We start from the raw sequence: 49,341 nt of genomic DNA on the forward strand, positions 1-49,341 counted from the left end.
CCCTTCCGGAAGAAGGAGGCGATAACCGTTGGTTTCCATAACTGATAATGATTTGTTGTTCTCAAAGATACGATTTTATCGAATTTACCCCTCATATTTTTACGTTGATCCTCTATTTTGATTTACAAGCTCTATCTTATAATCCTTCATTATATAAAACTTACTTCACAATATATCGGAATATTATACAAGTATATCAAAATATAATATCACAGTTGGTTGAGAAATCTTCTGTTTATTTGCATAAAAATTCAAGGTATGCATACTTATCTTACATCTCTTTTACTTGTGTCCGGATTAGCTTTTGGTACTGCTACGGCTAGTGCTGAACGACTTTGGACTATCGGACAAAATGATAATCAAGCAACAGGTTTTGCTTTGGCTCCCAATCAATACAAAGATTTCCTTGCTCATGATTTTGGATATGAAGATCGTTATTTCTTAGTTGGATATTCTGAAGCATCGAAAGATTTTCCGTATGTTATTCCCGGTCCTTCCGACGGATGGGGCGGTACAGGCGGAACTTCCGGATGGAGAACGCATGAAACAACTATCTTATTCGGTATAAATCAAAAGCCGACAACCGGTACATGGAAGTTAGTTATTGATGTTCTCGACAATGCTGTCGAATTGCCTCCACTACTTAAAGTAACTGTTAATGATAAATCCTGGAAATTCCAGCTTCCTGCCGGCAAGAATGCCAAGTCAATCGAAGGTGATCTGAGTGGAACACAGGAACACCGTATTGAGATTCCCATCGACAATGCTTGTATGCAAGAAGGGGGAAACGAAATCCGCCTTTCCGTACTGGAAGGTTCGTGGATTCTTTTTGACCAAGTTTACTTGGATAGTCCGGAAGGAGTTCGCTTACAGAAACCTCAAAAGGCTTTCGTTCGTCGTGTAACTGCGGCTCCTTACGAAATAGAGCAAAACGGACAACATTTCCAACCATTGCTGGTTGATGTTGAAGAATTAGATAAACAACCGAACTTGTCTGTTGAACTGGACGGGAAGTCTATTTTCTCTCAGCGACTGGATACGGCACGTTATGTCTTTGAAGCTCCGATGCCGGCAGTAACGATAGCTAAAGAGAGCCGGTATCGCGTTCGGATTGACGGGAAAATTGTAGAAGAAGGTACGATTCTTCGTGAACCTCAAAGGCTTCAGACGTATGCTGACTATGTAGATACCCGTATTGGTACCGGACATTCCCGTTGGATGATCGCACCCGGACCGTGGATGCCTTTCAGTATGGTGAAGCTAAGTCCCGACAACCAGAATGCAGGCTGGCAAGCCGGTTATCAACCCACGTTCGAAAACATCGGTTGCTTCAGTCACATCCATGAATGGACATTGGGCGGACTCGGATTAATGCCAACCAACGGTAAGTTGGTCATTCAGGAAGGAGATGAAATGGATCCGGATTCCGGTTATCGTTCACGTATCCGCAAGCAAACCGAACAAGCCGGTATCGGATACTATGCCATTCATCTGGACGATTACGATATCCAAGCTGAATTGACAGCCACAACACGCTGCGGATTCCAACGATATACGTTTCCACAGGACCGGGAAGGAGCCCGTGTGCTGGTTGATTTGCACATTCCTACTGAATATGATTATGTATTAAGTGATATTGAAATAAAGAAAGTCGGACCAAACCGGATCGAAGGTGTCAGTCATCAGTTATCTCGGAATGTATGGAGTAACGATGCCGATCAGGACTATCGGCTTTACTTCGTTCTGGAATTCGATCAGCCTATTCAGGAAATGGGCGGATGGACTGACGGAACAGTAGTCAAGACAGAACATCTGACGGGAAAAGACCTGAAAGATGCAGGGTTGTTCCTGCAATTCGACGTCAAGCAGAATCCTACAGTACAGGTTCGTTCCGGCATTTCACTGGTGAGCCTCGAGAACGCTTCTCTCAATCTGAAGACGGAAATCAGCGATCCTTTTGGTTGGAGCTTCGATGCCGTACGTGATCATCAGCAAGCTGTATGGAATGAATTATTTGGCCGTGTAGAAATCTCCACAACCGACCGCCAGGAAAAAGTCCGCTTCTATAATAATATGTATCGAGCATTATGCAGCCGGAATATTTGGAGTGATGTTAACGGACAATGGATATCAACCGATAAGAAAGTTCAGCAGCTAACAGGGAAAGATGATGTTGCTTTAGGATGCGATGCCTTTTGGAATACATTCTGGAACTTAAACCAGTTCTGGAATCTGGTAACTCCCGAATGGAGTCACCGGTGGGTAAACTCTCAGCTTGCCATGTATGATGCCAACGGATGGTTGGCGAAAGGTCCGGCTGGTATGAATTATATACCGGTAATGGTGGCTGAACATGAGATACCGCTTATTGTAGGTGCTTATCAAATGGGAATTCGGGATTTTGATACCAACAAAGCACTCGAAGCGATGCTAAAGATGCAAAAGACACCTTCGCAGAAAGTTTTTGCTGGTTATGCCGGAAACCGTGACCTGGAAGCCTATCTCAAGTATCAATATGTGCCATCCGATTTAGGCCGTTTCTCCAATTCGTTGGAATATGCTTTCGACGACTGGACAGTCGGACAATTTGCCAAAGCTATCGGCAATGAAAAGGTTTATAAGGAATTCAACCAGCGAGGTTCCTGGTGGGAACATGTAATTGAGCCTAAGTCTGGTTTTGCTGCCCTTAAAGATAGTCAGGGAAAATGGGTAGCCGACTTTGATCCGTTCCGTTCAGGAGCCAATCATCATTATGTAGAAGGAAATGCCTGGCAGCTTACCTACTTCGTTCCGCAAGATGTTCCGGCTCTAGCGACAGCTATCGGTAAAGATCGTTTCATCGAACGGTTGGAATGGGGATTTCAAGCCAGTGAACCTTGGCGATACAATGCTCCCAACGATCAATACTGGGATTTCCCGGTCGTACAAGGAAATCAGCAATCCATGCATTTTGCCTTTCTGTTCAATTGGGTAGGAAAACCGTGGCTAACACAGAAATGGAGCCGGTCTATCATCGACCGTTATTATGGTTCGGGTATTGCCAATGCTTACCTGGGAGATGAAGATCAGGGACAAATGAGTGCATGGTTTATTATGGCAGCTATCGGACTTTTCCAGACGGATGGTGGTTGTCAGACCGAGCCTGTTTACGAAATAGCCAGTCCGCTATACGAAAAGATTGTTCTCCATCTCGATAATCGGTATGGAAGAGGAAAAGAGTTTATCATCGAAGCCAAGAATGCTTCCCGACAGAATAAGTATGTACAGTCGGCCACTCTCAACGGAAAGAAGTTGACTTCATTTAAGTTCCCGGCTGCTGAGTTACTGAAAGGAGGAAGTCTGGTTTTGGAAATGGGTGAGAAACCGAATAAAAACTGGGGTAAATAAATGTACGAAACCTTAACAAAGTTGTGTATGTCATGATCACGAACGCCGATCGGGAGAAATCCCGACCGGCGTTTCTTTCTTTTGTCTGACCGGTTTTTATCCGCAATGGAAATAAGTTTCAACCAGTTCAAGCATCTTCCGTTCGTTGTCCATCACCTTACTCCGGATATTCTCGTCCTTAAAGGCTTTCAGACGGGCAATAATGCTGTCAATCATTCCCGGACTGAATACATTGTATTCCTCATATACCGCACGCTGGTCTTGCAGGCATTTTGAAGAAGCCACACAACTATCCGGCAATTGTTTCAGCTTGGCCAGCTTGTCCTTGTTTTCTTTCTTATGAATATTGACATTCACATAAGTTTGTTCGGCTATATCCAATGCATTTTCCATCTCGAAGCCATGACGACAGGCAACAGCCAGACTGGCAATCAGCAGATATACGTCTGCAGAACCATCCGGCGAACGCATTTCTACCGTTTGCTTCTGCGTCGTATCATATTGAGCAGACACACTGGCCGGATTAATCTGTCCGCACATATCTTTTCCGGCCGACCAGCCTAACGGTACACGCACCAGAACCGAACGGTTACGATCTCCCCAACAAATATTCGTCGGAGCTTCCTGATGCGGAACCAGACGGAAATAAGAAGTTGGGTTTGTATTGCCGAATGCCGTAATCGAAGGAGCCAGATCCATCATTCCGGCAATGGCTTTACGGGCTGTTTCCGAAATGATACCGTCTTGTAACATTTGGTTCTTGCCGTCTTTCATCATCCTCATGTGGATATGCAAACCAGAACCAGCCTTTCCAATACTGATCTTCGGAGCAAAGGTTACATTCAAACCTGAGTTATAAGCCTCATTGCGAATCACCCATTTGGCGATCATCAACTGATCGGCTGCGTCTTCAGCAGCAACCGGCAGGAATTCGATTTCATTCTGTTCGAAGTTGAAATCAGTATCTGAGAAGTTTCCTACTTCACTATGACCGTATTTGATCTGTCCGCCACAACGAGCTATCTTTAACATGCAATTGGTTCGGAAATCATTATTCTTGGCAAACGGTGCTGATTCGTGATATCCCCGCTGATCAACAGCCGGAAAGTCGTCTTGAACTTCATCAATCACATAAAATTCCAGTTCACCCATGGCCTGAAACTCCATACCTGTCACTTTCTTGAAGGCATCGCATGCCTTATGCAAGACGTATTCAGGTGAACTGTCCAATAATTCTCCGTCTTTATTGAAGTACGAACACAACATCGTTACGGTTTTCTCTACAGCAAACGGATCTACGAAAGCGGTACGATACCGGGGAATAACATATAAGTCACTACTACTGGCTTCGATGAAAGGGAAAAGACTGGAACCGTCCACCCGTTCACCACAGCTGAGGATCTCATCCAGGTAATCCAAATCGTTAATGACAAAGTTTAATGTCTTCAAGCGGCCATCACCTCCCGGATACATGAAATTGACCATATTCACTTCATTTTCCATGATAAAGCGCTTGATATCTTCTTTCGTAAATTGAGAAGCCGGTTTCTTCAGATAGGCAACCAGCTCATTCTTGTTCAATGCTAATCTATTATCCATCGCTAATTAAATTATTAAGGTTATGCTAATATCGATTCGATTTGTTCTAGTTCTTCGTCTGTAAAAGAAAGGTGTTCGAGTGCTTTCAGGTTATCATCCAGCTGTGCTACCGAACTGGCTCCAATCAAAACACTGGTAACCCGCTTGTCGCGCATGATCCAAGCCAGAGCCATCTCTGCCAATGTCTGTCCGCGTTGTGCCGCCAGTTCATTCAAACGGGTAATACGGGCAATCTTGTCGGCCGTTACTTGTTCGCGCTTCAGATGCCCCGTTGGTTTGGCAGCCCGCGAATTTTCCGGAATGCCATGCAGGTATTTGTCGGTCAGCAAGCCTTGTGCCAATGGCGAGAAAGCAATCATACCCACACCTTCCTCATCGAGAACAGAAAGTAATTCCGGCTCAACCCAACGATCCAGCATCGAATAACGAGCCTGATGAATCAGGCAATGTACCTTATGCTCCTTCAGAACTTCCAAAGCGGCCCGTGTCTGTGCAGGATTATAATTGGAGATACCCACGTAAAGCGCCTTTCCCTGCCGTACAATATCCACCAAAGCCCCCATCGTTTCTTCAATCGGAGTTTCCGAATCCGGACGATGCGAATAGAAAATGTCTACATACTCCAAACCCATCCGCTTCAGACTCTGGTCAAGACTTGCCATCAGATATTTCCGGCTTCCCCAGTTGCCATACGGACCCGGCCACATATCGTATCCGGCTTTCGTCGAGATCAACAACTCATCCCGGTAAGCTCCCAGACCTTTCTTCAATATCCGTCCGAAGTTTTCTTCTGCCGAACCATACACCGGTCCGTAGTTGTTCGCCAAATCAAAATGAGTTACGCCCCGATCAAAGGCTCGAAAGGCGATTTGCTTAAACTGTTCGAACACATCCACACTCCCGAAGTTATGCCACAAGCCCAGCGAAATAGCCGGAAGCAGAAGCCCACTCTTTCCACATCGGCGATATGGCATCTGTTCATACCGCTGCTTGTCCGCCAAATATATATCCATGGTATTTGTCTTTTAAATAATTTATAAATTCCGCTACCCAAGGATAGCCTTACAAAACTAAAGATTTTTCTCGGGAAACAAAACGTCTGAAGGAAAATCTAAGCAATAAAATACAAAAGGCCCGTCAGCCACTCCTACCCGATCCGATACTCATTAGTCCTTTCCCAGTGAACAACTAAGCCAAAAGTAAGGAGATATTAGCTTTCCTCCGAACGCAGGAACACCATCCTCCGGTCGGAGGAACAGTTTCCTTCGATCGGAGGAAACCCTTCCTTCGGCCGAAGGAAAGTTAATATCTCAGCAGATCAGGACTAATACTTCGGGAGAATAACCCTTAGGATTCGGCAGGCAAGAAAGAATGCGTCCTCAACACGGCAACATCCTCTCCTATAATTTTCAAACGACGATTGCCTATTCTCCATTTTTTATTACATTTGCAATCAATTTCGACCTGTTCGTTTAAGGTTATCAAACAATATGAGAAAAATAGTACTATCAACATTCCTTTTATTTTCGGTGTTCTGTTGCTTCGGACAAACTTCCAACAAAAGAGTTTGCCGACTTGGGTTCACCTACGACATAAGCCAGAACAGCAACTGGGGTAAGAATAATCTGGTCGTAACGTCGGTTAGTCCTTATTCCAATGCCGAGAAAGCCGGTATTCAACCCTACGACATCATTACCCATATCGAGAGTATTCCGGTGTCAGATGTATCCAATGATGAGATTGCCCAATTGCTGAATCCGGCCAACAAACGGAACATCATGCTGACTATCAAATCGACTTCATCTCCTTCGCGCGAGGTCATCCTCAACAAAGAGTGCAAGCAGATCAACGAGATCAGCGAGAATCAATTGGCGATGGCTTTCAATATGTACAGTCTTGAGACGACATCCGAACGTGAATTTGTCTGTCCTTTCAAAACAGTTGCGACAACAGATACCGTCGATTTCGGACAGTTCCGCTCATATAAGTTTGCAGCTACCGACGAAAACACAGAGTTGGAAGCCAACATCAATCGGGTTATCGAAAAGGAATTGGCCAAGAAAGGTTTTACCAGCGACGAACAAAACCCGGATCTGCTTATTCAGACCTTTTATTATTTCGACAAGAATCCGAATTATGTAGGTCCTAATCCCATCAAATTGAAACAGCCGGTATATCGTTTTAATATCAGCCGCAACAAGATGGAAAAGGTACCTTTCCTTGATCCGTCGGCATCCGAATCCGAAGCAGCTTATTTGTTGCAGTTCGGAATCCGTATCATCGATCAGAAAGTAAGTGCCGGTCGTGTCTTATGGGAATGCGAAGCCAACGAATTGCTCGAAGAAGCTTATCACCTGGAAGAGTATGCACAAATCCATGTACCGCTTATGCTGATGCAATTCCCTTACCTGAAGTATAAGAAGAATGTACATTTCACCGTCAGTCAATGTACCTACAATTATACAGGTATCAACTACGACATGGACAAGCTGAGTACTGTCGTATCGGTCGACCGCAACTCTCCTGCCCACGAAGCCGGAGTTCGCGCTAAAGATGTCATTGAAGGAATTGAAGGACAAAGTACCGATTACTCGATAGAAGAGTTTACAGCAGCCTATCGCCAGTTTATTACCAATACGATGGAGCTGAGAAATCCGGAAACCCGGTTTACCGACAGTAAAGGTTTCAGCCGTTGCATGTATTGGGATGCATTCAAGTATCCGCAGGTAAACAAAGCCATTCAGAATCCGAATAACCTCACGGCTTTCGCCTACCTGTATTACTTTGCGCCTTACATCAACCCGACCAGCAATAATGCAATTACCTTTTACGTCAAACAAGGAACCGAACGGAAAAAGATTATCATCCGGCCTACGATTCGTACCGGTATCATTATTGAATTAAAATAAACAGCAAATAAAAAACAAACGTGATATATCCTTCTAATTTTGAGCAAAAGACGGGCTTTGATAAAGTTCGTCTTTTGGTTTCAGACAAATGCCTTAGCCCACTGGGTAAAGAGAGAGTCGCAGCCATGTCCTTTTCTACGGACTACGCCTTTATCAGTAATGAACTCGATTTAGTGGACGAGTTTGTAAAGATTCAACAAGGCGAAACCGATTTTCCCGCCAACTACTTTTTCGACGTACGTTATTCACTGAAGCGTATCCGCCCGGAAGGAACCTGGATGGACGAAAAAGAATTGTTTGATCTGAAGCGCTCATTACAGACCATACACGATATTATCCGCTTCTTCCAGCCGGGCGAAGATGAGGAAATCAAATATCCGGCACTGACAGCACTGGCTGGAGATATTCTGGTCTTCCCTCAGTTGGTGGGCCGTATCGATACGATTCTCGACAAGTTTGGGAAAGTGAAAGATAGTGCATCACCCGAATTGCAGACGATCCGCCGCGAGATGACCATTACCATGAGTAACATCTCCCGGAATCTGCAATCCATCCTGCGGGCAGCCCAAAGCGAAGGCGTTGTAGAAAAAGACGTAACGCCCACCATGCGTGACGGGCGCCTGATGATTCCGGTAGCACCGGCATTCAAACGGAAGATTAAAGGTATTGTACACGACGAATCAGCCAGTGGCAAAACCGTCTTTATCGAACCGGAAAGCGTAGTGGAAGCCAATAACCGCATCCGGGAACTGGAAGGAGAAGAAAAACGGGAGATTATTCGTATCCTCACGGACTTTACCAACTTTGTCCGTCCTTTGGTTCCGGATATCCTTCAGTCGTATGAATTCCTGGCCGATATTGATTTCATTCGTGCCAAAGCTCTTTTTGCTATCGAAATACAAGGGATTCGTCCTGTCGTAGAAGACAAACAGCAACTCGACTGGGCACAGGCCATTCATCCCCTACTTTATCTCTCGTTGAAGAAGCAACATAAAGAAGTGGTTCCGTTGGATATTGAACTGACAACCGAGAAACGCCTGCTGATCATCTCCGGTCCGAATGCCGGCGGTAAGTCAGTTTGCCTGAAAACAGTCGGTTTGTTGCAATATATGTTGCAGTGTGGTTTGCTGGTCCCGATGCACGAAAGTTCACGGACTGGCTTATTCGAACACTTGTTTATCGACATCGGCGACGAACAAAGTATCGAAAATGACCTGAGTACGTATTCATCGCATCTGACGCACATGAAATACTTCGTCCGGAACTGTAACGAACGGACCATTCTATTGATAGATGAGTTTGGAAGCGGTACGGAACCGCAGATCGGAGGCGCCATTGCCGAAGCCCTGCTCAACCGATTCAACCAGCATAAGAGTTTTGGTGTGATCACAACGCACTACCAGAACTTAAAGCATTTTGCCGAAGACACACCGGGAATCGTTAATGGAGCTATGCTGTACGACCGCCATCTGATGCAGCCTTTATTCAAGCTGGCTATCGGAAATCCAGGCAGTTCGTTTGCCATTGAGATTGCCCGAAAGATCGGATTGCCGGAAGATGTCATCGCCGAAGCTTCTGAAAAGGTCGGCATGGATTATATCAACATGGATAAATACTTGCAAGACATCGTACGCGACAAGCGATACTGGGAAAGCAAACGGCAGAATATCCGGCAACGGGAAAAGAAACTGGAAGACATCATTGCCCGGTATGAAAAAGATTTGAGCGAGGTAAACAGTCAGCGGAAAGAAATCGTACGGGAAGCCAAAGCGGAAGCCTCTCGTATTTTATTGGATGCCAATGCCCGAATCGAGAATACCATCCGCGAAATCAAGGAAGCACAGGCTGAGAAAGAACGGACCAAACAAGCCCGACAAGAATTACAGTCGTTCAAGGATTCGGTCAGCGATGCCCAAGAAGAAGACGACAAGCTTGCCCGTAAGATGGCTAAACTGAAGGAACGTGCCGAACGGAAGAAACAGAAACAAAAGGCCTCTGCACAGCCGGTATTTAACCGGGATGTCATCGAAGTGGGCGATGCTGTCCGGCTGAAAGGACAGACTTCGGTCGGAACCGTTATGGAACTGCAAGAGAAACAGGCAACCGTTGCCTTCGGTATGATCAAGAGTACAGTCAAACTGGATCGCTTGGAGAAAGTCAGCAAGAACCAAATCAAGAAAGAAATCCAGAAGAGTACGTTCGTCAGCGAACAGACTTCCGATCAAATGCACGAAAAACGTTTGCATTTCAAGCAAGAAATCGATGTACGCGGAATGCGCGGAGAAGAAGCGTTGCAGACAGTTACTTATTTTATTGACGATGCCATCCAAGTAGGTGCTCAACAAGTAAGAATCCTGCACGGGACAGGAACCGGCATTCTTCGTCAGCTTATCCGCGAATACCTTCGCAGTGTGCCGGGAGTCCGTAGTTTCCACGACGAACATGTCCAGTTTGGTGGAGCCGGAATTACTGTAGTTGAACTTGATTAATCAAACAAAGCCATGAACCGAAAAGAATTAGCTTCCCGAAAGCAACGCCGGAGTGCCAACCGAAGGCTGGCTGAACATTATAAATATGTAGGTGAACAGGTACTGAAGACATCTATCAACCTGATTTCTTACAATAAGCAAACAGTCAAAAAGCAGGTTATTTCTCCCCGGCAAGTTTCTTTCCAGAAGCTTTGTCATTCGGCAGATACACATTGGCTGGAGATTAACGGACTGGCCGATGCCGACATCATCACCCAAATTGTCAAAGACTTCGGGCTGCATAATATTGATGCCAAAGATATCCTGACGCCTCAACATGTAGCCAAAGTCGAGATGTATGGCAATCGGACCCTGATCATCCTCAACGCTTGTTACTACGATGAATCAACCGAACTGCATACCGAACATATCTGTCTGTTGGTAGCCGACAATACCATTGTTACCTTTAAAGAAGGTGATTCCTATTCTATCTTTGAAGGAGTGAAGAAAGCGATCGATGAGAACTTATTGGATATCCGAGCCAACGGAGCCAGTCAACTTCTCATCCATCTGCTGAATGCCATCACATCCAGCCTGGTAGAAACAGCTTCTCAAACGGAAGAAATGCTGGAAGATATCGAAGAGTTATTACTCGACATCCATAATATCCCGGCAAACACAGGACAATTGATTCAAGAACGGCGGAAAGAATCGATCACGATCCGGAAGAATGCCCAGCCCTTAAAGGAACAATTCATCAAGCTGTCCAAGAATCCGGCTCTCATCTCGGCGGAACTGCTTCCGCTCTTCAACGATATATACGACCAGATTCTATTTACCCTACAAACAACCGAAAGCTGTCGAGAAATCATTTCCTCGCTGGTCGATCTTTATATCTCGAATAACGATTTGCGGATGAATGCTATCATGAAACGGCTTACCGTTGTTTCAACGATCTTCATCCCGCTGACTTTCTTGGCTGGCGTCTGGGGAATGAATTTTCAGTTCATGCCCGAACTGGGTTGGAAATACGGATATCTTTTCGCCTGGTTGCTGATGTTATTGGCCGGATTAATCTCCTGGTTATATCTCAGACGGAAAGATTGGAATTGATTAATCATCCGAAAAGGGAAGATACAGCTGTTCCCAATGGCTAATCGTGTCAGTTTCTTCTACCGGATTCGAGACGGCCAATCCGATCAACCGAATCGGATGTTGGGCATAGTCGATTTGTTGCATCAGCTTCTTCGCCAAAGGTAAAATATCATTCAATAAGGTCAGTTCTTTGGGGGCACGCATACTGCGGGTCTTGATCTCAAAGTCGTCGAACTTAACCTTGAGGGTCAGAGTATTTCCCCGGAAATCTTTTCGGGCAATCCGCTCGATTAGTTCGGTGGCTACATGATACAATTCGATTACAACACTCGAACGGGCAGTGATGTCCCGCTCTAACGTATGTTCGCAACCAATCGATTTCCGGATTCGTTCGGCTACGACCGGACGATCATCTTCACCTCTGGCAAAAGCATAATAGAGCAACCCGGCTTTCCCGAATTGCCGTACCAGCATTTCTTGCGAACAGGCCCGTAACTCCGTTCCCGTATGAATACCGAGCAAGTGCATCTTCTTGGCCGTCACCGGACCGACGCCCCAGAATGATTCAATAGGCAACGAGGCAATAAAGTCGAGTGCCTGATCCGGATGAATCGTACAAAGGCCGTCTGGCTTTCGGTAGTCTGATGCGATCTTTGCCAGAAATTTATTGTACGAAACGCCTGCCGATGCCACTAATTGACACCGCTCGCGAATTTCTTGCTTAATGGCTTTCGCGATATCGACTGCCAAAGGTATATTCTTCTTATTATCGGTTACATCCAGAAATGCCTCATCGAGTGAAATCGGTTCTATCAAATCCGTATATTGATGGAATATTTCATGGATCTGTGCCGATACTTTCTTATAGACTTCCATACGTCCAGGCACGAAAATCAGCTGCGGACATAATTTCAAAGCCCGCCGGGAAGCCATGGCCGAACGTACACCAAACTTCCGGGCTTCGTAACTGGCTGCCGCCACTACGCCTCGTTGTTCGGCATGACCAACGGCCAACGGTTTTCCTTTCCATTCCGGATGATCTCGTTGTTCGATCGACGCATAAAAGGCATCCATGTCAATATGAATGATTTTCCGCAAATCCACTTTTCCTATCTCCCGATTTATTCGTCCGACAAAAATAACGATCTTTTCCCGAATCCCCGAATAGAAGAAACAAAACTCCCGAGAATCGGAATCAAAACCAACGAGAATCCAAAACGATTCCAACGAATAGCCACACAAACGTTAAGTATGTTTTATTTTCTGTCAGCAAAACCCGATACGGTTTGCTTATATGAAATATTTTCTATTTCTTTGCGCAACAGATAAGAAACAAAGGGGTGCCCTTTCAAGAGAAAAGGGCTGAGATGATACCCTCACACCTGATGCAGTTCGTACTGCCGTAGGGATTGTTGATGAGCTCTGAGTCAAAAGTAACTTCTCTCTTTTTATAGCCTGCGCACCTTCCTTTGTTGATTGTTCATCATTAAAACAAATAGCCGATGATTATCAAAGTCAACAACAAAGAAATGGAATTGTCCAGTCAGGCTTCTCTCCAGCAACTGGCAGAAACCTTGCAAATGCCCGACAAAGGCGTAGCAGTCGCCGTCAACAACCAAATGATTCCGCGGACAAAATGGTCTGAGACAATTTTACAGGAAAACGACCAGGTAGTTGTGATCAAAGCTGCTTGTGGTGGATAAGTTTATTCGTAGAAAACAATCAATCATATATACATTAATTTATATAAGACAATGGAGAAGTTGGTCATTGCGGGAAAAGAATTCAATTCCCGCTTGTTCTTAGGTACAGGCAAATTCAAATCCAACGATTTGATGGAAAAAGCAATCTTGGCTTCCGGTAGTGAAATGGTAACGGTTGCCATGAAACGAATCGATTTAGACGATAAAGAAGATGATATGCTGCACCACATCGTGCACCCACATATTCAGTTATTACCCAATACATCAGGAGTTCGTAATGCTGAAGAAGCGGTTTTCGCTGCTCAGATGGCACGCGAAGCCTTCGGTACGAATTGGCTGAAACTGGAAATCCACCCGGATCCGCGTTATTTGTTGCCAGACACGGTTGAGACTCTGAAAGCAACCGAACAGCTGGTCAAGCTGGGCTTCGTTGTATTACCGTATTGTCAGGCCGATCCGGTCTTATGCCGTCAGTTGGAAGAAGCCGGAGCTGCAACCGTTATGCCGCTGGGTGCACCTATCGGAACCAATAAAGGTTTGCAGACACGCGAGTTTATCCAAATCATCATTGAGCAGGCTGGTATTCCGGTCGTAGTGGATGCCGGTATCGGAGCTCCGAGTCAGGCTGCCGAAGCCATGGAGTTAGGTGCTTCAGCCGTATTGGTAAATACAGCGATTGCTGTTGCCGGTGATCCGGTTCGTATGGCACAAGCCTTCAAAGCTGCTGTTGAAGCCGGACGTGAAGCGTATGAAGCCGGATTGGGAGGTGTTTCATCTTCATTCCAGGCATCCGCCTCTTCACCACTGACTGCCTTCCTGAACAGTTAATCAGTATTCATTTATTTAGAACTCATACGTATGAATAACGATAAGAAAGCATACGCACAGCGGGAGAAAGCTTATATGAACGGAAAGCTTTTCCCTTTCATCCGGGTCGGAATGCAGAAAGTAAATCTGACGCCTACCGTTAAGATCGTAAACGGAGAAAAGGTAATGACACCGAATACTCCCGTTTACATCTATGATACCAGCGGACCATTCAGTGATCCGTCCATACAGATTGACCTGAAGAAAGGTCTGCCTCGTATGCGAGAATCATGGATTACTGCGCGCGGTGATGTGGAACAGTTGCCGTCTATCACATCAGAATATGGTAAAATGCGGCGTGACGACAAGTCGCTCGATCATCTCCGTTTCGAACATATAGCCTTGCCTTACCGGGCCAAAGCAGGGAAATGCTGTACACAGATGTATTATGCCAAGCAGGGAATCGTTACTCCGGAAATGGAATACGTAGCCATCCGCGAGAACATGAACTGTCAGGAGCTAGGTATCGATACACATATTACCCCTGAATTTGTTCGCGACGAGATCGCAGCCGGACGGGCTGTCTTACCCGCCAATATCAATCATCCGGAAAGTGAACCGATGATCATCGGCCGGAACTTCCTGGTTAAGATCAATACCAACATCGGCAATTCGGCAACCACTTCCTCCATTGATGAAGAAGTAGAAAAGGCTGTATGGAGTTGCAAATGGGGAGGCGATACGTTGATGGACCTTTCAACAGGAGCCAACATACATGAGACACGCGAATGGATCGTGCGTAATTGTCCGGTTCCGGTAGGTACAGTGCCTATCTATCAGGCTTTGGAGAAAGTCAATGGTAAGGTAGAAGACTTGACTTGGGAGATTTATAAGGACACACTGATCGAGCAATGCGAACAGGGCGTTGACTATTTCACCATTCATGCCGGAATCCGCCGTCATAACGTACACCTGGCAGACAAACGTCTGTGTGGTATCGTCAGTCGTGGAGGTAGTATCATGAGCAAATGGTGCCTGATTCACAACCAGGAGTCTTTCCTCTACGAGCATTTCGATGAGATCTGCGATATTCTGGCCCAATATGATGTAGCTGTTTCCTTAGGCGACGGACTTCGTCCCGGCTCCATTTATGACGCCAACGACGAAGCACAGTTTGCCGAACTGGATACGATGGGCGAACTGGTTGTACGTGCCTGGGAAAAGAACGTACAAGCCTTTATCGAAGGACCGGGTCATGTGCCCTTGCATAAGATTCAGGAAAACATGCAGCGTCAGATTGAGAAATGCCACAACGCTCCTTTCTATACGTTAGGTCCGTTAGTGACTGATATCGCACCCGGATATGATCACATCACGTCGGCTATCGGAGCGGCGCAAATCGGCTGGTTGGGAACAGCCATGCTCTGCTATGTTACGCCGAAGGAACATTTGGGATTGCCCAATAAAGAAGATGTACGTACCGGCGTGATCACCTACAAGATCGCAGCACACGCGGCCGACTTGGCCAAAGGTCATCCGGGAGCTCAGATCCGTGACAATGCATTATCAAAGGCCCGTTACGAATTCCGTTGGCGAGACCAGTTCCATTTAAGCTTGGATCCGGATCGTGCCCTCGCCTATTTCCAGGAAGGCAAACACGAAGATGGCGAATACTGTACGATGTGCGGTCCGAATTTCTGCGCGATGAAGTTGTCGAAAGATCTTTCATCCATTAAATAAATAACGATTACCTATTAACAACGATTCTTCAAATCCGAATTTGGACCATAGAAAAAGAATCGTTGTTAATTATGACCTTTTAATTTTTAATTCACAACATGTTCTCAGAAGAATTAGAAAAAATAGATTGGGACGAAACTACGGCGGCCATTTATGCCAAGACCGACGCGGATGTCCGTCGGGCTTTATCCAAAAGCCATTTGGATGTGCAGGATTTTATGGCATTAATCTCGCCGGCTGCCGAGCCTTATCTCGAACAAATGGCTCAGTTAAGCTATAAATATACGCGCGAACGCTTCGGTAACACGATGTCGATGTTCGTTCCTTTATATATCACCAACTCTTGTACCAATTCATGTGTCTATTGTGGTTTCCATGTCAGCAATCCGATGAAGCGAACGATCCTGACGGAAGAAGAAATCGTCAATGAATACAAGGCGATCAAGAAGTTGGCTCCGTTTGAGAATTTGCTTCTGGTTACAGGCGAGAATCCGGCAAAGGCAGGCGTTCCGTATATTGCCCGTGCTCTCGATCTGGCCAAGCCTTATTTCTCAAACCTGAAGATTGAAGTGATGCCTCTTTCGGCTGAAGAATATCGCGAACTGACGCATCACGGTATGAATGGTGTGATTTGCTTCCAGGAGACTTATCACAAGGCAAATTATAATATCTATCATCCGCGCGGCATGAAGTCGAAGTTCGAATGGCGTGTCAATGGATTCGACCGTATGGGACAAGCCGGCGTACATAGTATTGGTATGGGTGTGCTGATCGGCCTGGAGAAAGAATGGCGTACGGACGTGACTATGATGGCCTATCATCTGCGTTATCTGCAGAAGCATTACTGGAAAACCAAGTACAGCTTTAATTTCCCGCGTATGCGTCCGTCGGAAAACGGAGGGTTCCAGCCGAATGTTGTCATGAGCGACCGCGAATTGGCGCAGGTGACATTTGCAACCCGTATCTTCGATCACGATGTGGATATCTCCTATTCTACCCGTGAAAGCGCCAGCTTCCGCGACAATATGGCACGCCTTGGCGTAACAACGATGAGTGCTGAAAGTAAAACAGAACCGGGAGGTTATTATTCTTATCCGCAAACGTTGGAACAGTTCCACGTAAGTGACGAACGTACCGCCAAAGAAGTAACCCTCGCGTTGAAGAATCTGGGTATCGAACCGGTCTGGAAAGACTGGGATCAGTCGTTCGATGCCGTCAATTGCCAGGAACATGCAGCTACAACAACGGTATAACCGACATATCATCTTGCCAGAGATTGGTGAAGAAGGTCAGATGAAACTAGGCAAAGCGAAAGTTTTGCTTATCGGTGTGGGCGGACTAGGTTCGCCCATTGCTCTTTATTTGGCTGCTGCCGGAGTTGGAAGAATCGGATTGGTGGATGATGATGTCGTTAGTGAATCGAATCTGCAACGTCAGGTTCTTTATACTGAAAGTGAAGTCGGACAGCCCAAGGTGATTTGTGCCGCCCGTCGTTTGCAGGCATTGAATAGTCAGTTGGTAGTGGATACTTTCCCTTGTCGTTTAACCGGCGAGAATGCAGAGGAACTGATTTCCCCATACGACCTGGTTATCGACGGTTGCGATAATTTCCCGACCCGTTATCTGATCAGTGATGTTTCGGCCCGGCTACATATACCTTATATTTACGGAGCTATCCGGGAATTCGACGGACAAGTGGCTGTATTCAATCTGCCGGGAGGGAAAACGTACCGGGAATTATTTCCGGAAACGGAAACCAGTCAGATGGAAACGCCGCCTAAAGGTGTGATGGGCGTATTGCCCGGAGTCGTTGGTTGTGTGGAAGCTTCCGAAGCCATCAAACTGATTACCGGTTGTGGCGAACCCTTAAATGGGAAGCTTTGGACAATCGATCTGAAGACCATGAACACTTTCCTCTTCTCTCTTTAATCGGCTGGAGCATTCTTCCGTCGGCTTAATATAAGCAAAGAAGAATTTGTATAAATACGGATCTTTTACCTAAATACGCCTTCGTATCTTCGATAAAAGATCCGTATATTTATGAAAATACAGCCCATTAAAGATTCTTCATCAGCTCAACAAAAACAAAGTGAACGGATAAACTGTTATTTATTGATAGAATTATCTGTAAGCATTGAGAAATAATAAACTGTTGAACTTAAAAAGCGAAGACAATGAATATACTGGAAAAGCTGAAACGTAACCATCATCCGCATTCCGGAGCACTCGAATTATTGAAATACATCGGACCCGGATTGCTTGTCACCGTCGGATTCATTGATCCGGGTAATTGGGCCACCAATCTGGCTGCCGGATCTGAGTTTGGATATGCTTTACTTTGGGTCGTTACCTTCTCGTCCATCATGCTGATTATTATCCAGCATAACGTTGCACACTTGGGAATCGTGACCGGACTATGCCTATCTGAAGCGACAACCCAATATTTACCTAAAAAACTCAGCCTGCCGATTTTGATTTCTGCCATGATGGCAAGTATTTCCACTTCACTTGCTGAAATATTAGGTGGCGCCATTGCCTTGAAGATGTTATTCAGTATTCCGATCAAAGCCGGAGCTGTTATTGTAACACTGGCGTGTCTGATTATGTTGCTAAGCAATACCTACAGCAAAATAGAACGCTGGATCATCATGTTCGTTTCCATCATCGGACTTTCTTTCCTGTATGAACTGGCGCTGGTAGATGTTAACTGGCAGGAAGCTGCCGTAGGTTGGATCAAACCTTCGTTTCCGGATCATTCCCTGCTGATTGTCATGAGTGTATTGGGTGCCGTCGTAATGCCTCATAACCTGTTCTTACATTCCGAAGTGATACAGAGCCGGAAATGGAATCTGGAAGACAAGACCGTCATTCACAAACAACTTAAATATGAATTCTACGATACGCTCCTGTCAATGGTAATCGGCTGGGGCATTAATTCGGCAATGATTATTCTGGCGGCTTCGACCTTCTTTCAGGAGAAAATAGCTGTCAGCGAACTGGATCAGGCACAACAGCTCTTATTCCCGCTCGTTGGGAACAATGCCGGTGTCATCTTTGCTGTCGCTTTATTAATGGCGGGTATTTCATCTACGATAACTTCGGGTATTGCCGGAGCTTCCATCTTCGCCGGTATCTTCGGAGAAGCTTACCATCACAAAGATATACACTCGAAAATAGGTGTGCTTTGTTCTTTCCTTCCGGCTCTCCTTCTGATCTTTGTTGTAGGTGATCCTTTCCGCGGACTGATCCTTTCGCAAATGGTACTGAGTATTCAATTACCAATTACTATCTTTACGCAGGTTTATCTCACATCCAGTAAAAAGGTAATGGGCGAATTTGCCAATAGCCGGTTAACGAATATCGTATTACTGATATTAGGTACCATCGTCAGCCTGCTCAATCTGTTTCTTTTGGCACAGTTGGTTATAGGCTGAGGATGAGAAACCATCCGATGTTTTGTAATAAGATTGTAATATTGATTTCATTTAACCGAAACATAGCAATCGTTCCTTTGCAATAGAATTGAAAAATATAATAAAAGTACTATGGCAACAAAACAAAATCCTCATATCCTGGTCGTTGATGACGAAGAAGATTTGTGCGAAATCTTGAAATTCAACCTCGAAACAGAAGGATACGAAGTAGATACAGCTTACAGTGCAGAAGAAGCACTTACACTGAATCTAACCGATTACGACTTGCTCTTGCTTGATGTTATGATGGGAGAAATATCAGGTTTCAAGTTGGCAAGCATGCTGAAGAAAAATGAGAAGACAGCTCATATTCCGATTATATTCCTGACAGCCAAAGACACCGAAAACGATATGCTGACAGGATTCAACTTGGGTGCCGACGATTATATTTCCAAACCTTTTTCGATCAAGCAGGTACAGGCTCGTGTCAAGGCTGTATTAAGAAGAAGTATGGAAGAAAAGAAGCCTGTCAACGAAAATATCCTGACGTATAATACACTGAAATTGGATACCCAGCGTATCAAAGCTTCGATCAACGGAGAAGAAGTGGCACTGACCAAAAAGGAGTTTGAGATTCTGAAACTCCTGCTTGAGAATATCAACCATGTTTTCTCTCGCGAAGAAATATTGTCGCGTGTATGGAAAGATGAAGTATATGTACTCGACCGAACGATCGACGTTAATATCACTCGTCTGCGCAAGAAAATCGGAGAATACGGAAAGAACATTGTGACGCGCCTCGGCTTCGGATACTGTTTTGAAGGTTGAATGCCGTATCCTGGAAAGAATTATACGAAAGGAATGTTGAATGGAAAATAAAACAGAAAAAATAATTACGAACAACCGGATACCGTTTAGCCAACGATTGTTTTGGTCTATCTTCTTTATTTTTCTCGGATTCACCGGATGTGTGTTGATCTTTCAATACCAACGGGAAACCGAATTTGCCCAAGAAAAGCTGGATACCGTCTTAAAGACATACAATCATCAGATTCATTATCGCATCCAGCATGAGAAAACACATCGGATTGATAGTATCATTCAGACATTTCTCAATGAAATTCCGCAGAAAGATATCCGCGTAACGGTTATCAATCCGGAGGGAGACGTATTATTTGACAACAGCGGAAATGATATCTTTGAGAATCATAACGACCGAAGCGAAGTACATAACGCACGACTGACTAAAAAGAGTTTTTCCATCCGAAAATCGCGGACTACCGGAAAGCGTTACTTCTACTCCGCTTCCAATATCAACAATTATATCTATCGGACGGCAATACCATACGACCCGTATGTGAAAGGTGTATTGGCCATCAACAAGGATTTTATCTATTTTATGGGGTTGATGGTCGTGATTTTCCTCTTCGTATTGTCTAAATTCACCTTGAGTATCGGACAAACGATCTCCAAATTAAGAGACTTTGCCCGAAACATTCGGGATGTCAAACAAGATGACGAGGATTATATCTTCCCCAACGACGAACTGGGTGATATCTCGAAACAGATCATTACCCTATATCATAAACAGCAAAAAGCGAAAAACGATTTGGCGGTCGAACGGGAAAAGATCATCAAACATTTCCAGTATTCACGGGAAGGCTTTGCGATGTTTACCGACGACGGACAGGAAATCCTGTCGAACATCCTTTATATCCAGTTTGCCAATCTGATTTCCGACACGCCAATCCACGCAGCCGAAGAAGTATTGGACTTGGAAGAGCTTGCTCCTATCCGGAACTTCCTGGAAGAACATAAAGGATCGGCCCATAAACGTGTCTTACGTGAGACTATCACCATCGATAAAGGCGGTAAGATTTTCCTGGTTGAATGTATGATGTTCCTCAACAACAGTTACGAAATCTCGATCAACGATATTTCCCGCCAGGAAGAAGAAAGCCGGATGAAAAGACAATTGACGCAGAATATTGCCCACGAACTGAAGACTCCGGTCAGCAGCATTCAAGGATACTTGGAAACGATTATCAACAATCCGGATCTGCCGGCAGACAAACAGAAATTCTTTATCGAACGTTGCTACTCACAAAGTACGCGGCTGACGGTTCTGTTGCAGGATATTTCCGTCTTGAACCGGATGGATGAAGCCGGATCCATGTTTGATCTGACCGACATCAATATCAATCAGCTGGTACAGGAAATAGAGCATGAATGTGCCCAAAAGATGGAAGAGAAACATATTTCCACCCAAATCTGCTTGCCGCCAAACGCAATCATTCACGGAAATCATTCTTTGCTTTACTCCATCTTCCGGAATCTGTTCGACAACTCCATCGCTTACGCAGGAGAAAACATTACCATCAACCTGACCTGTTATAAAGAAGACGAGAAATTCTATTATTTCAACTTCTCGGACAACGGTATCGGAGTTGAAGAAGAACATATCAACCGTATCTTCGAGCGCTTCTACCGAGTCGATAAGGGCCGTAGTCGCAAACTGGGAGGAACCGGATTAGGCCTTTCGATCGTAAAGAATGCCGTTCTTTTCCACAAAGGACAGATTTCGGCCAAGAGCCAAAAGGGAAAAGGCATCAGCTTCCTATTTACCCTGAAGAAACATATCTAAAAGCATTGGGCTTTTCACATCCATAAAATGCCCCGCCTCAAGTTAAACAACAGACTTCTGGCGGGGTATTTTTGTGATCCTCAGCAAAAAGATATCCAAATGTCGTTTATTTTTTATCGTTCCACGTAGGTGGAATGATCGTTTCACCTAGGTGGGACGATCGTACCACAAGGGTGAAACGATCGAATCACCCGGGTGAAACGGTAAAAATCTCTTATGAATCAGATTTAATCCTTGTCATTTAATGGATTTAGTTGACTTAAAATCTCTTTATAAATAAAAGGGGTTGACTCTTATTGCTCTTATTCATTGACTGGATTGACTCTACAAGAAACAACCATCATCGTTTAATGAAGACACAAAAAAAGCCAGAGATGAACGCTCACCTCTGGCTTTCGTATGCTTAATCAACGGGAAAGATTATTCTTCCTCGCTGTCGTCTTCCTTCATGTTATGGAAAACATTCTGAACATCGTCGTCTTCTTCCAGCTTTTCGATCAGCTTTTCGATTGTTTCACGCTGTTCCGGAGTTACTTCCTTCAAATCATTCGGAATACGAACGAACTCACTACTTGTGATTTCATATCCGTTTTCTTCCAAATACTTCTGGATAGCTGCATTCTGGGCAAATTCACCGTACAGAACAACTTCATTGCTTTCGTCGTCTACATCCAGTTCATCTACACCAAAGTCGATCAATTCCAGTTCCAAATCATCCAAAGAAACATTTTCCGGTTTCACGATATGGAATACACACTTGTGAGTAAACAAGAATTCCAAGCTACCTGTTGTACCTAACGAACCGCCACATTTGTTGAAGTAACTACGTACATTGGCTACCGTACGTGTTGTATTATCTGTAGCTGTTTCTACGAAGATGGCAATACCAAAAGGACCGTAACCTTCGTAATTCATTTCCTTATAATCAGTGAAGTCTTTTGATACAGCACGCTTGATAGCTCTTTCCACGTTTTCCTTCGGCATGTTTTCCTTCTTGGCTGTCTGCATCAAGACACGCAAACGCGGATTGTTTTCTGGTTCCGGACCACCTTGTTTAGCACAAATGGTGATTTCCTTACCCAGTTTTGTAAATACACGGGCCATATTGCCCCAACGTTTAAACTTTCTTGCTTTACGGAACTCAAACGCTCTTCCCATACTATGTTATTGTTTTATTATTATTTTTAATATAGTCCTTATTTCATCCCATTATCGCAGCTGTGCACCCAGCTTCTGTTCCAGGTTAGTCTGGATCTTCTTCATGATGGCATCAATCTGCTTATCGTTCAATGTCTTTGTTTCATCCTGCAAATAGAAGCTAACCGCATACGATTTCTTGCCTGCCGGCAGATTCTTTCCTTCATAAACATCAAACAAAGTCACATCCTTCAACAGCTTACGTTCGCTTTCCTGTGCAATCTTCTGGATTTCGGCAAACTGAACAGCCTTATCCAACAGCAAAGCCAAATCACGCTTAACAGCCGGGAACTTCGACAAATCCGTATAAGTTACTTTGTTCTTCTTCGTTTCCTTCATCAACGCGTTCCAAGAGAATTCGGCAAAGTAAACTTCGGTATCAATATCCATAGCCTTACAAATCTTATGGCTAACGATACCCATTGTACCCAGTTGCTTGCCGGATTGCGTCGTGATACTCAAAGCAGCGTCATAAATATCATTTGTCAGATTACCGAAGATCACCTTCTTCAGGTTCACGCCCAAGCGAACCAGCATATTTTCTACATAAGCTTTCAGTTCATATACAGATGACTTCTCGTTCGGATGAGCCCAGTTGTTTTCAACACGGTTACCACACAACCACAAAGCCAAGCGGTAATCTTCACTGAATTCACCCAAAGCCTGATCTTCTTTCTTGTTTTCCTTATTATAACCGTAACAGTTACCGAACTCAAAGAAGCGGATATTTCCATTCTTACGCTTCATATTGTGTTCTACGCTTTCCAAACCACCGAACAACAATGTCTGACGCATACAGTTCAAGTCCGCACTCAACGGATTCATCAGCATCACACAATGATCAGCCGGATACGTAGTCAACTTATCATAATAAGCCGAACGAGTCAATGAGTTATTCAGGATTTCATTGAAACCACAACCACACAATTGCTCAGAAATCAGGTTCTGCATCTTATAGCTATGATCAGTCGGTGTCTGATAGCTCAGATTTGATTTGACATGATCGCTAAACTCGATGTTATTATAACCATAAATACGCAGAATATCTTCGATAACATCCACATCACGCTGAACATCGATACGATAAACCGGAACTTCCAGGCTTAAACCTTCGGCTGTTTCGTTCGTAATCTTCATTTCCAGACTCTCCAGAATACTCTTCACAGTTTCTACCGGAATAACCTTTCCTGTCAGAGAGTTGATCTTATCATAAGTAATATTTACCTGATACGGATTAAATACTGTCGGATAAATATCCTGAATATCGCCTGTAATAGTTCCGCCAGCCAGTTCTTTCACCAGCAAAGCCGCATATTTCAAGATATAAACTGTTACATTCGGATCCAAACCACGTTCATAACGGAAAGAAGCATCTGTATTCAAACCGAAACGGCGTGCACTCTTACGAATCCATGTAGGATGGAAAGTAGCTGATTCCAAGAATACATCTGTTGTATTCTCAGTAACACCTGATTCCAAACCGCCGAATACACCAGCAATACACATAGGCTCTTCGGTGTTACAAATCATCAGATCGCGAGCTGTCAAAGTGCGTTCTACACCGTCAAGGGTAACAAACTTCTGTCCTTCTTCGGCAGACTTAACGATAACTTTACCACCTTTTATTTTACCTGCATCAAATGAATGCAACGGTTGTCCCATACCATGCAAGATATAATTCGTTATATCCACCACGTTATTGATTGGACGCAGACCAATTGTACGCAGTTTGTTTTGCAACCATTCCGGACTTTCTTTGACGGTCACACCTTTTATCGTTACACCTGAATAACGCAAGCAAGCTTCTGTATTCACTACTTCTACCTGAATGGCCGGAGTTTGGTCGTCAATCTGGAAAGCATCCACAGAAGGACGTTTCAATGCAGACGGCTTTCCGTTTTGCTTCAGATAAGCAGCCAAGTCACGAGCAACACCGAAATGAGAAGTAGCATCCACACGGTTCGGTGTAATGTCCACTTCCAATACATAATCGCTCTTTATATTATAGTATTCTTTAGCAGGAGTTCCTACAACGGCATCAGCCGGCAATACAATAATGCCCGAATGATCGGTACCAACGCCTATTTCGTCTTCTGCACAGATCATACCATTCGACTCTACACCACGCAGTTTAGACCGCTTAATGGTAAATTCCTTATCACCATCGTATAACTTGGTTCCATTAACGGCTACTACGACTTTCTGACCGGCAGCAACATTCGGCGCACCACAAACGATCTGTAACGGTTCACCGCTACCCACATTAACTGTTGTCACATGTAAATGATCTGAATTGGGATGAGCCTCACAGGTAAGTACTTCGCCGATTACCAGTCCTTCCAAGCCACCTTTGATGGTCTGCACTTCTTCAATACCGCCCGTTTCCAGACCAATGGAAGTCAGGGCATCTGCTACTTCTTCAGGCTGTAAATCGAAATCAAGATATTCTTTCAGCCAGTTGTAAGATATGTTCATCGTTATTTAAGTTTTTCTATATTCTCTTTCCTGAATGAGTTACCTTATATACCTAAAAACAATAACTCACGCCTTAATGACTTGCAAAAATAGAAATAATAATCGAGAGAATAAAACAATTCTTTACTTTTCATAAATACAAATGTCTGCTCAAAGTTCACTTCCGGAAATTCTTTTCAGCCGGTATTCATTGGGCGATATACCCATTATTTTCTTGAAAAAGCGACTTAAATAGGAAGAATCAGGGAAACTGCATATACTGGCTATTTCAGACAACGATAAATCCAGGTTATTTAACTGCACCATTACTTCGGCAGATAACTGCTCGTCAATTAATTGTTTGGGAGTCTTCCCTTGCGAATACGTAGCCGTGATCGCACATAAATAACGGGGCGATATACAAAGTTTTTCCGCATAAAAAGAGACTTGATGCTCTTTGAGTGCATATTCATGTACCAAATGCATGAAACGATGAAAGAGCATTTGCTTTCTGGTATAAGATTCTGTGGCAGAAATATACTGTCCCGGAATAGATGAAAAAATCCACATCAGCATACTTTGCAGATAATTCTCAGACAATCTCTCAACAAAAGGGCCCGATTTTCCGGAAAATAACATTTCTGCCATATCCATCCATAAATTAACCGACTTCCAACTTTCCGTATGTCCGTCTTTCCCATGTTCAAAATAAGGGAATTCGCGCATATAATTGAAATAAGTCGTATCCAAAGAAACAGCGACTTTCAAAAATAACGATTGAGGATAAAGTAGCAAACGGACTTGAAAATCTGCCGATGAATCCAGAAGATGCATAATACTTCCGTTCCAAAAAATCAATTCACACATCGGCTTTAAAGAGAAATGCTGTGCTCCTGTCGAGACAAGCGCCTCGCCTTGAGTACAAATCATTTGAACACCACAGGAAAACATCTGTGGCAACGGACGAAGAAAATCCAGATTTGTCTCTTCGTAATAAATGGAAGAAAGAGATGTCAGTTTAGCAAGATCCATCGAGCTTGGAATTTTATGAAACAAAAATAAGCCTTTTCAACCATATTCAGAAGTATTTTATTCCGATTATGAAAAATTCTGTAGAACAAACGAAACAAAAAGACTGCAACAGATTCTCTAATTTTGCCGCAAAATAAAAATCAACAATGGGTACAAGAAGAAATTCAAAACTATTCATTCTTATCTTTTTAGGAATGCTTACGGCTTTCGGGCCTTTCGTTACGGATATGTATTTACCAACGTTGCCCGCTATGTCACAGTTTTTCAATACCAGTTCATCATTCATCCAACTCGGATTAACAACCAGTATGATCGGACTGGCTGTCGGACAATTATTATTCGGTCCTTTAAGCGATAAATATGGCAGAAGATTTCCGCTTATCAGTGCACTAAGCTTATTCCTGATATCCACTATCGGATGTATTTATTCTCCAAACATCATCCAATTTGTTGGGTGGAGACTTATTCAAGGAATAGCCGGAGCCGGTGGAATTGTTATTTCCCGATCCATTGCAGCTGATAAATACAGCGGAAAAGAATTGGCCAAAATGCTGGCCATTATCGGAGCCATTAACGGAATAGCTCCGGTGGCTGCTCCAATTCTTGGAGGAACAATGGCCGATATAACAGGCTGGCAAGGCATCTTCTGGGTACTGTTTCTCATCGGAATCTTATTACTTGCCGGAAGTATTCATTTTAATGACACACTACCGGCCGAGAAACGGGGAAAGACAAAATGGATTGATGTCTATCACGGTTTAATTACAGTACTTCACAATCGCAGTTACGTTTGTTATATTCTTCAAAGTGGCTTTGCACAGAGTGTTCTGTTTGCCAACATTGCTTCTTCTCCCTTCATCATGCAACAGCATTATGGATTCTCTCCTTTTATGTTCAGCGTCTGCTTTGGTATCAACGCAATTGCAATTGGCATAGCTGCCGCTTCAGCAGCTAAATTCAGACATCCGGAACAAGCATTATATACCGGAAGTATAGGTATGGTATTAGCTTCTGTTTGTTTATTTATCGCCTTTTATTCCAATTGCAGCTTTTGGGTATATGAAACCTTACTCATTGGCTTGCTACTCATGTTAGGTTTAACGTTCACAGCCTCCAATACATTGGCAATGGATAGTGCCCGGTCTAATGCAGGTATTGCTTCTGCCTTATTAGGTGCTTTAGGTTTCGCTTTCGGCGGACTGGTTTCTCCTCTTGTCGGATTGGGGAACATTCTGATTTCAACCGGACTGGTATTTATAATAGGTTCATTAGGCTCTTTCATTTGCACATTACGAGCTTTAAACCGAAAATTCTCTTTGGCGAAAATACTCAAGACGACCCAATCATCCATGAATCTATAAATAGAAAAATCCCCTAAAAGTAACCGGCAGACAAGCAAACAGCTACTTTTAGGGGATTTATTATACCAGTGAATGATTCAGCAACTTTCTTTATTACTCACGGAAAGCCTTACAATAGGTAGTCATCAGGAAGAGACAAAGTCCTAATACGCCAACAACCAAATAAGCATATTCCAAATCAAAAGCTTTGGAAATAGCACCAATTAACACCGGAGCGACAAGAGAACCAACAAAACTAATGCTGGACAGAATAGTCAAAGCTATTCCAACCGGAGTATGAGACTTCGCTCCTACCAAACTATAAATAGTAGGCACAACACAGGAAATGCCTAATCCAACCAACATAAAGCCCAATGAATTGACAACTACTTTCAGAATCATATTGTCGAATACACCGCCTAATAATGCCGATACAAAGAAGCCAATGAATATAAAGGCTCCGGCTAATTGCAAGACTCGCTGCTTGCCCAAGCGACCATACGCCCAATTTGCCAAGAAACGTCCGACCGTCATCATCACCATAAATACCAAGAAGCCGATTTGAAGTGATTTAGGAACTTGCAATACGGATTCAAAGTAAAGGCCACTCCAGTCGAACATCGCACTTTCAACTATTAATCCGAACAAACCAGCTAAACCGAATTGAATCAGAATCAATTCCGGTTTACGGATAAAGCTTAATAAAGCGGGAGTTTCTTTCTGCCCCTTTTCTTCCTTAACTTCCACTTCTTCAAACTGACGAACCCGATCATCCTGCAAATAACGTCTGCCACAAAGGATAATCAATAGGATTAACAAGGCAGAAACAGAGAAATGGATAAAAGGAGGAACACCAGCCATAATCATAAAGAATCCGATAACGGCTCCCAGACAAGCAGCCAAACTCCAACCGCCATGGAAGGAAGCCATAATTGTCCGCCCAAACAGACGTTCGATAACTATACCTTGTGTATTCAACGATATATCGCACATATTCCAAAATACACCAAAGAAGAAAAGACAAGCTCCCAACGCATAAATAGAGGAAACAGCTCCTATCAAGAACAAAGACAACGCATATCCAAACACACTTGCCTGCACCATAATCCGACTACCTAATCGGGAAACCAGAAATCCTGCCAAAGGAATAGCTACAAACTTTCCCACCGGTATCAGGAACAAAACCAATCCCCAATAAAACACATCATACACATCAAACATCGCCTTCACATCCGGAATCCGGCTTGCCCAACTCGAAAAGCATAATCCTTGTGCAAGAAAAAACGACAGAACCGCATAACGGATCCGCTCTTTAGGATATGCCAATTGTTCTTTCATCTCCATATTTATCTTTTCATTTAATTAATAATTCACTTGCTGAACAGTATTTAAGAGAAAGTCTGTCACTTAAAAAACTCTTCGATTTTCTACTTATCCGATGAATAGCTTCTGTTACCACTAAACTGTGCTTATAAAAGTAGAATATGTAAAATAATCATTGCAAAGATAACCAGAAAAAACAGTACTTTTGTGTTCTACTTTAATACAATTATAGGATGAATTACGGATTTGTAAAGGTTGCAGCAGCTGTTCCTAATATACAAGTGGCTGATTGCATCTATAATATCACACAAATGGAGAAGATGATGCGTAAGGCTGCCGATAAAGGCGTACAAATCATCGTCTTCCCGGAATTGTCGGTAACAGGTTATACTTGCCTGGACTTGTTCCAACAAGATCTTCTGTTGAACAGTGCAGAAAATGCCTTACTCCAGTTAGCCGAAAATACGGCAGACTTACCTCTTTTGGCATTTGTCGGCGCTCCGTTACGGACAGACAACAAGCTGATCAATGCGGCCATTGCCATACAGGAAGGTAAAATCCTCGGAGTTGTGCCGAAAACCTATCTGCCAAACTACAAAGAGTTTCAAGAGAAACGTTGGTTTACTTCGGCGAATGACCTGGATAATGATTTTGTTGAGATCGGCGATCATTTCTATCCGCTGCAAAAGCAAATGATCATCATTGCAAATGATGTAGCTGTCGGCGTAGAAATCTGTGAAGACTTGTGGATGCCTGTTCCTCCCAGTTCCGAATTGGCAATGTTGGGAGCCAATATCATTGTGAATCTGTCAGCCAGCAACGAATTGATCGGCAAACATGCCTATCGTAAACAACTCGTAGCCCAGCAATCAGCACGTTGTATCTGCGGTTATGTGTATGCATCAAGTGGTTTCGGCGAATCGACAACCGACTTGGTTTTCTCGGGCAGTGCTTTAATTGCAGAAAACGGAGTTATTCTGGCTGAATCCAAACGATTCTCATTGGATGAACAATTAATCATCTCCGATATCGACGTCGAATATTTGTATCACGACCGTCTCGTATCTACCTCTTTCTCGGAAGGTTGTTTAGCCAAAGATACAGATCGGGGATTTGAACTGGAATTCATATTGCCGGAATACCGGAAAGAGACAGCCAACATGCTATCCAGAACCATTGATCCGCATCCGTTCACTCCTGAAGGAGCCGCTTTACGCGAACGCTGTGAAGAAATCTTCCAGATTCAAACAGCCGGTCTGGCTAAACGAATCGTACATGCGCATGCCAAGACGGCGGTTGTCGGTATTTCCGGTGGACTAGATTCGACACTGGCGCTTTTGGTAACCGTCATGACGTTCGACTTACTTAAGATTCCGCGTAACCGCATCATTGGAATTACCATGCCCGGATTCGGTACCACAGGACGAACCTATCGTAATGCTGTCAGTCTGATTCATTCTTTGGGCGTTACTTTCCGGGAAATATCCATCAAAGAAGCATGTATGCAGCACTTCCAGGATATTCACCATGATGCCAATCTACATGATGTTACGTATGAAAACAGTCAGGCTCGCGAACGTACACAAATTCTGATGGACGTAGCAAATAAGGAAAACGGTCTGGTAATCGGTACGGGCGATTTATCGGAGCTGGCTTTAGGCTGGGCTACCTATAATGGTGATCACATGTCGATGTATGGTGTTAACGGAAGTATCCCGAAGACATTAGTAAAATACTTGGTTGAATGGGTCGCACACAACCGGGTTGATGAAGATTCCAAAGAAACATTACTCGACATCCTGGATACGCCCATCAGTCCGGAACTGATTCCGGCAGACGAACAGGGAAATATCAAGCAGAAAACAGAAGATCTGGTAGGGCCTTATGAATTGCATGATTTCTTCCTCTATCATTTCATCCGTTTTGGCGCAACGCCTGCCAAGATTTACTATCTGGCTCAAGAAGCATTCCGCGGAGCTTATTCGGACGAAACGATAAAGAAATGGTTATATACATTCTTCCGTCGCTTCTTCCAGCAGCAGTTTAAGCGCAGTTGTCTGCCCGACGGCCCGAAAGTAGGAAGTATCAGTCTTTCCCCTCGTGGAGATTGGCGCATGCCTAGCGATGCAGCCGCGACTCTTTGGCTGAAAGAAATAGAGAAATTATAATAAAAGCAAAGAGAGTAATCATTCCGCTGATTACTCTCTTTGCTTTTATTGTTTACAGCACCTAATGAATTTCACTGGCTTTTATCCTTCATTCTTCCCTGCCAGCGGATGATTCTCTTCAAAGATCTTCAAACGTTCGTCCAACAAATCATACTGATGATCCTTGATGAAAGAAACACAAGCCCGCAAACCTTCCTGACGGCTACCGGTTGTTCCGAGTGAAATGGCACTGACTCCATAATACATCAATTCCTTCATCAGTTCCGAACCAGTCATGCCCGGATAAGCAATGGTAAAGTAAAAGCCATCGGCTATCGGCTGATCCAAATCATGGTCATAGACAATCTTGAACCCATGATCGGTAAATATCTTCTTGATGCGTGCAGCACGCCGGCCATATTCCTTTATTTCAGAGACGAAATCAAAAGTACCGTCTGCTGCCGCCTTGAACATAGCAGCCAAAGCATACTGGGCAGAATGACTTGTTCCTGAAGAAAGCGCATACAGTACTCGGTGAATATAAACCGTACCAAAGGTTCCACCGCCATAACGCTGCTTGAATCCCGGATAAGCCCGATGATATAATTTATCGGAAATAGCGGTCACACCGATACGCTGTCCTGCATAACTAAAGGCTTTCGAGCCAGATATCTGAAGAATATAATAATCGGTATAACGGGCAATCGTCGGCTGGTAAGGTGGTTCAAACGGTGTACCTAAGTTCTTGCGGAAATCCATGGCAAAGTAAGCCAAGTCTTCTATGACAATGACATCATACTTATTGGCCATTTCGGCAATAATCTTCAATTCATCATCAGTCAGACAGAACCAAGCCGGATTGTTGGGATTGGAATAAATAAGAGCCGCAATATTTCCTTTGCTCAGGAAGGATTCCAATATATCACACAACTTTTCTCCGCGATAATCATAGACATCAAAGGAAGCATACTTATATCCCATCACTGTAATCTGCTGCTTCTGTACCGGAAAACCCGGATCTATAAAGAGAATGGTATCTTTCTCTTCGGGATTACATTGCCCGCAAGTAAGAAAAGAGGCATACGTTCCCTGCATCGAGCCTGTTACTGGCACGCATCCTTCCGGAGATACATCCACATTGATGAAGGCTTTGATAAAACGGGAAGCCTGCTCTTTCAATTCGGGCAATCCGTTAATATTGGGATAAATCGAAGCAATACCTGCTTGCAAGGCCTTGATTTCGGCATCCACGCCTACTTGTGCCGGCTTCAAACCCGGTACCCCCATTTCCATATGGACAAACTCTTGGCCTGTCCGTTCTTCCAATTCGTTGGAGATAGCCACGACTTCGCGGATGGTGGCTTTACCGAAATCTGGCAAATGGTAGCTATCGATGACTTCCTGTGCTACCTGATAATCTATCGGAGTGTTCTTCATTTCAAGTTATATTTATACATTACAAAGGCAAAAGTAGGGAAAATATTTCTAATCTCCCCCGCTTTTGCCTTTCAATTTGTTCTGTTATTCCAGTTTACTTACGTCTTTTGTAAAGAAAGTCTTTCCATCTTTCTTCTGCTTCTCCCTGACTGAACATTTCATAGCGTGCCATCACAAACAACAGATCCGACAGGCGATTGATGAATTGCAACAGACAAGGCGGAACTTCGTCCTGTTTATTCAACGTCCACAGACGGCGTTCTGCACGCCGGGCTACAGTACGAGCCCATTGCAAATGAGCCGCAACGGGTGTTCCTCCCGGCAAGACAAAGTACGAAGTCTCCTTCATCTGGGCAGTCAGATGGTCGATCTGTTCCTCGCAATAAGCGGCCAATCCTTCCGGAAGTGGATTCGGATTCTTCATACGCAAGGCAGAAGGCGTTGCTACATGCGACATAACAACCATCATTTCCCGCTGAATATGTCCCAGCAGTTTCTGCCATTCATGATCAGCAGGAAGGAAAGTCCGGACAATTCCCAACAAGGCATTCAATTCATCCAGCGTGCCGTTCGCTTCGATCCGGATATCATCCTTATCAACCCGCTCGCCACCATGAATACCAGTCTTCCCTTTATCGCCACCTCGCGTATAAATCCTTACCATAATAAATGGTTTATCCTGATTAACGAATAGGCCGTGCTTCCACGCCCTCGAAAGTTATTTTCACCGGATTGATATGTCCTTGTTCGTCGAACGTCATCCGATCGATACAAGTCACACGATGATTTCCTTCCTTATCTCCCAACGGGCGACGGTGATAAACAATATAATATTCTTCCGTTCCCGGCACCTGAATCACCGAATGATGACCGGCTCCAGTAGCAACTTCGGGATCTTGCTGCAAGATTTTACCCAAGCGTTCGAATGGTCCGAACGGAGAATCAGCAATCGCATACGCTACCGAATAATCCGGACCCGTCCAGCCTCCTTCACTCCACATGAAGTAGTACTTACCATTCTTCTTAAACATAAACGGACCTTCCACGTATCCTTCGGGCGTTACTTCCTTATAGATTTCTCCATCCTCGAAAGGTTCAAGACCGGTAAAATCATCTTTCAGTTTTACCAGGTTGCAATGACGCCAGCCTCCGTAGTACATATAATAAGTTCCGTTATCCTGGAAGACAAACTGGTCGATAGGTTGTGCTCCGTTTACAATCTCATTGATCAACGGTTTTCCCAGCAAATCCTTATAGGGTCCTTCAGGACGATCGGCAACGGCAACGCCAATACCGCCAACTTCGCCTTCATGCACATCATTTGCTCCGAAGAAAAGATAATATTTCCCGTCTTTACTGATTACAGCCGGTGCCCACATCGCCCGCTTGGCCCACTTCACTTCCGTTGTATCCAGAATAGATTCATGTTTGGTCCAATTAACCAAATCTTTGGAAGAGAAGCAATCGAAATGTGTCTGCAACTCATACCGGTCGCTATACGTCGGGTAAATCCAATACGTATCACCATAAACGATTCCTTCCGGATCGGCATACCAGCCTTCAAACACCGGATTCCCGCTTTTAGCTAATACTTCTTCGGCGGGTTGCTCTTTCTTTGTCTGCCCGCAAGCAGCCAGGAAAAGAGCAGAAAGAGATAACACAGAGGTCTTCAGAATTAATTTGTTCATATTTATTGTTATTATTATTGATGAGCGTCGTATTTGATAGCCAAACCACCTTCGGCCGTTTCTTTGTACAAGCTGGGCAGGTCGTTACCGGTTTGCCGCATGACTTCTACTACCTGATCGAAGCTTACCCGGTGTCTTCCATCCGAGAAGTTCGAGAAGGTATTGGCATCCAACGCACGGGCTGCTGCAAACGCATTCCGTTCGATACAAGGAATCTGTACCAAACCGCATACCGGATCACACGTTAGTCCCAAGTGATGTTCCAATCCCATTTCGGCCGCATATTCAATCTGGGCAGGTGTTCCACCAAACAACTGACTGGCTGCTGCCGCTGCCATGGCACACGCAACTCCAACTTCGCCTTGACAACCTACTTCGGCACCGGAAATGGAAGCATTGGTCTTGACAACATTTCCAAACAAACCGGCCGTTGCCAAAGCTCGCAGAATACGCGAATCGCGAAACTCACGTGTTTCTTTCAGATGATATAATACTGCCGGCATGACTCCACACGAACCACAGGTCGGAGCTGTTACGATTTTTCCACCACAAGCATTTTCTTCAGAGACAGCCAATGCATAGGCATATACCAATCCCCTACTTTTGATACTGCTTCCATAGCCACGGGCACGGATCATATAATCAGAAGCTTTCCGGCGGATTCCCAGACCTCCGGGCAAAATGCCTTCGGCTTCCAGACCACGACGAACGGCTTCTTGCATCACTTCCCATACTTCAGCCAGATAATCCCAGATACCGGAGCCTTCGCATTGTTCTACATATTCCCAATACGAATACCCGCTTTTCTCACACCAAGCCTGGATATCACGGATATTGTGCATCGGATACACCTCCGTATCCGTCTTTTCATTATATGTTTCATTGGCCAGCGTACCACCGCCAATACTGTAAATCGTCCATGAATCCTGCTTGTTTCCGTTGGCATCAAAGGCTTCGAACAACATACCGTTCGGATGAAAAGCCAGAAATTCTTTGGGCTTCCAAATGATATCAGTCTTAGTCACCGGCGAAAGCACACCTAAAATGGCGGCATCCGTCATGTGACCTTTTCCGGTAGCTGCCAGACTACCGTATAAAGTTACTTCAAACCTTGCTGCCGAAGGATTTTTCTTCAGAAACATCTCGGCGGCACGCATCGGTCCCATCGTATGGCTACTAGACGGACCATGACCGATACGGAATATATGCCTGATTGAATCCATATTTCTTTCTTTTTAATTTCTGAACAAAGATAAGGAGAAAATCCGGAGATAACAGATGTTCCCTCTATAAAATCCGAGGATTTATTCAGAGAGAATACGACAGAATCTTTGTAAACCTGTTTACAAAAACCGGAAAGCATGGCAGATAAAAATTATTCGCCCCCGACAAATATATATTCGCCCCCAGCGAATACATGTTCGCCGCCGATGAATATATATTCGCCGAGGGCGAATATAAAATCACTCCTTATTTTCGGACTTTTATATCCCTAACTAAGCCAGTTTATCTGCCTATATTCAGAAATGAATGCCGCAATGCTTTGCCAGATAATCTGCCGTATCGTTCCACAGAGAATCCATCTGCGGATGATTCAAGTAAACAGGTTTCAGACGACGTTGCTTACAGGAAGCATACATTTGTCCTGTTTCCGACATCGGAAGTCCGTCTAACAACAAATGAACAGCCGTAGCAGCCCCTTGCTTCGGTGTGCGGATAAACGGACGGAAGAAGAGATCCGTCAACGGATCAAACCACATATCCATCCGGATAATATTCGTCGAAACGATACCCGGATCGGAAGCTCCGACCCAAATACCCCGCGAAGCTACTTCCAAAGCCAACTTACGTACAAAAAGCCAAAGGGCTAATTTCGTATTGCTGTATATCGGAATACGCCAGAACTCTCCTTTCTTCCCACGAGTGAAAAACTCAGGCGTAATCTGACCGATGGCATACGTACAAGAAACCATGCAGACAATCCGGGAACCGGCTTGCATCAAAGGCAACAGCTTACGTGACAAAAGATAAGGAGCCACATAATTTACTGCTACGGTATATTCCAGTCCGTCGGGTGTTTGCTGAAAATGCGTACACATGGTTCCGGCATTATTCATCAGCAAAGCAATTGGTTTCCCATCAGCCAGTAAGCTATCGGCTACGGCCATGACCGAACTCATGATCGACAAATCCACCTGCCGAACCTGTATATCCTGATTACCTGTCTCCTGCGCTATCTGATTCCGACGGATCGTTCCAGCCTCCAGACTGGAACAAAGCATAATGACTTCATAACCTGCCTGGGCAACCGCCTTCGTAATCTCAGAACCCATGCCTCCATCGGCACCCGTAATGACGGCACGACCTTTCATGACCGGGCTTCCTCCTCCAAGCGTTCGATTTCCTTTTGCAGGCTAGTTGGGATTTTCTCCTTCAGATGCTTATGACAGGCCATATCCAATGTGTACATACGGGCAATACAGAAGTTACTGTGACCGCAATCACAACAATAATCTTCTTCTGCCTTCATCCGATTGACCAAATCAGGCGTATTCAGCAAGGCCCGGCCCATTTGCACAAAAGGAAAGCCCAACGACAACACTTCTTCTATCTTCTTTCGGGATACCAGACCACCGACATAAACCAACGGAATACCCGGGACTTCCCGCTGAAACAGCAAAGCATCGTCCAAGAAATAAGCTTCTTTGAAAGGTACGGTCGGAATCATCCATTTACCCACCATCCGGACGCCCCATTTCAGCCACCAGCAATCCATATAATGAGTCATCGTCTTGATAGGCATAGCTCCACGCATGACATACATAGGAGCCTTACTTACGAATCCGCCACTCAATACCAATGCATGAGCTCCGTCTTCTTTCAGTCGGCGAGCCACCTGCAATGTTTCGTCCAATTCCATACCTCCTTTAAAGCCGTCGCGCATGTTCATCTTCACCAAGACAGCCAAATCATTTCCGGCAGCCTTCATTACTTCTTCCATTACCATATCCATAAAACGCATCCGATTTTCCAACGAACCGCCAAACTCATCTTTCCGATGATTGGTATAAGGCGACAGGAACTGACTGATCAGATATCCATGTCCGGCATGTATCTCGACAGCATCAAAGCCACTCTCGCGTGCCAGACGCACAGCATTACCGAATTCCTTCGCCATGGCGGGAAGTTCGTCTTTCCGCAAGCCACGAACAAAAGTCGGAGAATATAAATTGAATCCGGTAGAAGCACCGACCGGTGTTTCGCCACAAATACTTTTATGCGACATATTTCCGCAATGTCCCAACTGAATGCTGGCAGCAGCACCTTCCTTGTGTACTGCATCCGTCACCTTTCTCAAGCCAGGAACAATCTCCGGACGCATCCATAACTGACGATCGAAAGACAAACCACTGCGTGTCACTGCAGCATAAGCTACCGTTGTCATTCCGACACCACCAGCCGCTACCGAATGATGATAATCCAATAATTCTTTGGAAGGAACATTTCCCGGGCACATACTTTCAAACGCTGCCGAACGAATCGTCCGGTTACGCACGGTCAGCGGTCCTATCTTTCCGGGTGTAAATAATATCGAAGTCATATTAGAATATATAAGGTATTAAACATTTCCGTTTTCCGACAGCTTCCACACCGAATTCTTCACGGTATTTCTGGCGAATAGCATAAGCCCGGGGAGCCAAATTGGCAAACGTCCACCAGACAAATACCCAGGCAGCCGGCGAAGCAGTAGCCACAGCGAATCCGGTCCATTCCAACAATTCACCGAAGTAATTCCCGGATGTCACCCAATGATACAACCCTTTCTGCGGTAAATAATGCCGGGTGTCGCCCGGCTGACGCAAATGGCGGATCACATAATCAGAATGCCAGTTGATTCCCATTCCCAGGAAGAAGACAATAATTCCTATCCAGCAATTAATCCGGCATAAATAAGCCGACGAATACAATTCTTCCGGAGCCAAAAAGAAAAGCCATTCTCCCTGAATATATCCGTTCAGCAAATTAAATACCACACCCATCAGCATGATAGCAACAGGCATCCGGCTCTTTCCCTTCATCAGAAAAGGAAAGACAAAAGAACGCTGGAAATAATGCAATTCAAACAAGAGAAAAAAGAGGAAAGGAACAGACAAAACAGACCGGTCACTCTGAAGCCACAAAATTAGCATGACGAAAAAGACAGGAGCTTCCATCAGCAACCAGCCTATTTTATTCGGGATAGAAAATCCCCATTGCGCTGTTCTGAACATGCCATAGCCAGCTTTCACAAAAAACAGTGCAATAAAAACAATCAACCCGACAGCAGAAAAACCGATCAATATCTGGTGAAATAATTCTATACTCATAAGCCAAAAGAATGTTGTAAACGCAAAGTTAAAAGAAATAAGGAAGAGGCCTTCCCTTTACTCATAAAAATCAAGGAGTAATCAGAAAAAGTTACCACTAAAAAGGAATTAGGGAATTGAGTTTCTGAAGTCAACTCAATTCCCCAATATAGATCAAGAATTAAATATATAGTCCTATTTATTTCTTAGCATCAACCAAACGTTCTTTTAACTTGGCCAACATATCACGAGTCATAGAATCCAAATCATATTCCGGCTTCCAACCCCATTCTTCGCGGGCGCAAGTATCGTCCAATGAGTTAGGCCATGATTCAGCAATAGACTGACGCAATGGATCTACGGCATATTCCATCTTGAAATCCGGTAAGTATTTCTTGATGCTGTTATAAATGATTTCCGGATCAAAGCTCATAGATGCAATATTGAATGAATTACGATGTACAAACTTCGAAGCGTCGGCTTCCATGATTTCAATAGCAGCACGCAAACCATCCGGCATATACATCATATCCATAAATGTACCGGCAGCGATCGGGCATTTGAATGTTTCACCTCTAACTGCAGAATAATAAATATCAACAGCATAGTCGGTTGTTCCACCACCCGGAGGTGTTACATAAGAAATCAAACCCGGGAAACGAACTGAACGAGTATCCACACCAAAACGGATATTATAATAATCACTCAATAACTCTCCGGAAACTTTCGTTACACCATACATCGTTCTCGGATTACGGATTGTATCCTGAGGAGTTTTGTCTTTCGGAGTATTATTACCGAAAACACCAATTGAACTCGGAGTAAATACGGCACAATGCATTTCACGAGCTACTTCCAATACATTGAATAATCCGCCCATACCGATCTTCCATGCCAACTGAGGCTTGGCTTCTGCAACAGCAGATAATAAAGCCGCCAGATTATATATAGTATCAACCTTATAACGAGAAACGGTTTCTGCGATCTGTTGTTCGTTTGTAATATCAACAATGGCAGAAGGTCCCGACTCTAATAATTCGCCTTTAGGTTCTGCTCCCGGAATATATCCTGCAACTACATTTGCTCCGCCATAAATACCTCTCAACTTCATGGTTAGTTCAGAACCGATTTGTCCGGTTGAACCAATAATTAATATATTCTTCATTTTACATTTGAGATTTAAGTTATCTGCGAACAAAGGTAGAAGAATAAAAATTGTTTTTACATGATTTTCTTGATTTTTTTCGCCTGTTTCTCAAAAAAAAATAAGAACTTTGTTTCGTTTAGTCAAAAACAAAACTTTTTCCGCAAGATTCAAATAAAAAATATTTGTTTCTTTACGGTATCTTAATCTAGAACCATTAAATATATATTATCATGTACGGAAAATTTAAGGATTTCTTAGCTGCAGAACTGGCAAACATCCAGGCAGCCGGCTTGTACAAGAATGAAAGAATTATTACCACTCCGCAGCGTGCCGACATCAAGGTAAATGCAGGAAGCGATGTTTTAAACTTTTGTGCGAACAATTATCTGGGTCTTTCTGACAACAAACGCTTGATTGAAGCATCCAAAGCTGCCATGGATTCTCATGGATACGGAATGTCTTCAGTCCGTTTCATTTGTGGTACTCAAGATCTTCACAAGCAATTGGAAGCAGCAATCTCTGATTACTTCAAAACAGAAGATACTATTTTATATGCAGCTTGCTTTGATGCAAACGGTGGTTTGTTTGAACCTTTATTTACAGAAGAAGATGCTATCATTTCAGATGCTTTGAACCATGCCTCTATCATTGATGGTGTTCGTCTGTGTAAGGCAAAACGTTATCGTTATGCAAATGCAGACATGGCAGACTTGGAACGCTGTCTGCAAGAAGCACAAGCACAACGTCATCGTATCATCGCTACAGACGGTGTATTCTCTATGGACGGAAATGTAGCTCCGATGGATAAGATCTGTGAATTGGCAGAAAAATATGATGCGTTGGTTATGGTCGACGAATCACACTCTGCCGGAGTAGTTGGACCGACAGGTCATGGCGTTGCCGAACAGTTCAATTGCTACGGACGTATTGATGTATTTACCGGAACATTAGGAAAAGCCTTTGGTGGTGCTATGGGTGGTTTCACAACAGGTAAGAAAGAAATCATCGATATGCTTCGTCAGCGTTCTCGTCCATATCTGTTCTCTAACTCTGTAGCTCCAGCTATCGTTGGTGCAAGCTTGGAAATGTTCAAGATGTTGAAGGAAAGCGATGCCTTGCATACGAAATTAATGGAAAACGTTACTTACTTCCGCGATAAGATGATGGCTGCCGGCTTTGATATCAAACCTACTCAATCAGCTATCTGCGCAGTAATGCTATATGATGCTAAGTTGTCACAAGACTTTGCAGCCAAGATGCAAGAAGAAGGTATTTACGTAACAGGTTTCTATTATCCGGTTGTTCCGAAAGGTCAAGCTCGTATTCGCGTACAATTGTCAGCTGGTCATGAAAAAGAACATCTTGATAAAGCAATTGCAGCCTTCATCAAAGTGGGTAAAGAATTAGGCGTTATCAAATAAGAAGTAACTCTAAAAGTACAAACATATCCATTATTAATATAAACGGATATAACATACCTATAAAAAACTCCTGGGAAGTAAATTCTCAGGAGTTTTTATTTTACCATACTGTATCAAGTATACATTTACTCTACTGAACTGACAGAAACAAAAAAAGATGCGCCCAAAAATTGGACGCATCTCTCTAATTAATTACTTAAGCTAATAATATATTATTTATTGTCTGCACGCATAATAACAACGCGGTTCCAGCTATTTTCGCTATAAGGCTGTTCTTCGCAACCCTTCCATTCAATTGTGATGCGGCTAGAATCGATACCATACTTTTCAGTCAATTCTTTAGCAACGGCTTTAGCACGTTTTTCAGACAACTGCATGTTATAATCAGCTTTACCAGTCTTCTTGTCAGCATAACCAATCACCTTAATCGGAGTATTGTTAGCCTTCATATATTCAGCTGTATTATAGATATTGATATGCTGGTTCTTATCGATCTTAGAACTGTTCAGACGGAAGAATACAACATTGTCAACAACATTGTTAACGACCTCTGTAACTGTTTCTTTACATTCAGGACAAGAAACCGGGCGTTTGCTCAATTCTTCATTTTCAGCACGCAAAGCATTGATCTGGCTATTCAAGTCGTTCAGCAAGTCATAATCCATTGGTTCAAGAACTTCGAAATCAGTCTTACCCAATTTGAATGTCAAACCTGCGCTCAATTGAGCAATACCATCAGTTAAGTGATACATGCTTACACGGTTGAATTGTTCGTTCAACAAAGAACCTTGAATTTCAACGTTCAAATCAACACGCTTGCTCAAACGGAATGCAGTCAAGATACCGGCATTCAATGTCGGAGATTCCGTTCTAGCACGTTCAACAGCTTCTGTTGTTTTGAAACGCTGAGCATAACCAAAACCGACCCAAGGAATCAAACGGAATACTTTTTTCTCGTTGTACGGAGCCCAGAAATTAGTAACATCCCACAACAAATCAACATGAGCTGCTACATATTTATTATGCTGCATATATGCTTGTTCTCCTTCAAAACCATGCAGAACACCACCGTTAATCTGTGTTCTGAATGCCAAGTACGGATTAAACCATTTACCGAAAGAGAACTGAGGAGCAAAATTAAGACGACTACCAAAGTCAGCCTTATTATTTTGGTCACCTAACAGCATACTAGCACCACCAGCTATAGAAATAAACCAATTATCTCCAGCTTTATTCTTTTTGAAATTGGTCTTATAGCCTTTTTCTGTGCTAAACCCAACTTGGGGTTTAAACTCCTGCGCTGTAGCATTCAATACGAACCCTGACAGCAACGCTAATAATAACGCTTTTACTTTCATAATTTATAAACTTTTAAATGAAACAATTCACTATTTAATTAAATACAAAATTAATGTATTTCTATATATACAACAAACAAAAGCGAGAAATGTTTTTACACTATTCAAAATAATTCAATATTCTGTAACCGCCTTCACGTAAATAAGACTCTTTTTTCATCAATTTGATATCACTCACCATCATATCATGTACGAGATCCTCTAACGTATACATCGGTGTCCAACCCAATTTTTTCTGTGCCTTTTCTGCATTTCCAATCAAAAGATCAACCTCTGTTGGACGAAAATATTGTGGATCTACTCCCACGACGATACTTCCGATACGTTGCTTAAACTGATCCAGGTATGATTCCCCTACTACATTCTTAAATACGGTTTCATTGACACCAGCCAATAAAGCCACTTCATTCACACCTTTGCCTTGAAATTCCAAATCTGCTCCAATCTCAGCAAAAGCCATTTTCACAAAGTCTCGAATAGAAGTAGTTACTCCAGTGGCAATAACATAATCATCAGGCTGATCTTGTTGTAGAATTAAATGCATGGCTCTGACATAATCTTTAGCATGTCCCCAATCTCGTTTTGCATCTAAGTTTCCCAAATAAACTTGCTTCTGAATACCTAAAGCGATACGGGAAACAGCCCGTGTGACTTTGCGTGTCACAAATGTTTCTCCCCGCAAAGGAGATTCATGATTAAAAAGTATTCCATTGGAAGCATGCATCCCATAGGCTTCCCGATAATTCACCGTAATCCAATATCCGTATAACTTAGCAACAGCATAAGGACTTCTCGGATAAAAAGGAGTAGTTTCTTTCTGCGGAACCTCTTGTACTAAGCCATATAATTCAGAAGTCGAAGCCTGATAAATACGAGTTTTATCAACCAACCTTAACAGACGTACTGCTTCTAAAATACGAAGCACACCTAAACCATCAGCATTGGCTGTATATTCAGGTGTATCAAAACTTACCTTCACATGACTCATTGCCGCCAGGTTATAAATCTCATCAGGCTGTACTTCTCCGATAATACGTGTCAAGTTCAAGCTATCCGTTAAATCCCCATAATGAAGCACTAAATTCCGGTTTTCAACATGTGGATCTTGATAAAGATGATCAATGCGGTCGGTATTAAACATAGACGAACGCCGTTTGATACCATGTACTACATAGCCGTTTTTTATCAAATATTCTGCCAAGTATGCTCCATCTTGTCCGGTAATACCAGTTATTAATGCTACTTTTCCCATGTCTTACTATTTTCTATATACCATTTATACAATCGATCTATTCCTTCTTCCAACTCAATCTGGTGATGCCACCCTAAAGCATGCAGCTTACTTACATCAGTGAGCTTACGCAAAGTTCCATCCGGTTTGGATGAGTCAAATTCTATCACGCCAGTAAAACCAACCGACTTGCAGACTAATTGAGCAACTTCACGAATAGAATGTTCTATTCCTGTACCTATATTTATATGAGTATTCCGGATAACAGTATCTTGCCCTTTACACAAATCGGCAAAATCAATCCGTTCCATAATATAAACAGATGCATCCGCCATCTCTTCACTCCATAAGAATTCTCTTAATGGAGTTCCGGTTCCCCATAATTTCACACAACCGGAGAAAATACCATATTTAGCCAACACCTGTTCTATCTCTTTTTCACTTGACTTTCCATCGACTCCTTCAACCGGACGATGATTCAAATCTTCACGCACAGATATCCAATCAGACTGCGTTAAACAATTGGCCAAATGAATTTTCCGTATCATAGCAGGCAGCACATGCGAGGTTTCCAAATCAAAATTGTCATTAGGACCATACAAATTGGTTGGCATAACTGCTATATAGTTAGTTCCATATTGCAAGTCATAACTCTCACACATTTTTAATCCTGCTATCTTCGCAATGGCATACGGTTCATTCGTATATTCCAAAGCTGAAGTTAAAAGACAATTCTCAGTCATAGGCTGAGGTGCTTCTTTAGGATAAATACATGTACTCCCTAAGAACAGAAGTTTCTTCACATTGTTCAGGTATGAGGCATGAATCACATTGTTTTGAATCATCAGATTCTGATAAATAAAATCAGCCCGATACCGGCTATTTGCCATAATTCCACCCACATGAGCTGCGGCCAGAAAAACATATTCAGGTTTTTCTTCTTCAAAAAAACGATAAACAGCCGATTGATCAGTCAGGTCTAATTCTGCATGTGTCCGCAATACGAAATTATGATAACCTTTATTTCGCAAGTTATTCAAAATCGCTGAACCAACTAAACCTCTATGCCCTGCGACAAATATTTTACTATTCTTCTCCACTATCTTTTTCCTTGATAAGCTGCAACAAATATTGTCCGTATTGATTTTTAACCATAGGCTTAGCAATTTCCTCTAACCGGCTCTCTTCAATCCAACCGTTTCTAAAAGCAATTTCTTCCAAACAAGCTACTTTCAGACCTTGTCGTTTCTCTATCACCTCGATAAAAGTAGAAGCCTCCGAAAGCGAGTCATGGGTTCCTGTATCCAACCAAGCAAAACCACGTCCCAATAACTGTACCTTTAGTTTGCCTTCCTGCAGAAATTCCTGATTGACAGTTGTAATCTCCAATTCTCCCCGTGCAGACGGTTTTATCTGTTTCGCAATCTCTACTACTTTATTCGGATAGAAATAAAGTCCTACCACAGCATAGTTAGACTTGGGTTTCTTCGGCTTCTCTTCTATACTGATTACATTTCCTTCCTGATCGAACTCTGCAACACCGTATCTTTCCGGATCATTTACATAATATCCGAAGACGGCTGCTTTGCCTTCCTGGTCTACTACCGAAACAGCTTGGCGCAACATGGAAGAGAAACTCTGTCCGTAAAAGATATTATCTCCCAAGACTAAACAAACTGAATCGTTACCAATGAAATCTACACCAATAATAAAAGCCTGGGCCAAACCATCCGGTGAAGGTTGCTCAGCATATTCGAACCGAACTCCATAATCACTTCCATCACCTAACAAACGTCGGAAACCCGGTAAATCTTGTGGAGTTGATATAATCAATATATCCCGAATACCAGCCAACATCAATACCGATATCGGATAATAAACCATAGGCTTATCATATATAGGTAACAACTGTTTCGAAACTCCTTTCGTTATAGGATACAAACGGGTACCAGATCCTCCAGCTAAAACAATTCCTTTCATATATCCATTACAATTTTAATACAACAAACATAATTAAAAAAAGATTATCCGCCATAGAAGTTTGAGAAAAATAAAGCGAAGCATAAAAATAGAAGGTCTATAAATCATAAAGAGGATCTTTTCTCAAAGATCCTCTTTACAGGTTTTTAATAGGCATTAGTCTTTAAGGCAAAAAGATTGTTTAGGTTATCTGTCGCAAAGATAGGACCTTTTAATTTTACGATCCAAATAAAAATATATATTCTACAACACCTTTTTAAAAAATATCTAAAGTTTATTAGGTTTAAGCCCGGTTCTTTTAATAATTTATGTTATACAAAAAACTAAGCTTTCATTTCATAAGAGTATTATACACCCTCATTCACCTATTAACCATCTCTATTACAGGCTCCAATAAGCCATATTCTTAATCTTATGACGATATAATCCTTTAATATCTCCTAAAACTGCTTTCTCATTAGATAGTGAAATAAAATAATTTTCATCCAACAAGATATAATCTTTATGAGCAACAGCAACGACAATTGCATCATAATCCTTACCTGGCTGCTCTTTCAATTCAATCCCATATTCTTGTTCTACGGCTAATGGAGAAGCATAAGGATCCACTACATCGACTACGGCTCCAAAGTCCATAAACTCGCGGACCATATCTACAACTTTCGAATTGCGTATGTCCGATACATTTTCCTTAAATGTTACTCCCATCACCAAAACACGGGCATGAAGAATATTTTTTCCTTGCGCCAAGACTTTCTTCACTATTTTCTTAGCGATATATCGTCCCATGGAGTCATTTACAAACCGACCGGAGTTTATCATCTTGGGATGGTATTGCAACTCTTTTGCTTTATGTACCAGATAATACGGATCAACACCGATACAATGGCCACCCACCAAACCGGGATAAAAATGCAAGAAGTTCCATTTTGTTCCGGCAGCTTCCAAGACATCAAAAGTATTGATACCCATTCTATCAAAAATGATTGACAACTCATTCATCAAAGCGATATTGACATCGCGCTGGGTATTCTCAATAATCTTGGCAGCTTCTGCAACCCGAATTGATGAAGCCTGATGCAAACCTGCCTCTATGATCAAACCATAAACTTGTTTGATTTCAGACAGGGCTTCATCATCACAGCCGGAAACAATTTTTACCGTATTCTGCAACCTATGCACCTTATCTCCCGGATTTATCCGCTCGGGTGAATAACCTATCTTAAAATCCTGTTTACACTTCAATCCGGATATCTCTTCCAACAGAGGGACACAATCTTCTTCTGTACAACCCGGATAAACTGTCGATTCATAAACCACATAATCTCCCGGATCAAGTACAGACGCAACTGTTCGGGTTGCCAACAACAAGGGTGTCAGATCAGGCTCATTATGCTGATCAATCGGAGTCGGGACAGCGATGACATAAAACGAAGCTTCCTTCAGTTTGTCCACAGAAGATGTAAATTCTATATCTTTCCCCTTCCATTGCGAAGATTCCAGTTCTCCATTCGGATCAATACCTTCCCGAAGTTTTGCCAAACGATCTTCATTGATATCGTATCCTATCACAGAAAGTTTATCGGCAAACCCCATTGCCAAGGGTAATCCGACATATCCCAATCCCACAATTGCTATTTTCTTTTCCTTATTCTTTAACGCAGCAAACATAAATATCCATCCTATTTAATATGACCAGGCTTTTTGATTAACGGCCGCTTCCATCCGATCCTCGATTGAATCCGGCAGTGAGGCAAAGAAATCTATTTGCGTCAATCGCTCCACACTGTCAACCGGCACCATCAACGTCCGAAGGGAAGTCTTGCCATAATCCTTGTTCTCAAATATAAACCCGACAGCTTCGTATTTATTGTCCTGGATCATACAAATTACTTTATAAAACTTTTTCGGGATAGCGACACGATTTTTCCCCAAGCGTTTCAAATCCGGTGTCAATACCGGTCCTGTCGCAATCAGTAGTTTCCCGTTATCTGCCGCCCACATCCGGCATTGTTCTTCCAGGTCTTTCCAAACACCTCGGTTTAGACCCGGCTTTTGGGGAGTAATGTTACTTAAGTAAAACGATTCGCGCATCGCTTGTGCCGACCATTTCATATCTCCTGCCGGAGCCAGATGTCCCCGGTCATACCCTGTACGGGTATAATCTCCATTTTCGGCAGAGACACCTTTCACCATCGGATCTCGTACAAATTTATTGGAGCGTTCGGCAGCATTACTTTTTGCTTCCTGGCTTGTCAGTTCATAAGCTACCCAATTGGCTACCCGATAATCGGAATTATAAGAAACGGTATATCCTTTATGACGGATAACTTGCTCCGTACAAGATTTTGGACATACCGGCAATTCTGCCCCTTGCTGAAAACGGACTGTCTTCGATTCAGATGTTTTTGGCAACTGACTCTCTAAAGGTTTGACGATTTTATCCTTCACCTCCGAGACGGCATTTTCTACCGTCTTATCCTTCTGCTTAATATCCGGTACCCAATCACTGAACTTCTTTATCGACCAGTCTTTATCGGCGGCGTAATCCGATACTTTCTCATATACAAACAAAACCCCAGCAAGTATAACCACAAAGAAACAGGCTGTATAAAACAGATGTTTCAACGAAGCGATGACGGCTGTTCCTCGCTTACTGCTTTTCTTCTTCCGAGCTGATGAAGTGTTTTTCTTTTTTACCATTACTTCTTTAAAACAAAAAAGTCCGTATATCTATTCGTAAAATAGTTATACAGACAGGACATATTTTAATTGATCAAAGTACGTAGGATGAGACTCGAACTCACACGCCGTAACCGGCACTACCCCCTCAAAGTAGCGTGTCTACCAATTCCACCACCTACGCATATCAAAATGCGTAGTGCCCAGAACAGGACTCGAACCTGCACGACCACAAAGCCACTCGCACCTGAAACGAGCGCGTCTACCAATTCCGCCACCTGGGCATTTCACTACAAAAATAAAGCGGTCTCTTACCGCTCCTTCTCAGAGCGGAAGACGGGACTCGAACCCGCGACCCTAACCTTGGCAAGGTTATGCTCTACCAACTGAGCTACTTCCGCGTTGACGGGTGCAAAGATAGACATATTTTTTTACCCTCCAAAATTTTCTTTCTTTTTTGAATAGTATAATTCGATAAAGATATCCAAAAGACATCGATTTTAAACTGATAATCAACCAATAGGAATACAATCTAAAAAGTGTTAACAGCCATATCTGAAGCAAGAAACAAAATCCCCGGCATCTTTTGTGAAAAAGCCGGCGTATTTTCATCAAAAGCCGGCGTAAATTGATGAAAAGCCGGCGTATATTTTTATACAACCCGCCAGGCTTGAAATCAGCATGACTATGCCTAAATTTACTTTACACTTTTTTGATACGTTACTAAAAAACTCTACAGATAAAATAAGTCTTACTAAAAGGCTTTACATATTACCTTTGCAAAGATAAAAAA

Annotated in this window: 36 protein-coding genes, 3 tRNA genes and 1 riboswitch; of the genes, 15 read left to right on the forward strand and 24 right to left on the reverse strand. The window is 43.3% G+C overall.

Annotated elements, in window-relative coordinates; translation table 11 throughout:
• Positions 1–258: 258 nt before the first annotated feature.
• Positions 259–3,387, forward strand: coding sequence for a GH92 family glycosyl hydrolase (locus tag MUN53_RS12260; RefSeq protein ID WP_243325704.1), 3,129 nt, complete (start codon positions 259–261; stop codon positions 3,385–3,387).
• Between the two features lie 96 nt (positions 3,388–3,483).
• Here MUN53_RS12260 and MUN53_RS12265 read toward each other — a convergent pair whose 3' ends face one another.
• Complete coding sequence (locus MUN53_RS12265; RefSeq protein WP_243325706.1) at positions 3,484–4,986, reverse strand: glutamine synthetase family protein; 1,503 nt, start codon at positions 4,984–4,986, stop codon at positions 3,484–3,486.
• A 20-nt stretch (positions 4,987–5,006) separates the two neighbouring features.
• Complete coding sequence (gene mgrA, locus MUN53_RS12270; protein WP_243325711.1) at positions 5,007–5,999, reverse strand: L-glyceraldehyde 3-phosphate reductase; 993 nt, start codon at positions 5,997–5,999, stop codon at positions 5,007–5,009.
• Positions 6,000–6,476: 477 nt separating this feature from the next.
• On the opposite strand from mgrA, the gene MUN53_RS12275 reads away from it, so the two are divergent.
• Genes MUN53_RS12275 through corA form a run of 3 tightly spaced genes read left to right on the forward strand, consistent with a single transcriptional unit; the run spans position 6,477 to position 11,476 of the window.
• Positions 6,477–7,895, forward strand: coding sequence for a DUF4136 domain-containing protein (locus MUN53_RS12275; RefSeq protein ID WP_243325712.1), 1,419 nt, complete (start codon positions 6,477–6,479; stop codon positions 7,893–7,895).
• Positions 7,896–7,915: 20 nt separating this feature from the next.
• The gene (locus MUN53_RS12280) at positions 7,916–10,384 is read left to right on the forward strand and encodes an endonuclease MutS2 (RefSeq protein WP_243325714.1); all 2,469 of its coding nucleotides are present in this window, start codon (positions 7,916–7,918) and stop codon (positions 10,382–10,384) included.
• A gap of 12 nt (positions 10,385–10,396) precedes the next feature.
• The gene (corA, locus tag MUN53_RS12285; RefSeq protein ID WP_243325715.1) at positions 10,397–11,476 is read left to right on the forward strand and encodes a magnesium/cobalt transporter CorA; all 1,080 of its coding nucleotides are present in this window, start codon (positions 10,397–10,399) and stop codon (positions 11,474–11,476) included.
• On the opposite strand, the gene dinB is transcribed toward corA, so the two are convergent.
• Positions 11,477–12,562 carry a DNA polymerase IV gene (gene dinB, locus MUN53_RS12290; protein WP_243325754.1) on the reverse strand — a complete coding sequence of 362 codons (1,086 nt, stop codon included), beginning with the start codon at positions 12,560–12,562 and terminating at the stop codon, positions 11,477–11,479.
• 222 nt (positions 12,563–12,784) lie between these two features.
• Positions 12,785–12,884: riboswitch (TPP riboswitch) on the forward strand.
• A gap of 76 nt (positions 12,885–12,960) precedes the next feature.
• Here dinB and thiS point away from each other — a divergent pair.
• From thiS to MUN53_RS12330, 8 genes are all read left to right on the forward strand, one after another.
• Entirely contained in the window at positions 12,961–13,161 is a 201-nt protein-coding gene (gene thiS / locus MUN53_RS12295) for a sulfur carrier protein ThiS (RefSeq protein WP_022456034.1), read from the forward strand.
• A 51-nt stretch (positions 13,162–13,212) separates the two neighbouring features.
• Positions 13,213–13,989 (forward strand): thiazole synthase, encoded by a 777-nt coding sequence (locus MUN53_RS12300; protein WP_243325716.1) that lies wholly within the window; start codon positions 13,213–13,215, stop codon positions 13,987–13,989.
• A gap of 30 nt (positions 13,990–14,019) precedes the next feature.
• Positions 14,020–15,708 (forward strand): phosphomethylpyrimidine synthase ThiC, encoded by a 1,689-nt coding sequence (gene thiC / locus MUN53_RS12305; RefSeq protein ID WP_262918234.1) that lies wholly within the window; start codon positions 14,020–14,022, stop codon positions 15,706–15,708.
• A gap of 98 nt (positions 15,709–15,806) precedes the next feature.
• Entirely contained in the window at positions 15,807–16,961 is a 1,155-nt protein-coding gene (thiH, locus tag MUN53_RS12310; RefSeq protein ID WP_022456029.1) for a 2-iminoacetate synthase ThiH, read from the forward strand.
• Positions 16,939–17,637: a HesA/MoeB/ThiF family protein gene (locus tag MUN53_RS12315; RefSeq protein ID WP_243325717.1), complete on the forward strand. Its 699-nt coding sequence runs from the start codon at positions 16,939–16,941 to the stop codon at positions 17,635–17,637. The genes thiH and MUN53_RS12315 overlap by 23 nt, the downstream gene beginning before the upstream one ends.
• Positions 17,638–17,882: 245 nt before the next feature.
• Positions 17,883–19,142, forward strand: a complete 1,260-nt coding sequence (locus MUN53_RS12320; RefSeq protein WP_243325718.1) for an Nramp family divalent metal transporter — start codon at positions 17,883–17,885, stop codon at positions 19,140–19,142.
• Between the two features lie 111 nt (positions 19,143–19,253).
• On the forward strand, positions 19,254–19,949 hold the full coding sequence (locus tag MUN53_RS12325; RefSeq protein WP_022456026.1) for a response regulator transcription factor: 696 nt from the start codon (positions 19,254–19,256) through the stop codon (positions 19,947–19,949).
• A 40-nt stretch (positions 19,950–19,989) separates the two neighbouring features.
• Positions 19,990–21,765, forward strand: coding sequence for a sensor histidine kinase (locus MUN53_RS12330; protein ID WP_243325719.1), 1,776 nt, complete (start codon positions 19,990–19,992; stop codon positions 21,763–21,765).
• Between the two features lie 420 nt (positions 21,766–22,185).
• Here the strand turns inward: MUN53_RS12330 and MUN53_RS12335 are convergent, their stop codons facing one another.
• The 3 genes from MUN53_RS12335 to MUN53_RS12345 form a co-directional block, all read right to left on the reverse strand.
• A complete protein-coding gene (locus tag MUN53_RS12335) occupies positions 22,186–22,923 on the reverse strand; it encodes a YebC/PmpR family DNA-binding transcriptional regulator (protein ID WP_243325720.1) in 738 nt (245 codons plus the stop codon).
• Positions 22,924–22,974: 51 nt separating this feature from the next.
• The gene (gene pheT / locus MUN53_RS12340; RefSeq protein ID WP_243325721.1) at positions 22,975–25,437 is read right to left on the reverse strand and encodes a phenylalanine--tRNA ligase subunit beta; all 2,463 of its coding nucleotides are present in this window, start codon (positions 25,435–25,437) and stop codon (positions 22,975–22,977) included.
• Between the two features lie 150 nt (positions 25,438–25,587).
• Entirely contained in the window at positions 25,588–26,448 is an 861-nt protein-coding gene (locus MUN53_RS12345; RefSeq protein WP_243325723.1) for a helix-turn-helix domain-containing protein, read from the reverse strand.
• 146 nt (positions 26,449–26,594) lie between these two features.
• Here MUN53_RS12345 and MUN53_RS12350 point away from each other — a divergent pair, with 146 nt between their 5' ends.
• Positions 26,595–27,809 carry a multidrug effflux MFS transporter gene (locus MUN53_RS12350; RefSeq protein WP_243325724.1) on the forward strand — a complete coding sequence of 405 codons (1,215 nt, stop codon included), beginning with the start codon at positions 26,595–26,597 and terminating at the stop codon, positions 27,807–27,809.
• A gap of 93 nt (positions 27,810–27,902) precedes the next feature.
• Here the strand turns inward: MUN53_RS12350 and MUN53_RS12355 are convergent, their stop codons facing one another.
• Complete coding sequence (locus MUN53_RS12355; RefSeq protein ID WP_394803076.1) at positions 27,903–29,126, reverse strand: MFS transporter; 1,224 nt, start codon at positions 29,124–29,126, stop codon at positions 27,903–27,905.
• Between the two features lie 218 nt (positions 29,127–29,344).
• Between MUN53_RS12355 and MUN53_RS12360 the strand changes: the two genes are divergently transcribed.
• A complete protein-coding gene (locus tag MUN53_RS12360) occupies positions 29,345–31,279 on the forward strand; it encodes an NAD(+) synthase (protein WP_022455982.1) in 1,935 nt (644 codons plus the stop codon).
• A gap of 81 nt (positions 31,280–31,360) precedes the next feature.
• On the opposite strand, the gene MUN53_RS12365 is transcribed toward MUN53_RS12360, so the two are convergent.
• From MUN53_RS12365 to MUN53_RS12400, 8 genes are all read right to left on the reverse strand, one after another.
• Entirely contained in the window at positions 31,361–32,695 is a 1,335-nt protein-coding gene (locus tag MUN53_RS12365) for an aminotransferase class I/II-fold pyridoxal phosphate-dependent enzyme (RefSeq protein WP_243325726.1), read from the reverse strand.
• 94 nt (positions 32,696–32,789) lie between these two features.
• Positions 32,790–33,359 (reverse strand): cob(I)yrinic acid a,c-diamide adenosyltransferase, encoded by a 570-nt coding sequence (locus MUN53_RS12370; RefSeq protein WP_022455980.1) that lies wholly within the window; start codon positions 33,357–33,359, stop codon positions 32,790–32,792.
• A 19-nt stretch (positions 33,360–33,378) separates the two neighbouring features.
• A complete protein-coding gene (locus MUN53_RS12375; RefSeq protein WP_243325728.1) occupies positions 33,379–34,383 on the reverse strand; it encodes a glycoside hydrolase family 43 protein in 1,005 nt (334 codons plus the stop codon).
• Between the two features lie 14 nt (positions 34,384–34,397).
• Positions 34,398–35,606 (reverse strand): L-serine ammonia-lyase, encoded by a 1,209-nt coding sequence (locus MUN53_RS12380; protein WP_243325730.1) that lies wholly within the window; start codon positions 35,604–35,606, stop codon positions 34,398–34,400.
• Positions 35,607–35,903: 297 nt separating this feature from the next.
• Positions 35,904–36,755: an SDR family NAD(P)-dependent oxidoreductase gene (locus MUN53_RS12385; protein WP_243325732.1), complete on the reverse strand. Its 852-nt coding sequence runs from the start codon at positions 36,753–36,755 to the stop codon at positions 35,904–35,906.
• Positions 36,752–37,984 carry an NADH:flavin oxidoreductase gene (locus MUN53_RS12390; protein WP_243325734.1) on the reverse strand — a complete coding sequence of 411 codons (1,233 nt, stop codon included), beginning with the start codon at positions 37,982–37,984 and terminating at the stop codon, positions 36,752–36,754. The genes MUN53_RS12385 and MUN53_RS12390 overlap by 4 nt, the downstream gene beginning before the upstream one ends.
• A gap of 1 nt (position 37,985) precedes the next feature.
• Positions 37,986–38,750 (reverse strand): DUF1295 domain-containing protein, encoded by a 765-nt coding sequence (locus MUN53_RS12395; protein WP_243325736.1) that lies wholly within the window; start codon positions 38,748–38,750, stop codon positions 37,986–37,988.
• 178 nt (positions 38,751–38,928) lie between these two features.
• Positions 38,929–39,894: an NAD-dependent epimerase/dehydratase family protein gene (locus tag MUN53_RS12400; protein WP_243325737.1), complete on the reverse strand. Its 966-nt coding sequence runs from the start codon at positions 39,892–39,894 to the stop codon at positions 38,929–38,931.
• Between the two features lie 212 nt (positions 39,895–40,106).
• Here MUN53_RS12400 and kbl point away from each other — a divergent pair, with 212 nt between their 5' ends.
• Positions 40,107–41,297 carry a glycine C-acetyltransferase gene (kbl, locus tag MUN53_RS12405; RefSeq protein WP_243325740.1) on the forward strand — a complete coding sequence of 397 codons (1,191 nt, stop codon included), beginning with the start codon at positions 40,107–40,109 and terminating at the stop codon, positions 41,295–41,297.
• Positions 41,298–41,509: 212 nt separating this feature from the next.
• Here the strand turns inward: kbl and MUN53_RS12410 are convergent, their stop codons facing one another.
• The 9 genes from MUN53_RS12410 to MUN53_RS12450 all read right to left on the reverse strand — a co-directional run bounded on the left by MUN53_RS12410 (position 41,510) and on the right by MUN53_RS12450 (position 48,949).
• Positions 41,510–42,655 carry an OmpA family protein gene (locus MUN53_RS12410; protein WP_243325742.1) on the reverse strand — a complete coding sequence of 382 codons (1,146 nt, stop codon included), beginning with the start codon at positions 42,653–42,655 and terminating at the stop codon, positions 41,510–41,512.
• Positions 42,656–42,755: 100 nt separating this feature from the next.
• Positions 42,756–43,907, reverse strand: a complete 1,152-nt coding sequence (gene gmd / locus MUN53_RS12415; protein ID WP_243325744.1) for a GDP-mannose 4,6-dehydratase — start codon at positions 43,905–43,907, stop codon at positions 42,756–42,758.
• Positions 43,895–44,986: a GDP-L-fucose synthase family protein gene (locus tag MUN53_RS12420; RefSeq protein ID WP_243325746.1), complete on the reverse strand. Its 1,092-nt coding sequence runs from the start codon at positions 44,984–44,986 to the stop codon at positions 43,895–43,897. The genes gmd and MUN53_RS12420 overlap by 13 nt, the downstream gene beginning before the upstream one ends.
• On the reverse strand, positions 44,973–45,866 hold the full coding sequence (gene rfbA, locus MUN53_RS12425) for a glucose-1-phosphate thymidylyltransferase RfbA (protein WP_243325747.1): 894 nt from the start codon (positions 45,864–45,866) through the stop codon (positions 44,973–44,975). Before rfbA ends, MUN53_RS12420 begins: the two co-directional genes overlap by 14 nt.
• 381 nt (positions 45,867–46,247) lie before the next feature.
• On the reverse strand, positions 46,248–47,537 hold the full coding sequence (locus MUN53_RS12430; RefSeq protein ID WP_243325749.1) for a nucleotide sugar dehydrogenase: 1,290 nt from the start codon (positions 47,535–47,537) through the stop codon (positions 46,248–46,250).
• Positions 47,538–47,552: 15 nt separating this feature from the next.
• Positions 47,553–48,569 (reverse strand): DNA/RNA non-specific endonuclease, encoded by a 1,017-nt coding sequence (locus tag MUN53_RS12435; protein WP_243325752.1) that lies wholly within the window; start codon positions 48,567–48,569, stop codon positions 47,553–47,555.
• Between the two features lie 79 nt (positions 48,570–48,648).
• Positions 48,649–48,732: transfer RNA gene (locus MUN53_RS12440), tRNA-Leu, on the reverse strand.
• A gap of 16 nt (positions 48,733–48,748) precedes the next feature.
• Positions 48,749–48,832: transfer RNA gene (locus MUN53_RS12445), tRNA-Leu, on the reverse strand.
• A gap of 44 nt (positions 48,833–48,876) precedes the next feature.
• A tRNA-Gly gene (locus tag MUN53_RS12450) sits at positions 48,877–48,949 on the reverse strand.
• Positions 48,950–49,341 lie beyond the last annotated feature (392 nt).

The sequence above is a fragment of the Parabacteroides faecalis genome (assembly GCF_022809355.1).
Classification (GTDB): domain Bacteria; phylum Bacteroidota; class Bacteroidia; order Bacteroidales; family Tannerellaceae; genus Parabacteroides; species Parabacteroides faecalis.

Bases quoted from the DNA above. Each gene is read 5' to 3' on its own strand.
- MUN53_RS12260 (WP_243325704.1), top strand. From the start codon at position 259: ATGCATACTTATCTTACATCTCTTTTACTTGTGTCCGGATTAGCTTTT.
- MUN53_RS12265 (WP_243325706.1), bottom strand. From the start codon at position 4,986: ATGGATAATAGATTAGCATTGAACAAGAATGAGCTGGTTGCCTATCTG.
- mgrA (WP_243325711.1), bottom strand. From the start codon at position 5,999: ATGGATATATATTTGGCGGACAAGCAGCGGTATGAACAGATGCCATAT.
- MUN53_RS12275 (WP_243325712.1), top strand. From the start codon at position 6,477: ATGAGAAAAATAGTACTATCAACATTCCTTTTATTTTCGGTGTTCTGT.
- corA (WP_243325715.1), top strand. From the start codon at position 10,397: ATGAACCGAAAAGAATTAGCTTCCCGAAAGCAACGCCGGAGTGCCAAC.
- thiS (WP_022456034.1), top strand. From the start codon at position 12,961: ATGATTATCAAAGTCAACAACAAAGAAATGGAATTGTCCAGTCAGGCT.
- MUN53_RS12300 (WP_243325716.1), top strand. From the start codon at position 13,213: ATGGAGAAGTTGGTCATTGCGGGAAAAGAATTCAATTCCCGCTTGTTC.
- thiC (WP_262918234.1), top strand. From the start codon at position 14,020: ATGAATAACGATAAGAAAGCATACGCACAGCGGGAGAAAGCTTATATG.
- thiH (WP_022456029.1), top strand. From the start codon at position 15,807: ATGTTCTCAGAAGAATTAGAAAAAATAGATTGGGACGAAACTACGGCG.
- MUN53_RS12315 (WP_243325717.1), top strand. From the start codon at position 16,939: ATGCAGCTACAACAACGGTATAACCGACATATCATCTTGCCAGAGATT.
- MUN53_RS12320 (WP_243325718.1), top strand. From the start codon at position 17,883: ATGAATATACTGGAAAAGCTGAAACGTAACCATCATCCGCATTCCGGA.
- MUN53_RS12325 (WP_022456026.1), top strand. From the start codon at position 19,254: ATGGCAACAAAACAAAATCCTCATATCCTGGTCGTTGATGACGAAGAA.
- MUN53_RS12330 (WP_243325719.1), top strand. From the start codon at position 19,990: ATGGAAAATAAAACAGAAAAAATAATTACGAACAACCGGATACCGTTT.
- MUN53_RS12335 (WP_243325720.1), bottom strand. From the start codon at position 22,923: ATGGGAAGAGCGTTTGAGTTCCGTAAAGCAAGAAAGTTTAAACGTTGG.
- pheT (WP_243325721.1), bottom strand. From the start codon at position 25,437: ATGAACATATCTTACAACTGGCTGAAAGAATATCTTGATTTCGATTTA.
- MUN53_RS12345 (WP_243325723.1), bottom strand. From the start codon at position 26,448: ATGGATCTTGCTAAACTGACATCTCTTTCTTCCATTTATTACGAAGAG.
- MUN53_RS12350 (WP_243325724.1), top strand. From the start codon at position 26,595: ATGGGTACAAGAAGAAATTCAAAACTATTCATTCTTATCTTTTTAGGA.
- MUN53_RS12355 (WP_394803076.1), bottom strand. From the start codon at position 29,126: ATGAAAGAACAATTGGCATATCCTAAAGAGCGGATCCGTTATGCGGTT.
- MUN53_RS12360 (WP_022455982.1), top strand. From the start codon at position 29,345: ATGAATTACGGATTTGTAAAGGTTGCAGCAGCTGTTCCTAATATACAA.
- MUN53_RS12365 (WP_243325726.1), bottom strand. From the start codon at position 32,695: ATGAAGAACACTCCGATAGATTATCAGGTAGCACAGGAAGTCATCGAT.
- MUN53_RS12370 (WP_022455980.1), bottom strand. From the start codon at position 33,359: ATGGTAAGGATTTATACGCGAGGTGGCGATAAAGGGAAGACTGGTATT.
- MUN53_RS12375 (WP_243325728.1), bottom strand. From the start codon at position 34,383: ATGAACAAATTAATTCTGAAGACCTCTGTGTTATCTCTTTCTGCTCTT.
- MUN53_RS12380 (WP_243325730.1), bottom strand. From the start codon at position 35,606: ATGGATTCAATCAGGCATATATTCCGTATCGGTCATGGTCCGTCTAGT.
- MUN53_RS12385 (WP_243325732.1), bottom strand. From the start codon at position 36,755: ATGAAAGGTCGTGCCGTCATTACGGGTGCCGATGGAGGCATGGGTTCT.
- MUN53_RS12390 (WP_243325734.1), bottom strand. From the start codon at position 37,984: ATGACTTCGATATTATTTACACCCGGAAAGATAGGACCGCTGACCGTG.
- MUN53_RS12395 (WP_243325736.1), bottom strand. From the start codon at position 38,750: ATGAGTATAGAATTATTTCACCAGATATTGATCGGTTTTTCTGCTGTC.
- MUN53_RS12400 (WP_243325737.1), bottom strand. From the start codon at position 39,894: ATGAAGAATATATTAATTATTGGTTCAACCGGACAAATCGGTTCTGAA.
- kbl (WP_243325740.1), top strand. From the start codon at position 40,107: ATGTACGGAAAATTTAAGGATTTCTTAGCTGCAGAACTGGCAAACATC.
- MUN53_RS12410 (WP_243325742.1), bottom strand. From the start codon at position 42,655: ATGAAAGTAAAAGCGTTATTATTAGCGTTGCTGTCAGGGTTCGTATTG.
- gmd (WP_243325744.1), bottom strand. From the start codon at position 43,907: ATGGGAAAAGTAGCATTAATAACTGGTATTACCGGACAAGATGGAGCA.
- rfbA (WP_243325747.1), bottom strand. From the start codon at position 45,866: ATGAAAGGAATTGTTTTAGCTGGAGGATCTGGTACCCGTTTGTATCCT.
- MUN53_RS12430 (WP_243325749.1), bottom strand. From the start codon at position 47,537: ATGTTTGCTGCGTTAAAGAATAAGGAAAAGAAAATAGCAATTGTGGGA.
- MUN53_RS12435 (WP_243325752.1), bottom strand. From the start codon at position 48,569: ATGGTAAAAAAGAAAAACACTTCATCAGCTCGGAAGAAGAAAAGCAGT.